Origin of the sequence: Pseudomonas asplenii, assembly GCF_001293465.1 — a bacterium.
Classification (GTDB): domain Bacteria; phylum Pseudomonadota; class Gammaproteobacteria; order Pseudomonadales; family Pseudomonadaceae; genus Aquipseudomonas; species Aquipseudomonas fuscovaginae_B.
On record NZ_JSYZ01000012.1, the window covers coordinates 1 to 44,120 of the forward strand.

Annotated in this window: 34 protein-coding genes, 1 tRNA gene and 3 pseudogenes; 23 read left to right on the forward strand and 15 right to left on the reverse strand. The window is 64.4% G+C overall.

The window, feature by feature from the left end; genetic code table 11:
* Nucleotides 1-119: 119 nt before the first annotated feature.
* Genes PF66_RS16855 through PF66_RS16865 form a run of 3 tightly spaced genes read left to right on the forward strand, consistent with a single transcriptional unit; the run spans nucleotide 120 to nucleotide 3,685 of the window.
* On the forward strand, nucleotides 120-779 hold the full coding sequence (locus PF66_RS16855) for a paraquat-inducible protein A (RefSeq protein ID WP_054063335.1): 660 nt from the start codon (nucleotides 120-122) through the stop codon (nucleotides 777-779).
* The gene (locus PF66_RS16860; protein WP_054059590.1) at nucleotides 766-1,389 is read left to right on the forward strand and encodes a paraquat-inducible protein A; all 624 of its coding nucleotides are present in this window, start codon (nucleotides 766-768) and stop codon (nucleotides 1,387-1,389) included. Before PF66_RS16855 ends, PF66_RS16860 begins: the two co-directional genes overlap by 14 nt.
* Nucleotides 1,382-3,685, forward strand: coding sequence for a PqiB family protein (locus tag PF66_RS16865; protein ID WP_054059589.1), 2,304 nt, complete (start codon nucleotides 1,382-1,384; stop codon nucleotides 3,683-3,685). The genes PF66_RS16860 and PF66_RS16865 overlap by 8 nt, the downstream gene beginning before the upstream one ends.
* Nucleotides 3,686-3,755: 70 nt before the next feature.
* Here PF66_RS16865 and mksF read toward each other — a convergent pair whose 3' ends face one another.
* The 3 genes from mksF to mksB are packed head-to-tail and all read right to left on the reverse strand — an operon-like array spanning nucleotide 3,756 to nucleotide 8,576.
* On the reverse strand, nucleotides 3,756-6,596 hold the full coding sequence (mksF, locus tag PF66_RS16870; protein WP_054063336.1) for an Mks condensin complex protein MksF: 2,841 nt from the start codon (nucleotides 6,594-6,596) through the stop codon (nucleotides 3,756-3,758).
* Nucleotides 6,593-7,306 (reverse strand): Mks condensin complex protein MksE, encoded by a 714-nt coding sequence (mksE, locus tag PF66_RS16875; protein WP_054063337.1) that lies wholly within the window; start codon nucleotides 7,304-7,306, stop codon nucleotides 6,593-6,595. The genes mksF and mksE overlap by 4 nt, the downstream gene beginning before the upstream one ends.
* Entirely contained in the window at nucleotides 7,296-8,576 is a 1,281-nt protein-coding gene (gene mksB / locus PF66_RS16880) for an Mks condensin complex protein MksB (protein WP_054059586.1), read from the reverse strand. The genes mksE and mksB overlap by 11 nt, the downstream gene beginning before the upstream one ends.
* 168 nt (nucleotides 8,577-8,744) lie before the next feature.
* Between mksB and PF66_RS16885 the strand changes: the two genes are divergently transcribed.
* The 3 genes from PF66_RS16885 (at nucleotide 8,745) to can (ending at nucleotide 10,720) form a co-directional block, all read left to right on the forward strand.
* Nucleotides 8,745-9,536, forward strand: a complete 792-nt coding sequence (locus tag PF66_RS16885) for a hypothetical protein (protein ID WP_054063338.1) — start codon at nucleotides 8,745-8,747, stop codon at nucleotides 9,534-9,536.
* Entirely contained in the window at nucleotides 9,529-9,981 is a 453-nt protein-coding gene (gene rimI, locus PF66_RS16890) for a ribosomal protein S18-alanine N-acetyltransferase (RefSeq protein ID WP_054059584.1), read from the forward strand. Before PF66_RS16885 ends, rimI begins: the two co-directional genes overlap by 8 nt.
* Nucleotides 9,982-10,075: 94 nt before the next feature.
* Nucleotides 10,076-10,720 carry a carbonate dehydratase gene (gene can, locus PF66_RS16895; protein ID WP_054059583.1) on the forward strand — a complete coding sequence of 215 codons (645 nt, stop codon included), beginning with the start codon at nucleotides 10,076-10,078 and terminating at the stop codon, nucleotides 10,718-10,720.
* Nucleotides 10,721-10,798: 78 nt separating this feature from the next.
* Here the strand turns inward: can and PF66_RS16900 are convergent, their stop codons facing one another.
* From PF66_RS16900 to PF66_RS16920, 5 genes are all read right to left on the reverse strand, one after another.
* Nucleotides 10,799-11,974, reverse strand: a complete 1,176-nt coding sequence (locus PF66_RS16900; RefSeq protein WP_054063339.1) for a hypothetical protein — start codon at nucleotides 11,972-11,974, stop codon at nucleotides 10,799-10,801.
* 116 nt (nucleotides 11,975-12,090) lie between these two features.
* A complete protein-coding gene (locus PF66_RS16905; protein WP_054063340.1) occupies nucleotides 12,091-13,719 on the reverse strand; it encodes a J domain-containing protein in 1,629 nt (542 codons plus the stop codon).
* 12 nt (nucleotides 13,720-13,731) lie between these two features.
* Nucleotides 13,732-15,429, reverse strand: coding sequence for a molecular chaperone HscC (locus PF66_RS16910; RefSeq protein WP_054059580.1), 1,698 nt, complete (start codon nucleotides 15,427-15,429; stop codon nucleotides 13,732-13,734).
* 215 nt (nucleotides 15,430-15,644) lie between these two features.
* On the reverse strand, nucleotides 15,645-17,345 hold the full coding sequence (acpA, locus tag PF66_RS16915) for an acid phosphatase (RefSeq protein WP_054063341.1): 1,701 nt from the start codon (nucleotides 17,343-17,345) through the stop codon (nucleotides 15,645-15,647).
* Between the two features lie 202 nt (nucleotides 17,346-17,547).
* Complete coding sequence (locus PF66_RS16920; protein WP_054063342.1) at nucleotides 17,548-18,966, reverse strand: short-chain fatty acid transporter; 1,419 nt, start codon at nucleotides 18,964-18,966, stop codon at nucleotides 17,548-17,550.
* A 326-nt stretch (nucleotides 18,967-19,292) separates the two neighbouring features.
* On the opposite strand from PF66_RS16920, the gene PF66_RS16925 reads away from it, so the two are divergent.
* Together PF66_RS16925 and PF66_RS16930 are read left to right on the forward strand one after the other, a co-directional pair.
* Nucleotides 19,293-20,606 carry an MFS transporter gene (locus tag PF66_RS16925; protein WP_054060190.1) on the forward strand — a complete coding sequence of 438 codons (1,314 nt, stop codon included), beginning with the start codon at nucleotides 19,293-19,295 and terminating at the stop codon, nucleotides 20,604-20,606.
* Between the two features lie 127 nt (nucleotides 20,607-20,733).
* Nucleotides 20,734-21,063 carry a hypothetical protein gene (locus PF66_RS16930; RefSeq protein ID WP_152973043.1) on the forward strand — a complete coding sequence of 110 codons (330 nt, stop codon included), beginning with the start codon at nucleotides 20,734-20,736 and terminating at the stop codon, nucleotides 21,061-21,063.
* Between the two features lie 6 nt (nucleotides 21,064-21,069).
* On the opposite strand, the gene PF66_RS16935 is transcribed toward PF66_RS16930, so the two are convergent.
* The 3 genes from PF66_RS16935 to PF66_RS16945 are packed head-to-tail and all read right to left on the reverse strand — an operon-like array spanning nucleotide 21,070 to nucleotide 24,535.
* Complete coding sequence (locus tag PF66_RS16935) at nucleotides 21,070-22,098, reverse strand: SIS domain-containing protein (protein ID WP_054063343.1); 1,029 nt, start codon at nucleotides 22,096-22,098, stop codon at nucleotides 21,070-21,072.
* A 20-nt stretch (nucleotides 22,099-22,118) separates the two neighbouring features.
* Entirely contained in the window at nucleotides 22,119-23,120 is a 1,002-nt protein-coding gene (locus tag PF66_RS16940; RefSeq protein WP_054063344.1) for an ROK family protein, read from the reverse strand.
* Nucleotides 23,121-23,128: 8 nt separating this feature from the next.
* Complete coding sequence (locus tag PF66_RS16945) at nucleotides 23,129-24,535, reverse strand: APC family permease (RefSeq protein ID WP_054063345.1); 1,407 nt, start codon at nucleotides 24,533-24,535, stop codon at nucleotides 23,129-23,131.
* Between the two features lie 206 nt (nucleotides 24,536-24,741).
* Between PF66_RS16945 and PF66_RS16950 the strand changes: the two genes are divergently transcribed.
* Nucleotides 24,742-25,944: an ROK family transcriptional regulator gene (locus tag PF66_RS16950; protein WP_054063346.1), complete on the forward strand. Its 1,203-nt coding sequence runs from the start codon at nucleotides 24,742-24,744 to the stop codon at nucleotides 25,942-25,944.
* Nucleotides 25,945-26,030: 86 nt separating this feature from the next.
* The gene (locus PF66_RS16955) at nucleotides 26,031-26,729 is read left to right on the forward strand and encodes a metallophosphoesterase (protein WP_054060184.1); all 699 of its coding nucleotides are present in this window, start codon (nucleotides 26,031-26,033) and stop codon (nucleotides 26,727-26,729) included.
* On the opposite strand, the gene PF66_RS16960 is transcribed toward PF66_RS16955, so the two are convergent.
* Nucleotides 26,710-26,934: a DUF6555 family protein gene (locus PF66_RS16960; protein ID WP_054060183.1), complete on the reverse strand. Its 225-nt coding sequence runs from the start codon at nucleotides 26,932-26,934 to the stop codon at nucleotides 26,710-26,712. The genes PF66_RS16955 and PF66_RS16960 overlap by 20 nt on opposite strands.
* Nucleotides 26,935-27,200: 266 nt before the next feature.
* Between PF66_RS16960 and PF66_RS33970 the strand changes: the two are divergent.
* Nucleotides 27,201-27,887, forward strand: a pseudogene (locus tag PF66_RS33970) (PAS domain-containing protein); the annotation flags it as partial.
* Between the two features lie 108 nt (nucleotides 27,888-27,995).
* Nucleotides 27,996-28,427 (forward strand): annotated as a pseudogene (locus PF66_RS33975) (methyl-accepting chemotaxis protein); the annotation flags it as partial.
* Between the two features lie 60 nt (nucleotides 28,428-28,487).
* Here PF66_RS33975 and PF66_RS16970 read toward each other — a convergent pair.
* Nucleotides 28,488-28,970 carry a RidA family protein gene (locus PF66_RS16970; RefSeq protein WP_054060182.1) on the reverse strand — a complete coding sequence of 161 codons (483 nt, stop codon included), beginning with the start codon at nucleotides 28,968-28,970 and terminating at the stop codon, nucleotides 28,488-28,490.
* Nucleotides 28,971-29,147: 177 nt separating this feature from the next.
* Here PF66_RS16970 and PF66_RS16975 point away from each other — a divergent pair, with 177 nt between their 5' ends.
* From PF66_RS16975 to PF66_RS17010, 8 genes are all read left to right on the forward strand, one after another.
* The gene (locus tag PF66_RS16975; protein ID WP_054063347.1) at nucleotides 29,148-30,035 is read left to right on the forward strand and encodes a Dyp-type peroxidase; all 888 of its coding nucleotides are present in this window, start codon (nucleotides 29,148-29,150) and stop codon (nucleotides 30,033-30,035) included.
* Between the two features lie 246 nt (nucleotides 30,036-30,281).
* Entirely contained in the window at nucleotides 30,282-30,740 is a 459-nt protein-coding gene (locus tag PF66_RS16980) for a hypothetical protein (RefSeq protein ID WP_054063348.1), read from the forward strand.
* Nucleotides 30,741-30,961: 221 nt separating this feature from the next.
* Nucleotides 30,962-32,056: a D-alanine--D-alanine ligase gene (gene ddlA / locus PF66_RS16985; protein ID WP_054060191.1), complete on the forward strand. Its 1,095-nt coding sequence runs from the start codon at nucleotides 30,962-30,964 to the stop codon at nucleotides 32,054-32,056.
* An 86-nt stretch (nucleotides 32,057-32,142) separates the two neighbouring features.
* Nucleotides 32,143-32,649: a GNAT family N-acetyltransferase gene (locus PF66_RS16990; protein WP_054060179.1), complete on the forward strand. Its 507-nt coding sequence runs from the start codon at nucleotides 32,143-32,145 to the stop codon at nucleotides 32,647-32,649.
* A gap of 148 nt (nucleotides 32,650-32,797) precedes the next feature.
* Nucleotides 32,798-33,529: an AraC family transcriptional regulator gene (locus PF66_RS16995; protein WP_054060178.1), complete on the forward strand. Its 732-nt coding sequence runs from the start codon at nucleotides 32,798-32,800 to the stop codon at nucleotides 33,527-33,529.
* 85 nt (nucleotides 33,530-33,614) lie between these two features.
* Nucleotides 33,615-35,096, forward strand: a complete 1,482-nt coding sequence (locus PF66_RS17000) for an efflux transporter outer membrane subunit (RefSeq protein WP_054063349.1) — start codon at nucleotides 33,615-33,617, stop codon at nucleotides 35,094-35,096.
* Nucleotides 35,093-36,235, forward strand: a complete 1,143-nt coding sequence (locus PF66_RS17005; protein WP_054063350.1) for an HlyD family secretion protein — start codon at nucleotides 35,093-35,095, stop codon at nucleotides 36,233-36,235. The genes PF66_RS17000 and PF66_RS17005 overlap by 4 nt, the downstream gene beginning before the upstream one ends.
* Nucleotides 36,225-37,739, forward strand: coding sequence for a DHA2 family efflux MFS transporter permease subunit (locus PF66_RS17010; RefSeq protein WP_054063351.1), 1,515 nt, complete (start codon nucleotides 36,225-36,227; stop codon nucleotides 37,737-37,739). The genes PF66_RS17005 and PF66_RS17010 overlap by 11 nt, the downstream gene beginning before the upstream one ends.
* Nucleotides 37,740-37,991: 252 nt before the next feature.
* On the opposite strand, the gene PF66_RS17015 is transcribed toward PF66_RS17010, so the two are convergent.
* A tRNA-Met gene (locus tag PF66_RS17015) sits at nucleotides 37,992-38,068 on the reverse strand.
* A 115-nt stretch (nucleotides 38,069-38,183) separates the two neighbouring features.
* The gene (locus PF66_RS17020) at nucleotides 38,184-40,286 is read right to left on the reverse strand and encodes a methyl-accepting chemotaxis protein (protein WP_425357905.1); all 2,103 of its coding nucleotides are present in this window, start codon (nucleotides 40,284-40,286) and stop codon (nucleotides 38,184-38,186) included.
* Between the two features lie 290 nt (nucleotides 40,287-40,576).
* On the opposite strand from PF66_RS17020, the gene PF66_RS17025 reads away from it, so the two are divergent.
* From PF66_RS17025 to PF66_RS33985, 3 genes and pseudogenes are all read left to right on the forward strand, one after another.
* A complete protein-coding gene (locus PF66_RS17025; RefSeq protein ID WP_054060606.1) occupies nucleotides 40,577-41,794 on the forward strand; it encodes an MFS transporter in 1,218 nt (405 codons plus the stop codon).
* A gap of 220 nt (nucleotides 41,795-42,014) precedes the next feature.
* Nucleotides 42,015-43,100, forward strand: a pseudogene (locus PF66_RS33980) (cache domain-containing protein); the annotation flags it as partial.
* An 87-nt stretch (nucleotides 43,101-43,187) separates the two neighbouring features.
* A complete protein-coding gene (locus PF66_RS33985) occupies nucleotides 43,188-43,955 on the forward strand; it encodes a methyl-accepting chemotaxis protein (protein WP_416773561.1) in 768 nt (255 codons plus the stop codon).
* Nucleotides 43,956-44,120 lie beyond the last annotated feature (165 nt).

A 44,120-nucleotide genomic window follows, 5' to 3' on the forward strand; every position in this document is an offset into this window, starting at 1 on the left:
GGTAGGGGTTTTGTCTTTTCTGGGCTCCGACGCGGCGCACTCCGACAAATTTGCACAGTTATTTTCGAGCCAGCCCACTAGAATAGGCTCAATTTCCTACAGAGTCAGAGCCTCTATCTATGCCGGATCCGGTTGACACCCCTCAGGTGTCGGAACTGCCCCTGGACGAGCTGGTGGCTTGCCACGAGTGCGATCTGCTGATGCGCAAGCCCCAGCTCGGCCTGGGTGAAAAGGCCCAGTGCCCACGCTGTGGCTACGAACTCTATGCCCACCGCCACAATGTCGTCGAACGCAGCCTGGCGCTGGTGATCGCGGCCCTGCTGCTGTACGTCCCGGCGAACTTTTTGCCCATCATGCAACTCAATCTTCTGGGGCGTACTTCCGACGACACGGTGTGGAGCGGCGTCCTGGGCCTGCACCACACCGGCATGACCGGCATCGCCGTCGTGGTGTTTCTGTGCAGCATGGGCATCCCCCTGCTCAAGCTGCTGTGCCAGCTGGCGGTGCTGCTGAGCATCCGCTGGGATATCGGCCGCAGCTATGGCCTGCTGCTCTATCGCATTTACCATCACCTGCGTGATTGGGGCATGCTCGAGGTCTACCTGATGGGCGTGCTGGTCGCCATCGTCAAGTTGGCGGACCTCGCGGAGTTGAGCCTGGGTCTTGGCCTGGCCTGTTTTGTCGGTCTGTTGTTGCTGCAGATCCTGCTGGAGGTGGTGATGTCTCCCCATCAGATCTGGCAGGCGTTGTCGGGAGAGGATGAACATGCGGGCGATTGATGCAGGTATCCTGATCTGCACGGAATGCCATGAGCTGAACCGGCACGAGCCGGATACCGACGGGCAGCTTTGCACCCGCTGCGGTGCCCAGGTGCATCCGCGCCGTCCCAACAGCCTGATGCGCACCTGGGCCCTGCTGCTGACCTCGGCGATTCTCTATATCCCGGCCAACATGCTGCCGATCATGACCGTCAGCTCCCTGGGCAAGGGCGACCCGGACACCATCATGTCCGGCGTCATCACCCTGGTGCAACATGGCATGTTTCCGATTGCCGCCGTGGTTTTTGTCGCCAGTATTCTGGTACCCACGTTCAAACTGGTGGGCATCGGCCTGCTACTGTTCTCGGTACAGCGTCACCAGCCGCTGTCGGCCCGGCAGCGAATCATCATGTACCGTTTCATCGAATTCATTGGCCGCTGGTCAATGTTGGATATTTTCGTGATCGCCATCCTGGTGGCGATCGTCAACTTCGGCAGAATCGCCAGCGTCGAGGCCAACCTCGGCGCGGTGGCCTTCGCCAGTGTGGTGATATTGACGATGCTTGCTGCAATAACCTTTGACCCCCGACTGATTTGGGACAACACGGAGTCGGACGACGACAATGAGTGATCTGCCAAAAGCCAAAACCCGCCCGGCATCGAACTGGTCGGCCATCTGGGTTCTGCCACTGATCGCCCTGATCATCGGCGGCTGGCTCGGCTGGCGGGCCTACAACCAGACCGGTATCGAGATCCAGGTACGTTTCGAGAGCGGCCAGGGCATCCAGGCCAACAAGACCGAAGTCGTCTACAAGGGCATGCCGATCGGCAAGGTCAAGGCCTTGACCCTGGACACCGAGGGCTCTACCAAGGGGGTGAACGTCACCATCGAGATGAACAAGGACGTCGAGTCGTCCCTGCGCACCAACACCCGCTTCTGGCTGGTCAAGCCGAATGTCTCCCTGGCCGGTATCACCGGCCTGGAAACCCTGGTCTCGGGCAACTACATTGCCGTCAGCCCGGGTGATGGCGAACCGGCGCGCAAGTTCAAGGCACTGTCCGAGGAGCCGCCGCTCTCGGACCTCAAGCCCGGCCTGCATATCACCATCAAGGCTGACCGGCTGGGTTCGCTCAATCGTGGCAGCCCGGTGTTCTACAAGCAGATCCAGGTCGGCCAGATCAAGAGCTATGCACTGTCGCCGGACCAGAACATGGTTGAGCTGAAGGTTTTCATCGAGCCGGCCTATGCCAGCCTGGTGCGCAAGCACACGCGTTTCTGGAACGCCAGCGGCATCAGTATCGACGCCAACCTGTCGGGGGTGAAGTTGCGCAGCGAGTCCCTGGCCAGCATCGTCGCCGGTGGCATCGCCTTCGCCACGCCGGAAAACCGCAAGGACAGCCCGCCCACCGACCCGAGCCTGCCGTTCCGCCTCTACGAGGACTTCGATGCGGCCCAGGCGGGGATCCGGGTGAAGGTGAAGCTCAGCGATTTCGAAGGCTTGCAGGCCGGCCGTACGCCGGTGATGTACAAGGGTATCCAGGTCGGCAGCCTGAAGACCCTGAAGATCGATCCCGACCTGACCAGCGCCAATGCCGAACTGACCCTCGACCCCCTCGCCGAGGATTACCTGGTGGAGGGCACGCAGTTCTGGGTAGTCAAGCCGTCGATTTCCCTGGCCGGGATCACCGGCCTGGAAGCGCTGGTCAAGGGTAACTACATCGCTGTGCGGCCTGGCGACAAGGGCGGCCGTCCCCAGCGCGAGTTCGAGGCACGGGCCAAGGCGCCACCGCTCGACCTGCGTTCACCCGGCCTGCACCTGGTGCTGTTCACCGACAACCTCGGTTCGCTGGAAGTCGGCAGCCCGATTCTCTACAAGCAGGTCAAGGTCGGTTCGGTGCAGAGCTACCAGTTCTCCCGCGACCGCAAGCAGGTGGTGATCGGCGTCCATATCGAGAAAGAGTACGAGGGCCTGGTCAACGCCTCGACCCGCTTCTGGAACGTCAGCGGCATCACCCTGACCGGCGGCCTCACCGGCGGTATCCAGGTCAAGAGCGAGTCGTTGCAGACCCTGATCGCTGGCGGTATCGCCTTCGAGACCCTGCGCGAGAAGGCTCCGCTGAAACGGCGTATTCCACGTTTCCGTCTGTTCCCCAACCACGAGGCGGCCGAGCAGCAGGGTACCCTGATCACCATCCGGGTCGACCGTGCCGACGGCTTGCGCCCTGGTACGCCGATCCGTTTCAAGGGCCTGGATGTCGGCAAGATCGAAAGCGTCGACCTCAGCGATGACCTGCAGTCGGTACTGCTGTCGGCACGCATTACCGAGGTGCCGGAGAAGATCGCCCGGGTCGGCAGCCAGTTCTGGGTGGTCAAGCCGGAGCTGGGCCTGATCAAGACCGCCAACCTGGAAACCCTGGTCACCGGCCAGTACATCGAGGTGCAGCCGGCGACGAAGAAGCAGGGCGCACAGACGAGCTTCGTTGCGCTCAAGCAACCACCGGAGGCACAGGTGGCCGAGGCCGGCCTGAGCCTGACCCTGAGTGCCCCGCGCCGTGGTTCGCTGAAGGAGGGTGTTCCGGTGACCTATCGCGAGGTGGCGGTGGGCAAGGTCACCGGCTACGAACTGGGCGCGACTGGCGACCGGGTACTGATCCATATCCTGATCGAGCCGCGTTATGCGCCGCTGGTGCGCACTGGCAGCCGCTTCTGGAACAGCAGCGGGTTCGGTTTCGATGTCAGCCTGTTCAAGGGCGCGACGGTGCGTACCGAGTCGCTGGAGACCCTGATCCAGGGCGGTATCGCCTTCGCCACGCCGGATGGCGAACGGATGGGCGCGGCGGCACGGCCGCAGCAGACCTTCGCGTTGTTCGACAAGTCAGAGGATGAATGGCTGACCTGGGCGCCGAAGATCCCGCTGGGCAAGTAGCCACGAATCCGGGACAAACAAGAACGCCGCGATCCAATGATCGCGGCGTTCTTGTTTACAGCCCGTGGAATCAGGCCTCGTCCAGCTCCGGCTCCGCAGCCTCGCTGTTGAGCGTGGCCCGAACCTGGTCCAGGCGACGAATGTACTTCCAGTCCGCTTCGTCGATATAGATTCCGTTCGGGCCGCTGCCGCCTTCCAGGTCGATGGCCACATGGGCCGAGACCTGCGGCTTCACGCTCGCCAGGATCGGCACGAAGCCCAGTTGCAGGCTGGTCTCCAGCAGCGCCGCCTGGTTGCGCTCGTCGATGTCCGCCGCCTCGTCGAGGTAGTACGGCAGGCGCACGCGACCGGCCAGGTCACGGTCCATCAGGTGCAGCAACAGGTACATGTTGGTCAGCGCCTTGATGGTCATGGTGGTGCCGTTGGACGCCGCGCCATCGATGTCGGTGTGGATCACCGGCTGGCCATGGACCTTGGTGATTTCGAACGCCAGTTCGAACAGGTCCTTCAGGCCCAGCTGGTTGTGGTTGGCCGCCACCAGCCGCGCCAGGTATTCCTTGGCCTCTTCGTTCTTGTTGTCCTGCTCGGCGCTCTGGGTCAGGTCGAACACCGACAGCGTCTCGCCTTCCTCGTACTGGCCGGCGCTGTGGATGATCTGGTCGATGTGCTTGAGCGCTTCCTTGTTCGGCGCCAGAACGATGCGGAAGCTCTGCAGGTTGGACACCTGGCGCTTGTTGATCTCGCGGTTGAACAGCGCCAGTTGGTGCTCGAGGCTGTCGTAGTCGCTGCGGATGTTGCGCAGGGTCCGGGCGATGTCGGTGACCGCGGCGCGACGGGCCTTGCCCAGGGTCAGGGCTTCGTCGGTGCGATGGTCATAGGCGTTGATCAGCAGTTGCAGGCGGCGCTCGACGTCGTCTTCGCTGTCGAACTTGGCCACGCCCTTGAGGCGGACCTGGGCATACAGCGCCTCGATCTGCCCATCGACCCGCTGCAGGCCCTGCCAGCTGTCCTGGTAGTCGTTGAGCAACGGCAGCAGGTTGTCCATGGAGTCATCGACCGGCTCCATGAACGGCGTACCGAACGGCAGGTCCGCCGGCAGCAACTGCCGACGACGCAGGGCATCGTCGAGGGTGCGTTGCTTGGCTTCCATGTCGCCGATCTGCCGGCCGACCAGTTGCAGCTTGGCCGACAGTTGCTGGACGCGTTCGGTGAAGGCATCGCTGGAACGCTTGAGTTCGTCCTGGGCGGCTTCCATCTGCGCCAGTTGTTCCAGCTTCTCGGGCTCTTCGGCGGACAACGTCTCGGCCCGGCGGAAGTCTTCCAGCGCCTTCTGCGCATCCAGCACCTGCTGGTACAGCGCTTCGGTCTGCGACTTGCTCGCTGCCCGGTCGGCGGCCACGGCCTGCTGGGTCTTGAGCTGCTTGAGTTCCTTTTCCAGGCGCTCCTTCTGGTCACGCAGGGCCGCGCGGTCGGCCAGGGCCTGCAAGGCCGGCGGTTCGATGTGCGACAGGTCGATGGCAAGGCCGGGAGCGACGAAGCGTTCACCCTTGAAGCCGTCGAGGATCAGTTCCAGCGACTTGACCCACTCGCCCTCGTCATCCAGGGCGATGCCATGTTCACCCAGCGGCAGGCTGAACAGCGAACTGTTGAACAGGCGCATCAGGCGCTCGACGTCCTGCTGCGAGAACTCTTCGCGCAGGCGGGCATAGCTGTTGTTGTCGGCGTGATCGAGTTGCTGCTTGACCGACTTGAGGCGTTTTTCCAGATCGCGCAGGCGCTCTTCCAGATCCTCGGCACTGAACTGCCGGGACTGGGCCAGGGCGCCGGCGAGTTCGTCGTGGGCATCCTTGGCGGCCAGCAGTTGCTGTTCCAGCACCTTGACGTCGTCGACCAGGGCGAAGCGATGCTTGAGCACCGACAACTCGCCGAGCCAGCGCTGGATACCGCTGATCTCCCGCTCCAGGCGCATCAGTTCCTGGGTACTGCCGCGCTGGTCGTTCTGCAGGGCGTCCTGTTCCCGGCGGTAGTGCTCGGACTGGATCACCAGTTCTTCCTTGCGCGCTGTGGCGTAGTCCGACCAGGTGCCCAGCAGCGAGTCCAGCAGCGGCGAGATGCGGTGCAGCTTGCCGCGCAGCACGTCGCGCTGGCGTACCCCGGCGGCCAGCGCCTCCACCAGCGGACCGGCGGCGACCAGCGAGTTGTAGTCCTGCTCCATGCGCCGTACATCGCGGAACGCTTCCTCGCAGGCGGCGATATAGTCGACGCTGCCGGAGCGCAGGCTGTGCTCGAAGGCATCGAGGAACAGTTGCTTGAGCTTGGCCGCGGTGATCTCGCGCATGTGCAGCAGGTTGATGAACAGCGCGCGGAAGGTCTTCAGGCTCTGCTCGCTGGTGGAGCGCAGCGGGATCAGGGTCAGGTCCAGCGGGATCGAGGTGTGCCCGCCGACCAGCAGCCGCCGCAGCTCATCGGGCTTGAGCTCATAGGCCTTCAGTCCGTTGCGCTCGAGGTTGTTGAACAGCTCCTTCTGGCGCAGGCAGGTGTCGTCCTTCTGGTAGTGCGCCAGGTCCAGTTGTCCGGCATAGGCGAAGAACTGGTGGCCGAAACCGCCGCCCGGGCCGCGCCCGACCACGCCGATCACATGCGGGCCGTGGGGCAGCGAAACTTCCACGAGGATGTAGCTGGTGTCGCTGGCGAAGTAGAAGCGGCGCGACTGCTCCAGGCTGTACTTGCCGAAACTCATGTCCGACATGCGCGCCAGGATCGGGAACTGCAGGGCGTTGATCGACGCCGACTTGCCGAGGTTGTTCGCCCCGTACACCGACAGCGGGTTTTCCAGCGGGAACAGCCCGAGGCTGTAGCCGGCGGTGTTCAACAGGGCGAAGCGGCGAATGCCGTAGCGTTCCTGGCTCATGCATCCATCTCCTGCTGCTCGTCGGCGATGGCCCGGGCCAGCGCGTCTTCTTCACTTTCTTCCCGGGTTTCGTCGAATTCGCTGAGGTCCAGCGGGTCGTCGGTCTCCAGGAGTTTTTCGTCGCTGTCCTCGTCGACGATCACCGGCGTCGGCAACGGCAGCACGCTGTGCAGGCTGGCCGCCATGTCGCGGTCCTGCTGGACCGACAGGCAGACATCGAGGAAGCGGTGCATCGGCGGCAGGAAGCGGAACAGGCCGGGTTCCTCCAGGGCAAAGCCGAGTTGCGTCATGCGGCGCATGATCTTCTCTTCCAGCTCGTCCTGGCTGGTGACTTCGGCCTGGACGAACAGGTCGCGGTACTTCTCCAGCAGCGAGGGCAGTTCGTCACGGCCGAGACTGCCGCCGTCGAGCACGGCGATCGGGTCGCGGCCCTGGTCGGCCAGGTGCTCGACCAGGATGAAGGTGAACAGCGCCAGGCGCTGGGCGGTCTTGTTCACCTGCGCCGTGGCATTGTCCGGGACGAAGTAGTAGAAGCCGCGGGTATCGCAGACCAGTTCGAAGCCGAGCGCCTTGAACAGCGTGCGGTACTGGTCCTGGCAGTTCGACAGTTGGGCGTACAGCTCCGGATCGCGGCGGCTGATGTGATAACCCTTGAACAGCTCGCGAAAGATCGGCGCCAGCTGGGACAGTTCGGAAAGATCAAGATGCATGAGGTGTGCTCGCGGAATTCTCGGCGCTGTCTTCGACACGCGAGAGCAGGGCGAAGGAGCGCAGGCTGACCAGGTGCTCCTGTGTGTAGTAGTCGCGGCGTTCGAGACGCTCGCGCTGGAAACGTTTCTCCCGCGACAGGCGCGAGAACCAGTAGAGCAATTCGTCGGTGGCGCCGTCCGGCTCCTGTTCCAGCAGCCAGCTCATCAGGTCCGGCATCGGCAGGGCGTCGGTGCAGCGTTCGAGCATTTCCTTGACCGTGCGCGGGGCTCGTGGCGAATCGCCGCCGCGGGTTGCCTTGTGCGCCTTGGGGAAGCGCGACGGCTTGGCCTCGAAGCGGGCCAGCGCATAGACATAGGCTTCGACCTGGCCGGAACTGCCGAGGAAGGTGCTCTGCGGTCGGGTGAACATCGGCATCGCCGCCTGCGGCACGGCGTCGAGGCCCTTGCGGCGGATCACCGACAGTGCCAGCGCCGCGCCACGGGTCACGGCGTTGTGCCGGCGGGCTTCTTCACGCAGTGGCAGCAGCAGTTCGCGGGCATGACGCAGGGTCAGCTGGGCGCTGGTCTGCATTTCCAGGATGCGCGCGTGGGTGCGCAGCAGCATGTCGTCATCGACCAGGTGACCCAGGCGCTGCTGCTCGCCGAGCATGCGCAGCAGGACGTTCTCGACCTTGCGCACGCCCTGTTCGAAGGCACCGTCGGCGTTCACCAGCTGGATCATCGGCTCGACGTACTCGTCCCAGGTCGCCAGGACCTCGGCATAGCGCTGGCGCAGCGGAATCTGCCGGTCGCTGGTCTTGGCCCGTTCGGCGACGGCGACCAGGGCCTGTTCGTCGTTGGCGAGCTTTTTCAGCACGTCGCGCACGCGCATGTCGAGCAGGCGCAACTGGCGCGCCAGGTCGTTGCCATCGCGGATCTCGAAGGCATCCTGGATGTAGCCGGCCAGGCGTTCGAGGTGACGCAGGTAGGCTTCGATCTCCAGGCACAGGCCCAGGCGATGCTCGCGGCGCAGGTAGGCCAGGAAATCATGGATCTGCGCGTTCAGCTCGAAGCGGTTCGGGCTTTTCGCCACCGGCACCAGGATGTCGAGGCGGATCCACACGTCCAGCAGGCTGGTGATGTCCTGGGGCGTGCTTTCCAGTTGCTGGGCGGCCAACTGCTGACGCAGCTCGCCAAGGCTCATGGTGCCTTGGTCGAAGTGTTCGCACAGAGGCTCCAGGAGTGCCCAGTGTTCGGCGAGGGCGCGCAGGACGCGCTTGGGTTCGATCATGGGAATGGTTGACTGATTGGCAAATTAAAAGGGGAGATTGTACTGCATGAAACGGCTTGTTGACCCGCGGGCGATCAGAGGTACGCGGTTATTGCGATCAACTGCGGGCGATCTTGGCCGAAGGGCGGTAGAATCAGCGCCCTGAACTTATCCACAGATGGCCGCCCCTTGTTGATCGAGTCCCGCCGCCGCGCCTATCTGACCGCCATGCAGGTGGTCCACTGGCTGCCCCGCACCGAACTGCCGTTCGCCGCGCCGTCGCGCCCGGAACTGTTTGTCGAGCCCGAACCGCTGGTCGAGATACCGGCCGAAATCACCGCGCCGGCCCCTGAAGTGCGCAAGGTCGCGGAACCGTCGGCCAGGCCCGCCGAGCGGCCGAAAATCGAAGTGCCGCGGCCGTCCGCGAGTGCCCGTGCCGAAAGCAAGCCAAAGGTCGAGACAGAGGAAACTCCCGCACCGGTCAAGGCGCCCGTTGTGCCGCCGCCGCGTTTCTCCCTGCAATTGCTGCGGGCCGGGCGTTGCCTGCTGCTGGTCGAGCTGGTGACCGGCCAGCCGTTCCAGAGCCGCGATCCGTCCTACCTGCTGCTCAAGGACATGTTGCGTGCCGCCGGCCTGCCGGATGCGCCGCAGATCATCGGCGAGCCGGTACGTTGGCCGCTGCTGGCCCGCGGCAACCTGGACCAGGGCCCGGACGCGGCCCGCGAGTTCGTCCAGGGCTTTGTCCAGGCACGGCTGGAAGAGGCCGAGTGCGCCTGTCTGTGGCTGATCGGTCTGCCGGCGGTGCGCTTCGCCGGTGAGGTCGATGCCCAATCCTACAACCGCGAGCTGCAGGTCGAAGGCCTGGGCTCGGCCTGGGCGCTGCCTGGCCTGGAATTACTGATGGACGAGCCGCAGCGCAAGGCGGATGTCTGGCAAGCCATGCGTCGGCTGATGGCGCGTTGGAAACACAACGATGAGTGATGCGGTAAGTTTTCGCCTGGCCACCGAGGCGGACCTGGATGCAATCCTGAAGATCGAATACGCGGCGTTCAGCCATCCCTGGACCCGCGGCATCTTCACCGATGCCCTGAAGTCCTACCAGGTGTGGCTGATGTTCGAGGGCAACCAGCAGGTGGGGCATGGGGTGATCCAGGTGATCATCGATGAGGCGCACCTGTTGAACATCACCGTCAAGCCGGAAAACCAGGGCCGTGGCCTTGGCCTGCGGCTGCTCGAAGAGCTGATGAAACGGGCCTACGACCTCGGCGCCCGCGAGTGTTTCCTGGAGGTTCGCGACAGCAACCAGACCGCGTACCGGCTGTACGAGCGCTATGGCTTCAACGAGGTCGGCCGTCGTCGTGACTACTACCCGGCGGTCGGTGGGCGCGAGGATGCGCTGGTGATGGCCGCGACGCTGGTCGACTGATCCGGCCCGATTCGAGAGTGCTGCAAACGACGGCGTGACCCCGAGCGCGGGTCGGTTGTCAGAGAACAGTGCATCAATCTCGAGGCTTTACAGCATGAACGAACTACAAGACCTGATTGATAACAACGAGCGCTGGGCCGCTGCGATCAAGGAAGAGGACCCGGAGTTCTTCGCCAAGCTGGCACGCCAACAGACGCCGGAGTTCCTCTGGATCGGCTGTTCCGACGCCCGTGTGCCGGCCAACGAGATCGTCGGCATGTTGCCGGGTGATCTGTTCGTCCACCGCAACGTGGCCAACGTGGTGTTGCACACCGACCTCAACTGCCTGTCGGTGATCCAGTACGCGGTGGACGTGCTCAAGGTCAAGCATATCCTGGTCACCGGCCACTACGGTTGCGGCGGCGTGCGTGCGTCGATGCAGGACCGCCAGTTCGGCCTGATCGATGGCTGGCTGCGCTCCATTCGCGATCTCTACTACGAGAACCGCGAAGCGCTGGCGAAGCTGCCGACCGAGGAAGAACAGGTCGACCGCCTGTGCGAGTTGAACGTGATCCAGCAGGTGGCCAACGTCGCCCACACCAGCATCGTCCAGAACGCCTGGCATCGCGGGCAGAGCCTGTCGGTGCATGGCTGCATCTACGGGATCAAGGATGGTCGCTGGAAGAGCCTGGACACCACCATCAGCGGCTTCGAGCAACTGCCACCGCAGTATCGCCTGCGGCCGGTCGGCGCGCCCTGAGTCAAGGCTGCCGGGTTCCGGCAGGAGAGAAAGACGGGGGGAGCCGGCAAGCTGGCTCCCCCCGTCTGCTTTTCAGGATCAGATATGGGGGGCTTCGGTGGTCGGTTTCGGCGCCGGCTCACGCAGTTGCTTGAGCTGGGTCTTGACTGAAGTCGTGGTGCATTTCTTCTGCGCATCGGCCTTGCTCAGGTTGCGCACCGAGACATAGAACAGCTCACAGGTCTGTTCCTTGTTGGTCACCTGCCAGTTCTGCGTGCAACGGGTGAGCAGGGTCTTCGGATCGCTACCCGGCTTCTGCCCCATGCCCGCCTGCCAGCAGGCCGCGCTCAGGTCCTGGCCCATCACTTTCAGGCCGGCCGCATCGGCCTTGGCCTGGTCGCCGTTGTAGTTCGACGGATCGGCCGCATACCAGATATAGCTCGGATGGTTGGAGCCCAGTACCGGTACCGTCACCCCGGTCGTCGGGCTGATCTCGGCCAGGCCGAGCACCGCCACCGTGGCGCCATACTGCTGCTTGATCCAGTTACGCACCGGCGCACCGAACGCCACCATCGGCAGGGCCGTGCCCTTGGCGGTCACGCTGACTTGCTTGACCATGGTGGTCTGGTAATCGGTGAAGTAGCCGTACACGCCTTCCAGGGTGCTGCCGGCGCTGGCGGGTGCGGCGATCGGGGCGATGTCGATGATGGTCTGGTAACCCGGCGTCTGCTCCTTGGGAATGCCGTTGTCAGTCAGCAGTTCGGCCCAGCGGTCGGTGGTTTTCGACTCCAGGTAGTCCTGGGCCTGGGTCAGCGAGTAATCCGGCGGGAAGTGCAGCAGTTCGACGCTCTTGCGGTTGTCCAGGGCCATGCCCAGCGGCAGGAACAGGTACCAGCTGTATTCCCACTTGCCGTCGGCATTGAGTTTCGACGCCCCCTTGTAGGCCAGGTCGCCAGCGTCCAGCAGGGCCGCCAGCGGCTTTTCGTAGCCATCCGGAACACCGCTGAAGTGGGCGTAGAGCTGGCCGTTGTCGGTTTTCACCGTCACCTTGGCACTGCTGTAGCCGTCGCGTTGCACGCTCTGGTTCAGGTAGTGCTCGGCGGTCTGTTCCAGTGTCCAGTTGCGGTAGCAGATCACGTTGCAGTTGTTGGGGTAGGCGAACAGTTGGGTGACCCGTTCGGTGCTGCCCAGTTTCAGGTCGGCGTCGGCGTGGGCAGTGGCCATGCCCAGTGTCATGGCGGCGAGGGTGAACGTCAGTCCTGCGAGTTTCGACATGCTCATATCCTTTTCAGCGTAGGGCCCCCGTGTGGGGGAAGTACATAAAGGTACAGCCGGAACAGCGTGGAGCGGTTTTTCAGAAATCTTTTCTGATAATTTGCGGTGGCCAGGGACTAGTGCGACTTGGAGCTGGTCAACGGAAAACCGGGAAAGAAGTGCACGCAAAGGCTGCTGACGACCAGCATCAGTGCGGCGAAACACCACTGCCGCGTGCTCCACTGGGTCCAGTAGCAGACTGTCTGCCAGGGGCTGCGCCAGAAGGAGCCCGCCGGTTCGATGGGCTTGCGCTGGCTGTCGGTCAGGCCGACCAGCCCAATGCCCAGCACCGAGACCATTCCCAGCAGCCCCAGGGCCGCCCAGAACACGCCGGTGATGATCAGTTGCAGCACACCGTGGCGGATCAGCAGGACACGACCGTTGGCAGAAAGACGCTTGGGCAGCAGGTGTTCAGTCAGCCAGACATCGAGGGGGGAGAGGTTCCAGGCCAGCACCACCCACCAACTGGCCACGGTCCGCCCCAGCAGCGCCAGTGCGCCGGCGATGATCAGCGAGCCGAACACGGCCCCCTCCATGGTTTGGCCCTTGCCCAGATGCCCGGCCATGCCCGGAACCAGCGCCAGCAGGTAGGCCAGCGTCAGCAGCAGCCCGAACACAATCCAGCCATGGTCCGGCACGTTGCGGGGCAGGTACTTGTGCCAGAAGAATACATCCGGTTCGGGCAGGCGCTCGATCAATCGCGGGTGGCGGTGGGTCAGTTGTTCGCTCAGTTGCTGGCAGGCCTGCCAGTCGGCACCGGAGAACTTGCGGATCTTGCGGAATTTCTGCCAGCGACTGCCTGAACCGAGCAGCAGGTGCGCCGCCATGTGTTCCGACGACGGTGAAGGTTGCACCTGGGCGCGGGCCAGCAGGTTCTGATAGAAGCCTTCTTCATGGCAGCGGCCCAGCAGCGCCTGCCACAGCCACTCGGGCTCCGGTGTCACACCGGTACGTTCGTCCCAGCCGAACAACTGGCAGACCCGCTCGAACAACGGCAGGCTCCACTGGCTTTCGTGAAGCATCTGCAGCAGCAGGTGTTGCCATTGCAGGCGACGGTCGAAGATTCTCAGCCAGGGCTGCCCGCTGTAGTGCTGCAACTGGTTGATGAACTCGCGTTCCTGGCCGGCCTCCAGCTGTGCCTGGAGTTCCTGCCGGTACCCTTGCAGCAGGTCGGCGGACAAGGTCTGCTCCTGCTCCGGCGCCATCCGTACGGTCTGCCAGGGCGTCAGCCATTCCCGTTGCTGCACGGCCCAACCGAGAATGGCGCCGCGCAGGCCCGGCTGCTCGAAGCACAGGCGCAGCAACGCCTGCTCGAAGGCGCTGGCGCAGTCCTGCTGGACAGCCTGTTCCCAGCGTTCGGGCAGATGTTCGGGGCTCAGGCCGGACATCAGCGCCTGGGCCCGGTCCTCGGCCTGCTGCGCTGCGGATGGCCCGTTCGGCGGCTGCAGTGGCGGCAGCCTTGACCCGTCCGGCTGTTCGGGCGCCTCGACGACCACTGCGGGCTCGGGAGGACGTCTTTCGACCACGACCTCGTCGTCATCGCGCCAGCGGGCAATGTCCAGAGCCTCTTCATAGGCTTCGCGCAGGCGCTGGAAGGCCTCGGCATTCTCGTCCGGGCGGGTGACCTTCAGCAGTCGCGCATAGCTGCGCTTGATACTGCGCTCATCGGCGTCTTCGGTCAGTTGCAGGATCGACCAACAGTCCATGTCGCAACTCCCTTAGTGCCAGATGCCGTTGTCGAGCCTGTTCAGCTGTTCGGTCAGTTCACTGCGTGCCTCGCGAATCCGCCGTTCGTCCTGGCTGTCCAGCACCTGCTGGAACTGGCCGGCCAGGTAGCCGATGCGTTCGCGCAGCTCGCCCAGGCTTTCCTGGTAGAGACGCTCCAGGCGGGCGGTCAGCACGGTATTGACCTGCTGGTCGCGTGGGTGGATCTTGAGCTGGCTCAAGGCCTGCAGGCGTTGCCGGATTTCCTCTGGAGTGAGCACGCCAGGGTTGTTCTCGATCACCAGCGAGTGCTGTTCACCGGTCAGCGGCACGGTGACCTGGGCTTCGAGCAGGCCGTTGTTGTCATAGGTGAAGCGCACATCCAGCTCGACCTCGCCGGCCTTGCGCTTGGGCACCGGCATTTCCAGTTCGCCGAGGAAGACGTTGTCGCGCACCAGGCGGCTTTCGCCCTGGTAGATCTTCAGTTTCACCACTTCCTGGTTGTCGTGCAGGGTGTACACGTTCTTGACCCGGCTGACCGGGACAATGCTGTTGCGCTCGATGATCGGCAGGTAGTGCCCGCTTTCGATCTGCTGGCCGTACTGCTGGGAGGTCTCGATACCCAGGGTGTAGGAGCAGACATCGGTCAGCACCACTTCCTCGAGGGCCGCCGAGCGGGCCTTGAGCGCGGCCTGGACGGCCGCACCGTGGGCCACCACCTCATCGGGGTTGAGGCTGATGGACGGGAAGCGGCCGAACAGCCCGGCCGCGAGCTTGCGCACCAGCGGCATGCGGGTGGTGCCGCCGACCAGGAGGATCTCGTCGAGATCGCTGACGCGAATCCGCGCATCGCGCAGGGCGCGTTCGATCGGGCCGCGCAGGCGTTCCAGCAGCGGCGCGTAGAGATCGGCCAACTGCTGCTGGGTGAAGGTCTGGCTCCACTGGCGGCCATCGACCCGCAGGGTGAATTCGGCGCTCGGTTCCTGGCCGAGGGCCTTGCGTACCCGCTCGGCCTCACGGCGCAGGGGCTGGATCACGCTGGCCTGGTCCGGGAAGTCCGGTGCGTTGCGCTGGCTGTCGACAAAGCGTTCGAGCAGCGCGGCATCGAAATCCTCGCCGCCGAGGAAGTTGTCGCCGGCGCTGGCGCGGACCTCCATGACCCCATCGAACAGTTCGAGGATCGACACGTCGAAAGTGCCGCCGCCGAGGTCGAAGACCAGGAACGAGGTTTCCTTGTCGCGCTGGTGCAGGCCGTAGGCGAGGGCCGCCGCAGTGGGCTCGTTGATCAGTTTGTCGACCTTGAGCCCGGCCAGTTCACCGGCGATTCGCGTGGCCTTGCGCTGGGCATCGCTGAAGTAGGCCGGGACGCTGATCACCGCTTCGTGCACGGTTTCGCCGTAGGCGCGTTCGACGTCTTCCTTGAGGCTCTTGAGCACCAGTGCGGAAAGCTCTTCTGGGCGGAACAGGCGATCGCCCAGGCGCACTTCCTGGGCACTGCCCATGTGGCGCTTGAACAGCGCGGTGGTGCTGCGCGGGTGGGTGTGCAGACGCTCCTTGGCGGCTTGGCCAACGAGGATCCGGCCTTCGTCGTCGAGTCCGACCACGCTCGGCGTGAGGAACTGGCCGAGTGCATTGGGCACCAACTCGCTGGCCTCACCGCGCCAGACGGCGACAAGGCTGTTGGTGGTTCCCAGGTCGATCCCTACGATCATTGCGCTGAACTCCCTTTGCGATCTGCAAAAAACTGAAACAGAAATAATCCGCTCAGGATATTACCTGAGGATGGAGGGGGTAAAGAGGGTGGTAGCACTTGGCTATTATTGGTTTGGGGAGGGGAAGTCCTGGTGGGCTTTGAGGGTCCTGTTCGCGGATGAACCGGGGCGCCGGCGGTCCGGCGCTCCGGTTTATGCGCGAACGGGGCCCCGAATCAGGCGGTAAAGCGCAGGGCGTTGGTCAGGTCGCCCATCGGCTTCTGCCCGCGGGCGGTCATCGCCTCATCGCGCTCCCTGATGCCGTCGAGTTTCTCCAGCTGGAACACGCGAGTGATCAGGCGCAGGATCGACGCGGTGTCGTACACCGTGTGGTCCACCGTGCCCTTGCGCGCGAAGGGCGAGACCACCAACGCCGGAATCCGCGTGCCCGGGCCCCAGCGGTCGCCCTTGGGCGGTGCCACGTGGTCCCACCAGCCGCCGTTCTCGTCGACCGTGACCACCACCACCATGTTCTGCCACTGCGGGCTTTCGCGCAGTACCTTCAGGGCCCGCACGATATGCCGGTCGCCGGCGGCCACGTCGGCGTAGCCGGCGTGCATGTTGAGGTTGCCCTGGGGCTTGTAGAAGGTCACAGCCGGCAGTTTGCCGGCTGCGGCGTCGGCGAGGAACCTGTTGGTGGCGGTCTCGTCGCCCAGCCCGCCATCACGCAGGCGCTTGGCTCGTTCTGCAGGATTTTCCGGGCCCTGGCGGGTGAAGTAGTTGAACGGCTGGTGGTGATACTGGAAGTTCGGGATCTTCGGAATGCCGCCCGAGTCCTTGAACTGCTCCAGGGTCACCTGCCAGGCACCGGCATACCAGGCCCAGTCGATGTTCTTCTTCGACAGCTTGTCGCCGATGTGCTCGTGGGTCTGCGGCACCAGCACGGTCGGCAGGTCCGGCTTGGCGTAGTCCGGACGCTCGGGGTCGCGGATCCAGGTCGGCCAGTACGGCGGCGCCATGGTGTTCACCGCGTAGCCGTCGGGGGTCAGCGCGCTCGGGCCGAACTGCGGCGGGCCGCTCATGGCGCTGGCCGGGGACTTCTCCAGCGGCATCAGGCGCGGGTCGGTCGGATCATTGCTTTGCACCTTGGCGATCTGCGACTTGGCCACCGAGTTGACGGCATCCGGGTAGAACGGCACCTTGGCGCTGATCAGGTACTGGTGGTTGAGGAACGAGCCGCCGAAGGCGCCCTGGAAGAAGTTGTCGCAGAGCACGAACTCCTTCGCCACGTCCCACAGACGCAGGGAGTAGCGGGTCTGGGCGTAGTAGCCCATGGTCAGGCCGCCAGAGTCGGCCCAGGCGACGAAACGGTCGTTCTTGCCGCCGTTGATCTGCATCTGGTTCTGGTAGAACACGTGCCACAGGTCGCGGGTGACCAGGCCCAGGGGCAGGTCTTCGCCGTTCGGGCCCTTGAGGGCGTAGGGGGCGTTGGGCAGGTTTTCCTGGAACTGGGTTTCCACCGGGTAAGTCACGCCGTCGAGGCTTTGCGGGCCGACCTGGAGCACGCCGCCCCAGGTCGGAGGCAGGGTCTGCAGCAGGCTGCCATCGCGGTCGTATTGCTGGTAGTCGGCCGGCTTGAGCGAGGACAGCGGTTTCTCCACGCCCGGGAAGTCGCCGAACAGGTTGTTGAAGCTGCGGTTCTCGGCGTAGATCACCACCACGGTCTTGACCTGTTCCTGCAACGCCTTGTCCAGCGCGGCACCGGACAGCTCCTTGACCTCGGGCTGCTTGCCCGGCTCGCCTGGCGAGCCACAGGCACTCAGGGTCGCGCCAGCCCCCAGCACGGCGACACCACCGAGAAAACGGCGGCGGCTGGTATTGGTCGGGGTGTCGGCATCGGCGGCCGGCGACTGCTCGGGGGCTTTCTCGTCACTCATCCTGGGTTCCTGCTGGCTGGGTTAGACGTAACAAAATATTTCGCATCGCACGCTAGCAACGCAATATGACAGAACGGCGACGACCGCTCTGCGTCGGGCCATGCAGTATGCCTGTTGGGGACGGGGAGGAAAGTGCTGGCGTTAGGCCGACGAACGCTGGCCTGGCTGGCGCGTGTCTTGGCCAGCCATGCTGAATGCCCCGCTACGGCATCACCGGCCCGCTATAGGCCAGGGTCGTCCCCAGCGCCCACAGCAGCACCAGCACCAGCGGCGCATGCACCAGCAACTGCACGAAGGAGAAACCGATCAGGTCGCGCGCCTTCAGGCCCAGCACGCCGAGCAGCGGCAGCATGTAGAACGGGTTGATCAGGTTCGGCAGGGCCTCGGCTGCGTTGTAGATCTGTACCGCCCAGCCCAGGTGGTACTTGAGTTCGTTGGCGACCTGCATCACGTACGGCGCCTCGATGACCCACTTGCCGCCACCGGACGGAATGAAGAAGCCCAGCACCGCCGAGTACACGCCCATCAGCAGCGCATAGGTGTCATGGGAGGCGATCCGGGTGAAGAAGGTCGAGATGTGATGCGCCAGGGTCTGGGCATCGCTGCCCTTGACCGTGGTCATCAGCGCCGCGATCGAGCCGTACAGCGGGAACTGGATCAGCACCCCGGTGGTGGTCGGCACGGCCCGCGATACCGCGTCGAGGAAACTGCGCGGGCGCCAGTGCAGCAGGGCGCCCACCATCAGGAACAGGAAGTTGTAGGTGTTCAGCCCGGAGATGGCGCTGATCGCCGGCTTGCTCGAGAACTCGTGGAACAGCCAACCGGCGGCCAGCAGGGCCAACAGCAGGGTCAGCAGCGGGCTGTGTTCCAGCCATTCGCCAGGCCGGGTGCGCGGGCTCAGCGGTGGCAGGTTGAAGCTCGGGTCGACGCCGCAGGCCCTGGCATCGCGAGCCGTGTTGGGCCCGGGCGCGGTGGCGTAGGCCACCACCAGCGAGACCACGATCAGCGCCAGCAGCAGTGCCCCGGATTGCCAGAGGAAAATGGTCTGGGTGAAGGGAATGACCCCGGTGATCGACAGGATCGACGGCGGCAGGCTGGCCGGATTGGCCTGCAACTGTGCGGCGGACGACGACAGGCCCAGTGCCCACACCGCGCCAAGACCGAGGTAGGCGGCGGCCCCGGCGGCGCGGTAGTCCATGTGCAGGTCGGTACGTCGGGCCAGGGCCCGCACCAGCAGGCCGCCGAACACCAGCGACAGGCCCCAGTTGAGCAGTGACGCGACCATTGAAATCAGCGCCACCCAGGCCACGGCCGAGCGGCCGTTGCCGGGAATGCGTGCCAGGCGGTCGATCAGCTTCACTGCGGGCGGTGAGCTGGCGACCACATAACCGCCAATGACCACGAAGGCCATCTGCATGGTGAAGGGAATCAGGCTCCAGAAGCCATCGCCGAACGCCATGGCGGCATCGGTCGGTTTGGCGCCCATGGCCAGGGTACCCAGGGCGACGACGATCACCGCCAGTGCGGCGAACACCCAGGAGTCGGGAAACCAGCGCTCGGCCCAGTTCGAGCAGCGCAGGGCAAAGCGGGCATAGCGGCTTTCATCAATGTCGGCAGCCACGGAAGTACCTCGGTTTTCTTATGATTGTAGGGAGGACAGCCGCCCCGATGGAGGCGACCGGAACCGCTCAAGAATGCGGTATTCACCGCTCGCTGCAAAGGGCTGGCGAATGAGTACGGACGGGTACTGATTGTCGAAAAATGGAACCGGCTACGCATATTTCTGCTAAAAAGTGACCCGATGACAGGTTTGAGGTTGTGGTCGCCGCCGAGTGCACTAACCTTTGCCCCTTGCCGGCCGAGTGCTGATTCGGCTCACTTGTCTGTTTCCGTTACAGGTTGGCCCGCCCCTGCGGCTGTCCCCGAATACGCTATTCCGAGTTCTTTATGACCGTTGATGCCTATCCACGAAACCGCCGTTTCTCCCGGTCCGACTACAAGACCCTGGGCCTCGCTGCATTGGGCGGTGCGCTGGAAATCTACGATTTCATCATCTTCGTGTTTTTCGCCCTGACCCTCAGCCAGTTGTTCTTCCCGCCGGAAATGCCCGAATGGCTGCGGCTGCTGCAGAGCTTCGGGATTTTCGTCACCGGTTACCTGGCGCGACCGCTGGGCGGCATCCTGATGGCGCATTTCGCCGATCGGCTGGGGCGCAAGCGGGTGTTCAGCCTGAGCATCCTGATGATGGCCTTGCCCTGCCTGCTGATCGGGGTGATGCCGACCTACGCCCAGATCGGCTACTGGGCGCCGCTGCTGCTGTTGCTGCTGCGGGTGCTGCAGGGCGCGGCAGTGGGGGGCGAGGTGCCCAGTGCCTGGGTGTTCGTGGCCGAGCATGCACCGCCCGCGCATCGGGGGTATGCCCTGGGTGTGCTGCAGGCCGGGTTGACCTTCGGGTACCTGCTGGGCGCGCTGACGGCGACCTTGCTGGCGCGGGTCTACAGCCCGGCGGAGATTCTCGATTTCGCCTGGCGCTTGCCGTTCCTGCTCGGTGGGGTGTTCGGCGTAATCGGGGTCTGGCTGCGCCGCTGGCTCAGTGAAACCCCGGTGTTCATGGCCTTGCAGGCCCAGCGCGAAGCGGGCGGCGAGTTGCCGCTGCGCACGGTGCTGCGCGAGCACCGGCGCTCGATCGTGCCGGCGATGCTGCTGACCTGCGTGCTGACTTCAGCGGTGGTGGTGCTGGTGGTGATCACCCCGACCGTCATGCAGAAGACTTTCGGCATGAGTGCCAGTCATACCTTTGCCCTGAGCAGCCTGGGTATCGTGTTCCTGAATATCGGCTGTGTACTGGCCGGCCTGCTCGCCGACCGCATCGGCGCCTGGCGCGCCGTGTCGTTCTACAGTCTGTTGCTGCCGGTGGGTATCGGCCTGCTGTATGCCTGTCTGATCCAGGGGGGAGCCTGGATCAACCTGGCCTATGCCGTGGCCGGGCTGGCCTGTGGCGTGGTCGGCGCGGTGCCGTCGGTGATGGTCGGGCTGTTCCCCAGTCGCATCCGCGTGTCCGGTATCTCGTTCACCTACAATATTGCCTACGCTCTCTGGGCCAGTACCACGCCGCTGCTGCTGATCGGCCTGATGCCCTGGAGCCCGTGGGTCTGCGTGGGCTACTGCCTGGTCATGGGGGCGGTCGGGTTGCTCACGGCCTTGTATTTCGGCGGTCGGATCGCAATGAGTGTCGATTCGCGGCCTTGTATCGGGCACTGACCGGCAATGGAGGGGCATCCGCCGGAAAGCGGTTTTTCGAGGAGATAAAGGTTCTGACATCCTGAACAGGACAATGCACGGAGTGGCGGCGTCGGTTCAGGCATTTTCCCGCAAGAGGCATTTCGAAATGGATTTTCGTGTACTTCTGGCCGTGGGCATCACCTTCGGCATTTCCCTGGCAGCCCCGCTGGCGGGATCCGCCGACGGGCCGTGGCCCCGCAACGCGTCGTCCGGGGCCAGCGCCTCACCTGTCCCGGCCTGGCCGGCTTGTCCGCAAACGCCAGTGCCGCATGGCGTCGGTTACCCTGTCCGAACGGACTTCATCCAGCATTCCTCGTCCCTGACGAGAGCGGTGTTTCGTTCGGCTCTCCATCGGCGGCAGGCCGAAGGCGCGCGATTGAGCGGCCATCTCGATGAGCTGCCACTCAAGGAGCATTTGCCGGTGTGGGTGTTCTGAGCCGACTCAGCGGGTCTGCGTGACTTTTTTCAGGAAGCGCGGTTGATCCGGATTGCGCCCGCGCAACTCGGCCAGTTTCGCCGCCATCAGGTAGAAACCCTGGATCATGGTGAATGGCTCCAGCAGCGGATGGGCAGTGGCAACGCTGGGCAACTCCGCGCCGGGTGTGCCGCTGGGTGCGACCACCATGACCTGGGCCCCACGCAGACGCATATCGTCGGCGAAGGCCAGGGTGCCGGCCTGCTCCGGTCCGGAGGGTGCGAATATCAGCACCGGATAACCGGCCTCGATGATTTCCATCGGTCCGTGGCGCACTTCGGCGCTGGAAAAGGCTTCGGCCTGGATACCCGAGGTTTCCTTGAGTTTCAGCGCGGCCTCCTGGGCGATCGGCAGCGCCGGGCCGCGGCCGATGACGATCATCTTATCGGCATGCCGCAGCACCTTCAGGGCCAGTGTCCATTCCTCGTTTGCCGCCTCGGCCAGGGCCCCGGGCAGGCTTTGCAGGGCTTCTTGCAACGCGCTGTCGTGGCCTCGCCGGGCGCCCAGGGCCGCGACGGTCTGCACGCCGGCCATCAGCATCGCCACGTAGCTCTTGGTCGCCGCCACGCTCTGCTCCAGCCCGGCCGGCAACAGCACCTCGGCATCACTGGCGGCGGCCAGCGGCGAGTCGGCGGTGTTGACGAAGGCCGCGACGCTGGCGCCCAGGCGCTTGAGATAGTCGACGCTGGCGATCAGGTCCGGGCTCCTGCCCGATTGGGACAGCGCCGCCACCCAGCATTTCTTCAGGCGCAGCGGTGGTTGTTGCAGGCTGACCAGCGACAGCGGGATCGACAGCCAGGGAATTCCCAACTGGCTCATCATGGCGTAGCCGAAGAAGGCGGCGGCGTGATCGGAGCTGCCGCGGGCGACACTGATGACCAGCTCCGGCAGGTCGCTGGCCAGTTGCTCCGCCAGTGAATGGATCGCGCGGTCCTCATCGAGCATGTGTTGCACGACGGCGGGGATCGACAGGGTTTCCTGGTGCATCAGCGACATGACAGTGTTACCTGGGTGCTTCAGCCACGCGGGCTGTCGGGTAGGGAGAGAAGGTCGCCGGGAATGAAACTCAACCCGGCGGCGTCCATGGCCATGCTCAGCGCGCCCCACAGCGGCGCGTCATGGGTGAAATGGGCGGCGACGATCTCTGGCGGAAACGGCACCACCTGGCGGATCAGTTGTTCGAGCACCGGGGCCAGGGTCGACGCCTGGTGGAACAGGCCGCCGCCAATCGCGATGCGGCTGACATCCAGCGCCACCGCAAGGTTGGCAACCTGCACCGCCATACCGGCGATCCGTTGTTCCAGGGCCTGGCGTACGGCGCGGTCGTCACTGTCGAACAGGTCCAGGGCACGGTGGCCTTGGCCGAGCATCTCGTTCGCCAACTGGGTGAGGGCGCTGCCCGAGAAGAACTCCTCCAGCGGCGCCGCGCCTTTTTCGTGGGTTCGCCACAGATCCGTGCGCGACGGGTCGAGAAAGGGTTCCAGCATATAGCCGATCTCCATGGCCGCGCCGTTACGACCACGAATCAGGCGGCCGTTGGCGATGGCCGCGGCGGCGAGGCCGGTGCCGAGGTTGAGGTAGATCGCATCCTCGATCCCCGCCAGCGACCCCCAGCGTGCTTCCGCCAGGGCCCCGGCCTTGACATCGTTGTCGAGCATCACGGCGGCGGTGCCCAGGCCGCCGCCGAGCAGCGCCGGCAGGTCGAGTGCCTCGAACCCCGGCGTATTCGGTGCCATCAGCAGCCGGCTGCCGCGCACCACGCCGGGAAACACCGCCGCCACGCTGGCTACCGGCACCTCCCCAAAGTCGGCAATACAGCCACGGGCGGCCTGGAGGATACGCTCCAGCGCGGGCTCGCCCCGCAGGCCATCGGCATGGGTCGCCAGCCTGCGGGTACTCAGGTGCCGGCTCGACGGGTCATAACAGGCGACCTGGGTCTTGGTGCCGCCGACATCAATCGCCAGCAGCACGCCTGGGCTGGGCACCTGGGCGCCCGGGGTATTCAACGGCTCGAACATCGTCGCGATCACTTCTTGTCGAAAGGCCAGAGCCGGTGTGCCCGTGCCCAGAGCAGATAAGCCACGCAGCCTGCGGCGACCCACACCAGCGACCATTGGATCGGGTAGGCGCCGGGGGCGTTGTGGTTGGAGGCGAAGTAGATATAGACCCAGCCCACCAGCGCGACGAGCGCCGGGATCGGGTACAGCCACATCTTGTAGGGGCGCTCCAGGTGCGGCTTGGTCTGGCGCAGCACGAACAGCGAAATGATCTGGGCCACCGACTGCACCAGGATCATCACCGTGGTCAGCAGCTGGATCAGCGTGGTCAGGTCGGTGAGGCGGCCGATCATGAACCCGACCGAGGTCAGCACGCCCATGCTCAGGATGCCGTAGACGGGGAAATCATGCCTGGCGTGAGTGACGCTGAAGGCATTGAAGAACACCTTGTCCTTCGCCGCCTCGAACGGCACCCGCGAACCGCCCAGCAAGCCGGCGAATACCGAAGCGACGGCGGTGATCAGGATCAGCACGGTGACCACGCCCGCGGCGGTGCTGCCCCAGGTTTCGCTCAACACCACCGAGGCCACGGACTTGTAGGCTGCGGAGTCCGGGTCGAGCATGCGGTGCCAGTCCACCACACCCAGCACGCCGACCTGCATCAACAGGTAGACCGCGAGGATGCCGAGGATCGACAGCACGATCGACCTGGGAATCACCCGGCCCGGCTGTTCCACTTCACCGGCCAGATAGGCCGAGGTGTTGTAGCCCAGGTAGTCGTAGATGCCGATGGTCAGGCCGCCGGCCACGCCTAGCCAGAAACTGCTATCGCCGAGGTTGAACGCGCCTTCCGGGAAGCTGAAGGCCAGGTCGGCATGGAAGTGGCTGAGGGCGGCGACAATCAGCGCGCCGATGCTGATCAGCATGATCACCCAGAGCCCGATGCTCAAGCGGGCGATCGACTCGATCCTGCGCCAGAGCAGGAAGATGATGCCCCAGATCAGGACCAGGCCGATCAGGTTGCCGGCGGTCTGGCTCATGTCCGGCCAGAACCAGGTCAGGTATTGCACGAAGCCGATGATACCGGTGGACATGATCAACGGGATGAACAGCATCGCGGTCCACACGAACAGGAAGGGCAACAGCTGGCCCGTACGTCTGCCGAAGGCTTCGCGCAGGTAGACGTAGGTCCCGCCGGCGCCGGGCAGGCATGCCCCGAGTTCGGCCCAGACCAGGCCGTCGCATAGCGCCAGCAAGGCACCGAGGATCCATCCGAGGTAAGCCTGCGGACCGCCCATGATGACGATCATGGTGGGAATGGTAATGAAGGGACCCACGCCGCACATCTGGCTCATGTTCAGGGCCGTGGCGGGAAACAGACCGATCTTGCGCTTGATGCCGGACGAACCCTGCCCGGTGGGAGTGGTTGTGCTCATGCGTGACGACCTCTTGTGCGAGTGACGGAAGGTGGAGGGCAGGTGGCAAGGGTGTTGCGCGCCGGCGGCGGCTTCCATCGACTCGGTATCATTATTGTTATGGGGTGCGCTGGCCCCTGAAGCGGCTGCGACCGATGCGTAGAAAAACACGCCAATAAAATTAATTCAACTTGATTTAATTAATTGGCGGCAACGATCATCCGCCCATGAAAAATCCACAGCACACCCGTACGGTCACCACCGGCACCAACGCCGAACACGCCCGCCTGCACAACCGCCGGGTGATTCTCGAAGCGATTCGCCTGGGCGGACGCCTGACCCGCGCCGACCTCACGCGCCTGACGTCGCTGACCGCGCAGACGGTTTCGAACATCGTCACCGAACTGCAGGAAGAGGGCGTGCTGCTGGTGCATGCGGCCGAGAAGATCGGTCGCGGCCAGCCGCCGGTGCCGTTGTCGATCAACCCGCAGGGTGGGTATTCCATCGGCTTTCATGTCGAGCAGCACTCGATCATCGGTGTGCTGCTCGACCTGCTTGGCGACGCTCAGGCCCAGGTCACCCACGCGGTCAGCTATCCGAGTTTCGACGACGCGCTGCCGCTGCTGCTCGATACCGTGGGGCAGTTCCGGGCGCTACGTCCTGATGGGCGTTTTCTCGGAGTAGGGGTGGCGTTGCCTGGGCCGTTCAGCGTCGAAGGCATGACCTCGGTGGGGCCGACGGCGATGTCCGGTTGGGATGATCCGCAGATTCCGACACGCCTGCACCAGGCCGTCGGCTTGCCGGTACTGATCGAGAACGATGCCACGGCCGCGAGCATGGGCGAACGGCTGTACGGGATTGCCAGCGACCTGCACCACTTCGTCCACCTGTTTATCGGCAGCGGCCTTGGGGCCGGCTTGTACCTGGGCAATCGCCTGTATTCCGGGCACTGGCACAACGCCGGGGAAATCGGTCACATGACGGTGGTGCCCGGCGGCAAGGCCTGTCATTGCGGCAACCAGGGCTGTCTGGAGCGCTATATCTCGATTGCCGCGCTGCTGGAACATCTGGGGCAATCCGGCGACCAGGACCTGGCGGCCTGGAATTTCGACGATCCACGTTTCAAGGCCGGTGTCGACTCCTGGCTGGACGAGGCCGCGCCGGCGCTGCGCCAGGCGATCAACATCCTTGAATCGTTGCTCGATCCACAGACCATCCTGATCAGCGGTTTCCTTCCGCAGGCGATCCTCGCCCGGCTGGTGGCCCGGCTGGAACCCTTGCATCGCTCCATCAGCTGCCGCCCGGATCGTGAATACCCGCGCATCCAGCTGGGCACCGCCGGGCACGATGCGGTGGCGTTGGGGGCGGCGGCGTTGATGATCCTCGCGGAGATCAGCCCGGACTATGAAGCCTTGCTCAAACCGGAGTGAGCCGGCTTATAGTGACTTCATTCAAGAGATGATGCCGCGAAGTCTCCACTGATTTCGGCGTTGTGGCACTGGCACAGGAACGGCTCATGGCTCGGTTTGCTCACTATTCCCTCAACACCCGTGGCCGGGATTTCGCCGTGGGCGACATTCATGGTCATTTCAGCCGCTTGCAGGCCGCGCTGGACCAGATCGGGTTCAACCCCGAATGTGATCGGCTGTTCAGCGTCGGCGATCTGGTCGACCGCGGGCCCCAGAGCGAGTTGGCCCTGCAATGGCTGGAGCGCCCCTGGTTCGCCGCGGTCCAGGGCAACCACGAGGCGCTGGCGATCCAGCATGCCCAGGGCCTTTCGCTGGACCAGGCGATGTACCGTGCCAGCGGTGGCGGCTGGTTTATCGACAGCAGCGCGCAAAGCCAGCGCCGGTTCGCCGCCGGTTTCGCCCGGCTGCCGATTGCACTGGAGGTCGAGACCCGACTCGGGCCGGTGGGGATCGTGCACGCCGACTGCCCCTTTGCGAGCTGGGGTGAACTGCGGGACTACCTGTCGGGTGATACTCAGGCGCAGATCGCGGTAGAGGAGGTCTGCCAGTGGTCGCGCAGCCGTGTGAGGAACCATGACACCACTGGTATCCGGGAGGTCAGGGCCGTGCTGGTCGGGCACACCACGCAGCGCCAGCCCACCGTGCTGGGCAATGTCTATCACATCGACACGGGCGGCTGGAGCAACGGGTGTTTCACGCTGGTGGAACTCGACGGGCTGGGCTTCGTCAGGCCTGACGCCAACTGACCGCTTCGATACCGAACTTCTCGGCCACCGGCTTGCTGGTCTTTTTCACCCGTTCTCGGCCGAACCTGCCGATTCGGCCGACGCCGGCGTCGCAACTGGCCCAGTGCCAGGCCTCGGCGTTGTCCATGCGTTCGCAGCGGATGATGAAGGACTTGGGGGTACCGTGAAGGGTGTAATCGATAACGTACAGCTTTGCCGTGCTCATGGATGTGGAACTCCTCCCTGTTGTCTTGGGAGTGATCCCCCGGTACCGGAAAAATTCCGTCGATCAGCCCGGCGGTCCGTTGTGGCAAATAACTCGGAACAGTCCTTCAGAAAAAATCCCGATAGCCGATGGCAAGGACAGATAGCCGTATTTCCCTTTTGCCATCGGTGCGCACCATGTTCAACAAACGCTTGAAGCAGGAGCTGTCGGCTCTTCGCGAGGAATTGTCCAGTCTCCATCAGGTCAGGGAAAGTCTTGAACAGGAAATGCTCGTGCTCACACTGGACGCCGATGGCCGCATCCAGTCCGTCAACAGCAACTTCATCACGGAAATGCTCTACCAGAGCAGCGCCCTGGTCGGTCGTCATATTGAGGACTTCGTGCCGACGTACCTGAAAAGCTCGGATTTTCACCAGCGCTTCAAAAACGCGCTGACCCGCGCCGAACATTTCAGCGGGGCAATACGCCTGCTGCGCGGCAATGGCCAGGAAGCCTGGCTGCGCTCGATCTTGCAGCCGATCCGTGGCTCCGATGGCCGAGTGCGGAGTTTCTCGATCTTTTCCAACGACCTGACCCGCACCATCGAAGGTTCTCGTGAGCACGAGAACCTGATCGGCGCCTTGCTGCGTTCCACGGCGGTGATCGAATTCAACCTGGCCGGTGAGGTCCTGACCGCCAATGATCGGTTCCTCAATGGCATGGGCTATAGCCTGGCGCAGATCAAGGGCAAGCATCATGGCATCTTCTGCGAACCGGGGGAGGTCAACAGCCCCGAGTACCAGGCGTTCTGGCAGCGCCTGAATGCCGGTGAGTTCATCGCTGGCCGTTTCAAGCGCGTGGACAGTCATGGCCGGGTGGTCTGGCTGGAGGCGTCCTACAACCCGGTGCTCGACTCCAACGAGCGGCTGTACAAGGTGGTGAAGTTCGCCACCATCATCACTGACCAGGTGAACCAGGAGCAGGCGGTGGCCGAGGCGGCGAATATCGCCTACAGCACTTCGTTGCAGACCGACGCCAGTGCCCAGCGCGGCACCACCGTGGTGACCCAGGCGGTCGACGTGATGCGTGATCTGGCGCAGCACATGCAACATGCCGGCGAGGGGATCGAGGCGCTTAACGCCCAGTCCCAGGTGATCGGCACCATCGTCAAGACCATCAGCGGCATTGCCGAACAGACCAACCTGCTGGCGCTGAACGCCGCCATCGAGGCCGCGCGGGCGGGTGAACAGGGGCGCGGGTTCGCGGTGGTGGCCGATGAGGTTCGCCAGTTGGCTTCGCGAACCAGCCAGGCGACCGACGAGATCGTCACCGTGGTGCGCCAGAACCAGGACATGGCCCGTGATGCGGTGTCGCTGATGAACAGCGGCAAGACCCAGGCCGAGGAGGGCCTGGCGTTGGCGGCCGAGGCCGGCACGGTGATCGTCGAGATCCAGGACGGCGCCCAGCGGGTGGTCAGCGCAGTCGGGCAGTTCGCCAACCAGCTGGGCACCTGATGCGGGGCCCGGTCAACGGCGATGGGCGGACGGTCGACTCCCGTCCGCCGCCTGCGACTTCTAGGGCTTGAGTGCCACGACCATATCGATCTCGACCGAGGCATTCTTCGGCAACTGGAACACCCCGACCGAGGTCCGGGTGTGCACGCCAGCTTCGCCGAAGACGGTATAGAGCACTTCCGAAGCGCCGTCGGCGACTTCGCTCTGCTGGGTGAAGTCCTCGGCGCTCTGGACGAAGACGCTGATCCGCAGGATCTTGCGGATCCGTTCCAGGTCGCCGTCGAGCATCTGCCGCAGAATCGCCAGGGCCCGCATGGTGCTGATCCGGGCACCGTGCCGGGCCTGCTCCAGGGTGGTCTGCGCGCCGACACGACCGGTCACCATCACCGTGTTGTCGACCCGCGGAATCTGCCCGCTGACATAAATCTCGAGATCGTTCTGCACCGCCGGCACGTAATTGCCGCCAATCTTCATTTCACCTTCGAAGCTGTAGCCGAGCTGATCGGCGACCTGGGCGAAGCGTTCGTTTCTGGATTGCGGCATCGTTATCTTCCTGATGATGGTGAGTGTCGTGGGGGGTGCCCAGCCTGGCTCGGCCGGGTCCGACATGCAGCAGATCATACGGCTCTCAGGCGCAACAATCACGATCAAGTCAGCGCTTGCACGCAAGCGCGGCCGCTGCAACACAGGTAAACTTGCGCCTTTCACAAAGGAGTTCCCATGAGCCACTACCAGCCCGGCATCCTCGCCAAGCCTGTACCCCCGCAGGCACGCCATCTGTTTTTCGCCCTGGAGTCCGCCGAGGCCTTGCCGGCTGCGCTCGACAACCTGGCCCGGCTGGTGGATGGGAAAAACGCCGTGGTCGGTTTTGGCGAGTCGCTGGTGCAGGTGCTGGGGGCTCGGATCGAGGGGTTGCGCACGTTCCCGGTGATCAGTGGCCCGGGTGTGGACAACCCTTCGACCCAGCAGGCGCTGTGGTGCTGGCTGCATGGCGAGGACCGCGGCGAACTGTTGCACCGCAGCCGCGAGCTGGAGCTGGCACTGGCGCCGGCATTGAAGCAGGTACAGATGACCGAGGCCTTCCGCCACAAGACCGGCCACGACCTGACCGGCTATGAGGACGGTACCGAGAACCCGGTGGACGAAGCCGCCGTCGAGGCGGGGATCGCCGCGGGCGATGTGCCCGGCCTGCACGGTGGCAGTTTTGTCGCGATCCAGCAGTGGCAGCATGACCTGGAGCGGTTTGCCGCCATGCCGTCCCATGAGCAGGACAACATCATGGGCCGCCGCAAGAGCGACAACGAGGAACTGGAGGACGCGCCGGAGTCGGCCCACGTCAAGCGAACCGCCCAGGAAAGCTTCGCCCCCGAAGCGTTCGTCGTGCGCCGTTCCATGCCCTGGGCGAACGAGCAGGGCGCCGGCCTGATGTTCGTCGCCTTCGGACGTACCCTGGATGCCTTCGAGGCTCAACTGCGGCGCATGAGCGGGCTGGATGACGGGATCACCGACGGCCTCTACCGCTTCAGTCGGCCGATCACGGGCGGCTACTACTGGTGCCCGCCGCTGAAGGATGGCCACCTTGACCTGAGCGTACTACTGGCCGGTTAAGCCGAGTCGTTCGCATTTGTGTAAAAAAACGCCGGGTGCCGCGCACCTGGCGTTTTTTTTCGGCCTGGGAACTAGACTTGCAGTGTAGCTTGCTCGCAGTTGAGCCCGGTCGGCGATGCCTTCGCACTCTTGGCCCGCCCGCCGGCTGCGAGCCTGGCCCCTGGCGGAGGCGGCGGTGTTTGCTGGCGTCATCCGCCAGCGTGCAAGGGTGCGACTCAGGCCCTGTCAGGGCTGGGAGTTTTTCTCATGTTACCCCTACGTTCCCCCTTGTTCGTGGCGCTGGCCGTTGGGCTGCTGACCACGGGCGTCCTCCGGCTGCAGGCTGCACCTGCCGACAGTGAACCGATCAACATGGCAGTGGTGCAACTGGCGCCACAGCAACAGAATGGCGTGGAGTACCTCAGCGGCGGTATCGGCGAGGATGAGCTGAAGGCACTGGCCCAGACCCGCGGCTACACCCTGCACATCGTTTCTTCCTCGGGGCCGCAGGACAAGTACCTGGCCGATGTGAACATCTCGATCAACAAGGCCGGTGGCGAGTCGGTGCTGAGCCTGATCCAGGTCGGTCCGCTGGTCTACGTGAAGCTACCGGTGGGGCACTATCAGGTCGTCGCCAGCCACGACGGGCATCAAAGCCGGCAGGATGTCGTCATCGATGGCAAGGGCCCCCAGACGCTGAACGTGCACTGGAAGGACGCCTATTGAGTGGGCGCCGCTCGCCGGCCGACTCAGGTTCGACTGATCCAGGCGTGCTGGAAGGTCTTCCTCGGGTCGGCTGTTCGTCGCAGGAAAACTCCGCTGACGAGCAATAGCCCGGAACATACCCGGATTGTCGATTTTGGGGATGCACAATCGACGTCTTGCGCATAGGCTGCGTACACCGGGGCCAGGGGTCCCGCAACCTATTCTGGAAACGAGGCGGGATGATGGGCAAGTTGCGAGTCGGGATCATTTTCGGTGGGCTGGGCGCGGAGCACGAGGTGTCGTTGCAATCGGCCAAAAACGTGGTCGATGCGTTGGACCGCGAGCGCTTCGAGCCGGTGCTGATCGGTATCGACAAGCAGGGACGCTGGCACCTCAATGACAGCTCCAACTTCCTGCTCAACGCCGAGAACCCGGCACTGATCGCGCTGAACCAGTCCAATCGCGAACTGGCCGTGGTGCCGGGCAAGGTCGGCCGGCAACTGGTCGAGGCCGGCAGCCAGGCCCTGCTGGACCAGGTCGACGTGATTTTCCCGATCGTCCACGGCACCCTCGGCGAAGACGGCTGCCTGCAGGGGTTGCTGCGCATGGCCGACCTGCCGTTCGTCGGCTCCGATGTGCTCGGCTCGGCGGTGTGCATGGACAAGGACATCAGCAAGCGCCTGCTGCGCGATGCCGGCCTGGCCGTGACCCCGTTCATCACCGTCAACCGCGCCACGGCTGCGCGGCTGGACTTCGATCAGGCCCGGGCCAAGCTCGGCCTGCCGCTGTTCATCAAGCCGGCGAACCAGGGCTCGTCGGTGGGGGTGAGCAAGGTCGAGGACGCCGGGCAATTCCAGGCGGCCATGGCGCTGGCCCTGGGGTTCGACGAGAAGGTACTGGTGGAGTCGGCGGTCAGCGGCCGGGAAATCGAATGCGCGATCCTCGGCAACGACCAGCCGATTGCCAGTGGCTGTGGTGAGATCGTCGTGCGCAGCGGTTTCTATTCCTACGACAGCAAGTACATCGATGCCCAGGCCGCCGAGGTGGTGGTACCGGCGGCCATCAGCGAGCAGGCCAGCGAGCGCATCCGCAGCGTGGCGCTCGAAGCGTTCCAGGTGCTCGGTTGCTCGGGGCTTGCCCGTGTCGATGTGTTCCTGACCGACAGCGGTGAAGTGCTGATCAACGAGATCAATTCGCTGCCGGGCTTCACCCGCATCAGCATGTACCCCAAGCTGTGGCAGGCGGCGGGGATGACCTACAGCGAGCTGGTCAGTCGCCTGATCGAACTGGCGCTGGAGCGGCACGAAGCACGGCGTGGATTGAAGAACAGCCGTTGAGGTCGGGGCACGACGTTACCTGGGTACGGGGTGCCGCTAGCGTACGGGGGCAACCCGGTTGCCATAGCCATTGTCAGGAGGACAGCATGTCGTTGAGTCACCGTCCGGTCGAGGCGCGGGATCTGCCCGTGATCTGTGGTTTTGCCCAAGGCGAGGAGGAACTGTTCTTCTTCTTTCCCAAGGCCCGTTACCCGCTGACCGTCGAGCAACTGCAGGGCTCGGTCGACCAGCGTTCGGACTCGACCGTGGTCGAGCTGGACGGCGAGGTGGTGGGCTTCGCCAACTTCTATCAGTGGGAGCAGGGCGGCACCTGCTCCATCGGCAACGTGGTCATTGCCCCGCATGTCCGTGGGCGTGGGGTGGGCGAGTACCTGGTCCGGCTGATGATCCGGATTGCCCGGGAGCGTCACCAGGCCAGCGAAGTGCGCCTGTCCTGCTTCAACCGGAACCTGGCGGGCTTGTTGTTCTATCCGAAGCTGGGCTTCGTGCCCTATGGCATCGAGGAACGACAGGACTTCAAGGGGCGGAGGGTGGCGCTGATCCAGTTACGTTGGGCTGGTGAGCAATCAACTGGCGCCATTCAGACCAGGTGAAGCAGGTAATCTCGCCATTCCCGGCTGTTCGAGCATTTCTGTGCAGTTTTTCAGGCAGGTGTGGGTATCTTGGCAATCGCCTGTCTTCGCCTTGGGATAGCATGGGTTCTATCGAATGGGCCTGGAAGGCATGGGCGAGAGGCGAGGCATGCAGACCCTGATCAGCGATTACCAGCACGGTGAGGTGGTGGGCAGCCACTGTCACAACGAGGCGCAACTGGTCTATGCGACCCGGGGCGTGATGTATGTGTGCACCGAGCAGGGCAGTTGGGCCATTCCCACCGGTCATGCGCTGTGGGTGCCGGGCGGCGTTGCCCATGAGATTCGCATGAGTGGCGAGGTGCGCATGCGCACCTTGTTGATCGACCCGGCGCTGCACCCAGTGGCGGTGCTCCAGTGCCAGGTGATCCAGGTGTCGCACCTGCTGCGTGAATTGATCCTCGCTTCGGCGCAGGGCGGCAGCGAGGAACGACGCTATCATCTCGGGGCACTGATCCTGCTGGAGCTGCAGGCTGCCCGACAGGTCGACCTGTACATTCCGGCGCCCCGCGATGCCCGTCTGCGTACCTTGTGTACCCGCTTCATCGACCAGCCCGCGCAGGAGTGGACGCTGGAGCAGTGCGGTGCACAGTTGAACATGAGCTCGCGAACCTTCGCCCGGCTGTTCCAGCGCGAACTGGCGATGTCCTTCGGCGAGTGGCGCACCCGTGCGCGGCTGGTGCTCAGCCAGCAGAGCCTGGCCCAGGGTACGTCGATCCTCGACGTGGCGCTCGAGTACGGTTATCAGAGCGCCAGCGCCTTTGCCGCGGTTTTCAAGCGCGAACTGGGACACACGCCGCGGCAGTACCGCATGAACGAGCCGACAGGTTGTCCCGTTTGATGCTGCGGTTGTCCCGATCACGGGAGAACCGTCCCTAGGCCGCCACCTACTCTGGGATTCACGATCCTGACTGTGAATTCCGTCGATGCACTCACTCCCTTCCCGACGCGCCAGGCCCATCGCCCTGGGCGCCTTGCTCGCCTTGTTGACCGCCTGCGGCGGTACCTCGGCACCCTCACCACTGACTCAGCCGATTGCCAGCCAGGACAGCAATCCGCTGGCGACACTGCCGGCCGGTGCCAGCGATCAGCCACTGCCCGAGCGCTGGTGGCAGTTGTATCAGGACCCGGTTCTCGACCAGTTGGTACAACAGGCGCTGCGCCACAACCAGGACCTGGCCCGGGCTGATGCCAACGTCCAGGCGATGCTGGCGGGGATTGGCGAGCTGGATGCACAGCGCTGGCCTTCGACGCAAACCCGTTTTGCGGCGCAGTATGGCAAGACCGCCAACGACCAGACCCTGGCCCAGGCCACGGACAGTCATGCGCCGGCGCAGTGGACCTTCGAACCGGGCATCGAGCTGGCCTACCAGGTGGACATCTGGGGTCAGGTGCGTCGTGCCATCGAGCGTGCGCGGGTGCAGGCGGGCGCGGCGAGCGATGCCCGTGACCTGCTGCGGATCAACGTGGCGGCACAGACCAGCCGGGCCTATCTGGATCACTGCACTTACGGCGCGCAGTTGGGCGTGACGAACCATTCGTTGCAGACCGTCGAGCACAGCCTTGAACTGACCGAAACCCAGCGCAGGGCCGGGATCGCCACCGAGCTGGATACCCTGCGGCTGCGTAGCCTGCGTGATCGCCTGCGGGCCGAATTGCCGCTGCTCGACGCCCGTCGGCGGGTGGCCGTGTATGAGCTGAACATGCTCACCGGCCAGGCTTCCGGCAGTGACCCGCAGTGTGCGGTCATCCCCAGGTTGACGGTGGCGTTGCCTGTCGGCGATGGCTGGCATCTGCTGGAGCGTCGTCCGGACATCCGCCAGGCCCGGCGCAACCTCGAAGCGGCCGTATTGGCCAGCGATATCGCCAGGGCGGATCTCTATCCCAAGGTGAGCTTCGGCGCGTCGCTGACTTCATCGGCCCAGTCACTGCACGAACTGGGCGACAGCCGCTCGGTGATGTTCGGCATCGGTCCGCTGATCAGTTGGGAGTTCCCCAATATCAAGGCCAACCGCATGCGAATCGACAGGGCCCGGGCACTGGAGCAGGCACAACTGGCCGGCTTCCGCGGTGCGGTCCTCGCGGCTCTTGCCGATGTGCGCCAGACCCTCGCCCTGTTCGATGGCCAGCGCCAGCGTGCGGCGGCGCTCCAGGCAGCCCTGCAGGACAGTGAACGCAGCTATGCCCTGGCGCAAACCCACTACCGCGCCGGTACGGTCGACGCCCTGCAACTGCTCGACAGCGAGCGCGAGCTGATGAATGTGCGCCGCCGTGAAGTCCAGGCGCGAGGCGAGCTGGCGCGCAGCGAGGTCAATCTTTTCCGGGCCCTGGGCGGCGGCTGGCAGCCGCTCGCCGTCGGTCACGCCAACACGCAATCAACGAGTCCCGAAGCTGGAGTAGAACCATGAACCTTGCCGTCGATGAACAGACCCTCGCCCAGGGCGAGCAATTGCGCAAGAAGGCCCGGCGGCGGCGCCTGATGCTGCTCGGGGGCGCAATCGCGGTGCTCGGGGCGCTGGGGTTCGGCAGTTGGTGGGCGACGACCGGGCGCTACCTGGAAAGCACCGATGATGCCTACGTGCGCGCCGATTGGGTGGCGCTCAGTGCGCGGGTGCCGGGTTACGTCGCCGAGGTGCTGGTGCAGGACGACCAGCCGGTAAAGGCCGGTGACGTGGTGGTGCGCCTACAGGACCGTGATTACCAGGCCCGGCTGGCCCAGGCCCAGGCTGCAGTCGCCGAGGCGCAGGCGGCGCTGGTTGCCGGGCGGGCGAGCCGCCAGGTTGCCGCCGAGCGCGTCGGCTTGCAGCAGCAGGCCATCGCCGTGGCCCAGGCGCAGGTGCGCAGTGCGGCTGCGGAGAACCAGCGGGCCGAGCTGGATCGACGGCGTTACCAGGGGCTGGCGCGGGACGATGCCGCGACCGTGCAGCGCCTGGAAAGCGCCAATGCCAGCGCGCAGCAGGCCATGGCGGCGTTGCAGGGCGCCCAGGCCGGCCTGCGCCGGCAGCAGGCCCAATTGGGGGAGTCCCGGGCTCGCCTGCAACTGGCCGAAGCCGAGATCCAGCAGCAGATCGCCGTGCACGCCAGTACCGTGGCTCGTGCCAGGCTGGCCGAACAGGACGTCGAGGACACCCTGATCCGTGCGCCGATCGATGGCGTGGTCGGCCAGCGGCGGGTCAGGGCCGGGCAGTACCTGGTGGCCGGCCAGCCGATGCTGGCGGTGGTGCCGGTACGCCAGGCCTACGTGGTGGCCAACTACAAGGAAACCCAACTGGCGGACATGCGTCCCGGCCAGCCGGTGGAGATCCATGTCGACAGCTTCTTCCATCGGCCGCTGCACGGCCGGGTGGTCAGCTTCTCGCCGGGATCGGGCAATGTGTTCGCCTTGCTGCCTTCGGACAATGCGACGGGCAACTTCACCAAGATCGTCCAGCGTTTCCCGGTGCGGATCCAGCTCGACCCCGATAATGAGGTGCTGCCGATACTGCCCGGCATGTCGGTCACCACCGTCGTCGACACCCATCGTCAGGAGGCGCGCAATGAGCGCTGAGGCACCGGTTTCGCCGCGCGCCTGGGTGGCGGTGATGGGCGGGTTGCTCGGCTGTTTCATGGCCGGCATGAACGTCCATGTCACCAGCGCCGCGCTGCCGGAAATCGAAGGCGCGCTGGGGGCGACTTTCGAGGAGGGCTCATGGATTTCCACCGCGTATCTGGTGGCGGAAATCATCATGATCCCGCTGACCGCCTGGCTGGTCGAAGTGTTCTCTCTGAGACGGGTGATGTGGACCGGCTCGCTGATCTTCCTGCTGGCTTCGATCGCCTGTTCCTGGGCGCCGAACCTGCCGGTGATGATTGCCATACGTGTGGTTCAGGGCGCGGCGGGGGCGGTGCTGATTCCGCTGTCGTTCCAACTGATCATCACCGAGTTGCCGGCCAGCCGGATGGCCATGGGCATGGCGCTGTTCAGCCTGGCCAACAGTGTCGCCCAGGCGGCCGGGCCGTCGATCGGTGGCTGGCTGACCGACGCCTACTCGTGGCGCTGGATCTTCTATCTGCAACTGTTTCCCGGCATCGCGCTGCTGCTGGCGGTGGCCTGGGCGATCGAGGCCAGGCCGATGAACCTGGCGCTGTTGCGCCGGGGCGACTGGCTGGGCATCGGCGCCATGGTGGTGGGGCTGGGCGGGCTGCAGATCGTCCTGGAGGAGGGCGGGCGCAAGGACTGGTTCGGCTCCGGCGAGATTCGCTGGCTGTCGCTGGCGGCAGGCGTGGCCTTGCTGGTCTTCGTGCTGTCGCAACTGTTTGGCCGGCGCGCGTTCATCAACCTGCGTTTACTGGGGCACTACAACTTCGGCGTGGCCAGCGTGGCGATGTTCATCTTCGGTGGCGCGACATTCGGGCTGGTGTTCCTGGTGCCCAACTACCTTTCCCAGGTGCAGGGCTACAACGCCCATGAGATCGGTGTCAGCCTGATTGCCTACGGCGTGGTGCAATTGGTGCTGGCACCGCTGATGCCGCGGCTGATGGGCTGGTCGAGTCCGAAGATCATGGTGGCGACCGGGTTCCTGATCATGGCCCTGGGCTGCTGGCTCGGGGCGTTTCTCGACGCCGATAGTGCGGCGAACGTGATCATTCCTTCCACCGTGGTCCGCGGTATCGGCCAGCCCTTCATCATGGTGGCCTTGTCGGTGCTGGCGGTGGCCGGGCTGGACAAGCGCCAGGCGGGTTCGGCCTCGGCGCTGTTCTCGATGTTGCGCAACCTCGGCGGGGCGGTGGGCACGGCGGCGCTCACGCAAATCGTGGCAATGCGCGAACGCTTTCATTCCGAGCGCATTGGCGAGGGAATGAATGTCTTTGTCCCTGCCGTCCAGGAGCGCCTGGGACCGACGGTGGGCGACTGGCTGCCGGACCAGCAGCAGGCATTGGCGATGCTGGGCAAGACGGTGCAGCATCAGTCCTGGCTGATGGCTTATGGCGATGCGTTTTTTGTCGCCTGTGTGGCGCTGCTCGGTTGTGCCTGTGCGGCGCTGCTGATGCGGCGTCAGGGCGGTGGCTGAGGCGTTGAGGCTCGCGGATAAATCCCCCACAAGTGCTCGCGCCGTGCATGAATCCTGCGAACGACGCTGTCACTGTGGGGCCAGGCGGTCCGGCGTCCCGGTTTATCCGCGAAGGGGGCGAAGCCCTCACCACCTGACTCTCAGGTGGCCAGCATTCCGGTGGGTGCTGGCAGCAGGCTTCAGGAGGGAGCCAGCACTTTTTCGGCGGGCATAAAAAAACGGCTTACCTTGCGGTAAGCCGTTTTTAGTACTTGGTGGCTACACAGGGACTTGAACCCCGGACCCCAGCATTATGAATGCTATGCTCTAACCAACTGAGCTATGTAGCCAAGTGGCGCGCATTATTCGCTCTGAACGATGATGTGTCAAGCAAATATCTGAAAATTTTCTCTACGCTATCAAAAACTTAACGCCCAACGGCGAAATCCGTGGGCGTTGCCCGTCTCAATTCAGGCGGAAGCGCCCGGTATTGTCACTCAGGGCCTTGCTGCCTTCGCTCAGGGTGTCCGCCGCGCGGTTCACCGCCCGCGCCCCTTCGAGCAGCCGGACCGCCGCCTGATCGACCTGCTGGATATTGCCGCTGACCTCGTCCGCGGTGCTGGCCTGCTCGTCCACCGCCGTGGCGATCTGGGCGAGGGTGTCGGTCACGCTCTGCACGGCGCTGGCGATTTCCACCAGGCGCTGGCCCAACCCGGTGACCGATTCGGCATCGGTCTGCGCCTGGACGCAAGCCGCTTCCATCAGGGCCACGGCCTGGCTCACGGTGGCCCGCAGGCTGTCGACGGTGCTGGCGATCTGTGCGGTGGAACTCTGGGTGCGTTGCGACAGGCTGCGCACTTCGTCCGCGACTACGGCGAAGCCACGGCCCTGTTCACCGGCCCGGGCCGCCTCGATGGCGGCGTTGAGGGCGAGCAGGTTGGTCTGTTCGGCCACGCCGCGGATGGTGTCGACCACCAGTTGGATCTGCTGGCCCTGTTCGCTGACCCGGCCCAGCGCCGTGGCGGTTTCGTTCAGGCGCTGGTTGAGCTGCTGGATGCTGGCAGTGGTGCGCTGGCTGTCGCGGCTACTGTCCGAGGCGATGCGCCGGGTATTCTGGGCGCTGCCGGAGGCCTGTTCGCAGCTCTGGGCGACGCCCTGGGAGGTGGCCGCCAACTGCGTGGCCGCCGCGGCGATCTGGCTGATCTGCTGCTGCTGCGCCTCGACCTCGTTGAGCGCACCGCTGGAATGGCTGTTGAGGGTACGCACGGCGTCGCTCAGTTGAAGGGTTTCATGGTCGACGCCCTGCAGGCTGGTACGCAGTTGCACCACCGCCACGTTCAGCGCGGTACTGATGGCCGCCAGTTCGTCACGGCCTTCGACCGGCACTTGCAGGCACAGGTTGCCGTCACGCAGGGATTCGGCCAGCAGGGTGATACCGCTGGCGCTGCGGCGGATCGAGGCCTGCAGGCAGATGAACAGGTACAGCGCAGCCAGCAGCAGGCAGCCGAAGATCGCCGCCACCAGGCTGAACTGGCCGGTGGCCGAGTCGTGGTAGTGGTCCAGGCGGCTGTCGAGGGTGTTCAGCGAGTCCTGGCGCAGGTCGGCCAACTGGCCGAGCAGGGTGTCGAGGGTTTTCTCGAAACCCTCGGGCTTGAGGGTGATGCTGCCGCCGAACATGCCGTCATCCAGCGCCTTGAGGCCTTCGTCCAGGTGCTTGAGGTTTTCCTGGTAGCGTCCGGCCCAGTCCTGCAGGGCCGGTGGCAGGCGGGTTTGCAGCTGGGTGCCGGTCTTGGCCAACTGGTCGCGGGCGTCACCGATACGGCTGCGCAGGTCCTTGAGTTGCAGGCGGCTCTGCAGGCTGAACTGGCCGGAGACCACCGAGGCCTGGCCGACGCTGGCCAGGCGGCCGACCCGCTCGATCAGGTCGGGCGCGTATTGGGTGGAAATCTGGGTCAGCAGGTAGGTTTCCATCCAGGAGGCGAGGATCAGCCGGCTGTCCATGGCGATCTGTTCGCGCAGGCCTTGCAGGGCGCTCAGGGCGGAGGTGAAACGGTCATAACCGTCCGGCCACCAGCCGACCTTGCTCAGGCTGGCCGAGTCGAGGCCGGAGACGGTGGCTTGCAGCACCTGGTAACGCTTGAGGGTGTCGGCATCGGCGCCTTCGCTCTGCAGCGCCTGGCCCAGTTGTTCAAGGGCCTGGTTGATCTCGGGCTGGGCCTTGTCCAGCAGGGCCATGGCGGCGAGGGTGGCAGGCGTCGGCTGGCGATTGGTCTCCGTGGCCTTCCAGCGAGCCGCACGGTCGCGCTGGGCGGTGAGCAGGTTGTCCAGGCTGTCCAGCGCCAGCAACTGGCGGACGCCGGCACGTTCTTCGCCGATCAGTGCCAGTTTGCTGCGGTAATCCTGGCCGATCATGTACAGGCTGCCCATCAGCGGGACGATGAACAGCAGGAACAGCACCTGAAATTTGCGGGCAAAACCGAATCGTCCGAGCAGTCGCATTCCCGGTGATAAAAAAGCGTGCATTGCCGACCACTCCTCAAGGCATCCGCACCGTTGGAGTGCGCTCATGACGGGTTGGTCATGACGGATGCCGTCGTTAAAGACCTCGGAAGTTTCGCCAGTGAGGGCGTTATCGGCCGGCCGCTGTAGCGAATCTTCCCATTCTCGTGGCCCTTTGTAAGGAACCGCGCTGTAGGAATCAGGGCACGCAAGATTCAGACCAGTAGCAAAGAGCTATCAATGGTTTTTCGTCGGATTAAATTGATCGTTAGCTCAACAAGTATCTGGTCTTGATGCACTAAAAAATGGCACATTGACGCACCTGCACCTGTGCATCCATCCGCGTCACGGACTACCTCATGGCTCTCACTGAAACCTCTTCCGGCCCGATGCCGACGTCGGCGCCCGCGCAATCCAGCCCGCTGGTGATGCGCATCATCGGCGCCGTGGCGCTGGCCCACCTGATCAACGACCTGATCCAGTCGGTCCTGCCGTCGATCTATCCGATGCTCAAGGACAGCTACGGGCTGACCTTCACCCAGGTCGGGCTGATCACCCTGACCTTCCAGGTGACCGCATCGCTGCTGCAACCCTGGGTCGGCTTCTATACCGATCGGCATCCGAAGCCGTTGCTGTTACCGGCGGGAATGATCTGTACGCTGATCGGGATTCTGATGCTGTCCCAGGTCGGCAGTTTCCCACTGATTCTGTTGGCTTCGGCACTGATCGGCGTGGGCTCCTCGACCTTTCACCCGGAAGCCTCGCGTGTGGCGCGCCTGGCTTCGGGAGGGCGCTACGGGCTGGCGCAGTCGACCTTCCAGGTTGGCGGTAACGCCGGTTCGGCCTTCGGCCCGCTGCTGGCCGCGGCGATCATCATTCCGTTCGGTCAGGGCCATGTCGCCTGGTTCGGGCTGTTCGCCCTGTTTGCCCTCGGCGTGCTCTACGGCATCAGTCGCTGGTATCGCGCGCACCTGAACCTGTTCAGGCTCAAGCAGGGCCAGAAGGCCACTCACGGCCTATCGAAAGGGCGGGTGCTGGGGGCGCTGGTGGTGCTCGGCCTGCTGGTGTTTTCCAAGTACTTCTACATGGCCAGTTTCACCAGCTACTTCACCTTCTACATGATCGAGAAATTCCAGCTGTCGGTCGCCAGTTCGCAACTGCACCTGTTCCTGTTCCTTGGCGCGGTGGCGGCGGGGACCTTTGCCGGCGGCCCCATCGGCGACAGGATCGGACGCAAGGCGGTGATCTGGTTCTCGATCCTCGGTGTCGCGCCGTTCACCCTGGCATTGCCGTATGTCGACCTGTTCTGGACCACCGTGCTCAGCGTGGTGATCGGTTTCATCCTGGCCTCGGCGTTCTCGGCGATCGTGGTGTTCGCCCAGGAACTGGTGCCGGGTAACGTCGGCATGATCGCCGGGGTGTTCTTCGGCCTGATGTTCGGCTTCGGCGGGATCGGCGCGGCGCTGCTGGGGCATCTGGCGGATATCCACGGCATCGAGTACGTCTACACGATGTGTTCGTTCCTGCCATTGTTCGGAGTGTTGGCAGTGTTGCTGCCAAGGACGAAAAAGGCCTGAGCCGGGCAGCGGGCCGGCTTGCCCCGGTCAAGGGCAGCCGGTTTGAACCTGCGGAAACGGACCGGGCGATCAGCTATCCGGGACAATTTATGATGTTTTTGTGCACGATAGCGCGATAAAGATTTTGATTCGCCAGCCGAAACAGGCTTAATAGCAAAGGGCCATAAACCTGTCTGGTCCGGCTGTTTGCCTCTCACTTCCCCGGATGGTGGTCGTCGCAATGAAAATAAAAAACAAACTCGTCCTGGCCTTTGTGCTGGTCGCCTTCATCCCCGTGAGCCTGGTGGCGGTCATCTCGGTGGTGAATATCCGGACTGAGGCGGTCGATCAGTTCATTGATGGCAGCACCCGGGAAATACGCCAGATCGACGGCAATATCCGGCAATTCTTCGACGGCACGCAGCAGAACGTCGATCAGATGGCGACCGATCCTGTATACACCTCCGTTGACAGCCTCAAGCACTACGAGACCGCCGATGCGGCCAGCCGGCCCCTGCCTCCGGCGGCCAGGCAGGTCATCGATGCGTTTGCCCGTTATGGCGCGACGCACCCGGCGGCCGCGATTCTTTCCATTGGCCTGGAGGACGGCACCTACGCCAAATGGCCAGACGATCCGCAGCTGGCCAACTACGATCCGCGCGTACGTCCCTGGTACAAGGCGGCCATGGCCAGCCCCGGAAAGACCGTTCGTACCCCCGCCTATTACTATGACAAGGACGCCGTGGCACTGGTGGGCAGCGCCCGGGCGATGCTCGATGCTTCCGGCAAGCCCAAGGGGGTATTCGTCGTCAGTGTTTCGCTGAAGAACCTCACCGAACTGGTCAAGAGCATCAAGCTCGGCCAGAGCGGCTACGTGATGCTGATCGAGGACGGCACCGTACTGGTCGACCCGCGCGATGCTGCCCACGGCTTCAAGAAGCTCAAGGACCTCGGCGAGCCTTACGCCAAGCTGGCGGCTACCGGAGAGGGCTCCACCGAAGTGCAGATCGATGGGGTCAACTATATGGCCAACATCTGGACTTCGCCGGGCCTCGGCTGGCGCTATGTCGGCCTGATCCAGTACGACGAAGTGATGGCGGGGGCGACCCGCATGACCTATGTCACGGCGCTGATCGTGGTGGTGCTGGCAGTGATTTTCGCCTTGCTGGCCGCAGCGTTCTCCAAGGTGATCGTCAAGCCGATCGGCCAGGTCAGTACCGGCTTGCAGTCGATTGCCGAGGGCGAGGGCGACCTGCGTCGTGATCTCGATGTTCAGGGCAAGGACGAAACCGCGGAGTTGGCCGGCTGGTTCAACAAGTTCCTGGCCGCCATTCGCCAGTTGATCCAGCGCATCGGCGCGGCCTCGACCAATCTGCAGGATGCCTCGCGGGTCAACAGTGAAGTGGCCAGCAACATGAACGAGGCTGCCGGTCGCCAGCGTGAGGCGGTGGAACTGGTGTCCACGGCCTTCAACGAGATGGTCGCCACCGCCAACGAAGTGGCCCGCTCGTGCAGCACCGCGGCCACCTCCGCCGAGAGCGGACATCAGCGTGTGGCGGAAGGCAAGCAGCAGATCGAGCAGACCACCGAGAACGTCAATCGCCTGGGGCGCCGCCTGACCGAGTCGTCCCAGGCCATGGTCGAACTGGAGGAGGGCAGCCGCAGCATCAACCAGATTCTGGGCACCATCCGCGCGATTGCCGAGCAGACCAACCTGCTGGCGCTGAACGCCGCGATCGAGGCTGCGCGGGCCGGTGACCAGGGGCGGGGTTTTGCGGTGGTTGCCGATGAAGTGCGGGCGCTGGCCAAGCGTACGTCGGATTCCACCGGCGAAATCGACCAGTTGCTCAACGCCCTGGGCAGCAAGACCCAGGAGGTTTCGCAGAAGATGGAAAGCTGCCTGGATCTGTCGCGAGCCAGCGTCTCCTCCATCGAGAGCGCGCGGGGCAGCTTCGAGGGTATCGAGCTGTCGGTCAACGAAATCCGCGACCAGAACCTGCAGATCTCGGCGGCGGCGGAGGAGCAGCACAGTGTCGCCGAGGAGATCAACCGGCATATCCAGCAGATCTACGATGAGGCACGGCTGGTCGAAAGCCTGGCCAATTCGGCGCAGGAAGACTCCGGTCGGCTGTCGCATCTGTCGGAGGAGTTGAATGGGTTGGTCGGGCGGTTCAAGTCGTAGAGGACATCGCCGGGGAGGGGGCAGCCTGATTCCCTCCCGGGCTCTGAACTTGAGGTAAGTCCAATCCCTGGTGTGACGCTATCCCGGATATACGGTTGTGAGCGTCGATGCTTTAAGGGGTGATGGTCTTCAGGCGAAAAGTCTTAGGCTATGTACGAAATCGCT

Bases quoted from the DNA above. Each gene is read 5' to 3' on its own strand.
- PF66_RS33985 (WP_416773561.1), top strand. From the start codon at position 43,188: ATGAACGAGGCTGCCGGTCGCCAGCGTGAGGCGGTGGAACTGGTGTCC.
- mksE (WP_054063337.1), bottom strand. From the start codon at position 7,306: ATGCATCTTGATCTTTCCGAACTGTCCCAGCTGGCGCCGATCTTTCGC.
- PF66_RS16905 (WP_054063340.1), bottom strand. From the start codon at position 13,719: ATGGACTGTTGGTCGATCCTGCAACTGACCGAAGACGCCGATGAGCGC.
- PF66_RS16900 (WP_054063339.1), bottom strand. From the start codon at position 11,974: ATGTCGAAACTCGCAGGACTGACGTTCACCCTCGCCGCCATGACACTG.
- PF66_RS16980 (WP_054063348.1), top strand. From the start codon at position 30,282: ATGTTACCCCTACGTTCCCCCTTGTTCGTGGCGCTGGCCGTTGGGCTG.
- PF66_RS16860 (WP_054059590.1), top strand. From the start codon at position 766: ATGCGGGCGATTGATGCAGGTATCCTGATCTGCACGGAATGCCATGAG.
- PF66_RS16865 (WP_054059589.1), top strand. From the start codon at position 1,382: ATGAGTGATCTGCCAAAAGCCAAAACCCGCCCGGCATCGAACTGGTCG.
- PF66_RS16945 (WP_054063345.1), bottom strand. From the start codon at position 24,535: ATGAGCACAACCACTCCCACCGGGCAGGGTTCGTCCGGCATCAAGCGC.
- PF66_RS16955 (WP_054060184.1), top strand. From the start codon at position 26,031: ATGGCTCGGTTTGCTCACTATTCCCTCAACACCCGTGGCCGGGATTTC.
- PF66_RS17010 (WP_054063351.1), top strand. From the start codon at position 36,225: ATGAGCGCTGAGGCACCGGTTTCGCCGCGCGCCTGGGTGGCGGTGATG.
- PF66_RS17000 (WP_054063349.1), top strand. From the start codon at position 33,615: ATGCACTCACTCCCTTCCCGACGCGCCAGGCCCATCGCCCTGGGCGCC.
- PF66_RS16995 (WP_054060178.1), top strand. From the start codon at position 32,798: ATGCAGACCCTGATCAGCGATTACCAGCACGGTGAGGTGGTGGGCAGC.
- PF66_RS17005 (WP_054063350.1), top strand. From the start codon at position 35,093: ATGAACCTTGCCGTCGATGAACAGACCCTCGCCCAGGGCGAGCAATTG.
- PF66_RS16990 (WP_054060179.1), top strand. From the start codon at position 32,143: ATGTCGTTGAGTCACCGTCCGGTCGAGGCGCGGGATCTGCCCGTGATC.
- PF66_RS16970 (WP_054060182.1), bottom strand. From the start codon at position 28,970: ATGCCGCAATCCAGAAACGAACGCTTCGCCCAGGTCGCCGATCAGCTC.
- can (WP_054059583.1), top strand. From the start codon at position 10,076: ATGAACGAACTACAAGACCTGATTGATAACAACGAGCGCTGGGCCGCT.
- PF66_RS16960 (WP_054060183.1), bottom strand. From the start codon at position 26,934: ATGAGCACGGCAAAGCTGTACGTTATCGATTACACCCTTCACGGTACC.
- PF66_RS17025 (WP_054060606.1), top strand. From the start codon at position 40,577: ATGGCTCTCACTGAAACCTCTTCCGGCCCGATGCCGACGTCGGCGCCC.
- PF66_RS16925 (WP_054060190.1), top strand. From the start codon at position 19,293: ATGACCGTTGATGCCTATCCACGAAACCGCCGTTTCTCCCGGTCCGAC.
- PF66_RS16855 (WP_054063335.1), top strand. From the start codon at position 120: ATGCCGGATCCGGTTGACACCCCTCAGGTGTCGGAACTGCCCCTGGAC.
- PF66_RS16950 (WP_054063346.1), top strand. From the start codon at position 24,742: ATGAAAAATCCACAGCACACCCGTACGGTCACCACCGGCACCAACGCC.
- PF66_RS16975 (WP_054063347.1), top strand. From the start codon at position 29,148: ATGAGCCACTACCAGCCCGGCATCCTCGCCAAGCCTGTACCCCCGCAG.
- mksF (WP_054063336.1), bottom strand. From the start codon at position 6,596: ATGAGCCAGGAACGCTACGGCATTCGCCGCTTCGCCCTGTTGAACACC.
- rimI (WP_054059584.1), top strand. From the start codon at position 9,529: ATGAGTGATGCGGTAAGTTTTCGCCTGGCCACCGAGGCGGACCTGGAT.
- PF66_RS17020 (WP_425357905.1), bottom strand. From the start codon at position 40,286: ATGAGCGCACTCCAACGGTGCGGATGCCTTGAGGAGTGGTCGGCAATG.
- ddlA (WP_054060191.1), top strand. From the start codon at position 30,962: ATGGGCAAGTTGCGAGTCGGGATCATTTTCGGTGGGCTGGGCGCGGAG.
- mksB (WP_054059586.1), bottom strand. From the start codon at position 8,576: ATGATCGAACCCAAGCGCGTCCTGCGCGCCCTCGCCGAACACTGGGCA.
- acpA (WP_054063341.1), bottom strand. From the start codon at position 17,345: ATGAGTGACGAGAAAGCCCCCGAGCAGTCGCCGGCCGCCGATGCCGAC.
- PF66_RS16935 (WP_054063343.1), bottom strand. From the start codon at position 22,098: ATGTCGCTGATGCACCAGGAAACCCTGTCGATCCCCGCCGTCGTGCAA.
- PF66_RS16940 (WP_054063344.1), bottom strand. From the start codon at position 23,120: ATGTTCGAGCCGTTGAATACCCCGGGCGCCCAGGTGCCCAGCCCAGGC.
- PF66_RS16910 (WP_054059580.1), bottom strand. From the start codon at position 15,429: ATGATCGTAGGGATCGACCTGGGAACCACCAACAGCCTTGTCGCCGTC.
- PF66_RS16930 (WP_152973043.1), top strand. From the start codon at position 20,734: ATGGATTTTCGTGTACTTCTGGCCGTGGGCATCACCTTCGGCATTTCC.